Origin of the sequence: Cryobacterium sp. N22, assembly GCF_002929555.1 — a bacterium.
In the GTDB taxonomy this organism is placed as follows: domain Bacteria; phylum Actinomycetota; class Actinomycetes; order Actinomycetales; family Microbacteriaceae; genus Cryobacterium.
Window position 1 is genome coordinate 166,626 of record NZ_PJJP01000035.1, and the last position, 54,201, is coordinate 220,826.

At 69.7% G+C, this 54,201-nt stretch carries 60 protein-coding genes (2 of these 60 running past the window's edge); 31 read left to right on the forward strand and 29 right to left on the reverse strand.

The genetic code is table 11. From position 1 onward, the window contains the following. A protein-coding gene (locus CXY76_RS11100; protein WP_146073437.1) for a hypothetical protein crosses the window boundary here: on the reverse strand, positions 1-114 show its beginning. Its footprint begins 819 nt before the window's first position; 114 of the gene's 933 nt are visible here — the first part of the coding sequence; the start codon lies at positions 112-114; its stop codon lies off the left edge, out of view. A 414-nt stretch (positions 115-528) separates the two neighbouring features. On the opposite strand from CXY76_RS11100, the gene CXY76_RS11105 reads away from it, so the two are divergent. Then, positions 529-1,506, forward strand: a complete 978-nt coding sequence (locus CXY76_RS11105; RefSeq protein WP_104164422.1) for an SRPBCC family protein — start codon at positions 529-531, stop codon at positions 1,504-1,506. Between the two features lie 19 nt (positions 1,507-1,525). Here CXY76_RS11105 and CXY76_RS11110 read toward each other — a convergent pair whose 3' ends face one another. Genes CXY76_RS11110 through CXY76_RS11130 form a run of 5 tightly spaced genes read right to left on the reverse strand, consistent with a single transcriptional unit; the run spans position 1,526 to position 3,839 of the window. Beyond that, positions 1,526-1,852, reverse strand: coding sequence for a multidrug efflux SMR transporter (locus CXY76_RS11110; protein ID WP_104164424.1), 327 nt, complete (start codon positions 1,850-1,852; stop codon positions 1,526-1,528). Continuing rightward, the gene (locus CXY76_RS11115; RefSeq protein ID WP_104164426.1) at positions 1,849-2,199 is read right to left on the reverse strand and encodes a multidrug efflux SMR transporter; all 351 of its coding nucleotides are present in this window, start codon (positions 2,197-2,199) and stop codon (positions 1,849-1,851) included. The genes CXY76_RS11110 and CXY76_RS11115 overlap by 4 nt, the downstream gene beginning before the upstream one ends. Beyond that, positions 2,196-2,732, reverse strand: a complete 537-nt coding sequence (locus tag CXY76_RS11120; RefSeq protein WP_104164428.1) for a TetR/AcrR family transcriptional regulator — start codon at positions 2,730-2,732, stop codon at positions 2,196-2,198. The genes CXY76_RS11115 and CXY76_RS11120 overlap by 4 nt, the downstream gene beginning before the upstream one ends. Before the next feature lie 34 nt (positions 2,733-2,766). Then, a complete protein-coding gene (locus CXY76_RS11125; protein WP_104164430.1) occupies positions 2,767-3,456 on the reverse strand; it encodes an NUDIX domain-containing protein in 690 nt (229 codons plus the stop codon). Then, the gene (locus CXY76_RS11130; protein WP_233199712.1) at positions 3,453-3,839 is read right to left on the reverse strand and encodes a DUF4406 domain-containing protein; all 387 of its coding nucleotides are present in this window, start codon (positions 3,837-3,839) and stop codon (positions 3,453-3,455) included. Before CXY76_RS11130 ends, CXY76_RS11125 begins: the two co-directional genes overlap by 4 nt. A gap of 55 nt (positions 3,840-3,894) precedes the next feature. Between CXY76_RS11130 and CXY76_RS11135 the strand changes: the two genes are divergently transcribed. Continuing rightward, positions 3,895-4,656, forward strand: coding sequence for a DeoR/GlpR family DNA-binding transcription regulator (locus tag CXY76_RS11135; RefSeq protein ID WP_104164432.1), 762 nt, complete (start codon positions 3,895-3,897; stop codon positions 4,654-4,656). A gap of 112 nt (positions 4,657-4,768) precedes the next feature. Here the strand turns inward: CXY76_RS11135 and CXY76_RS11140 are convergent, their stop codons facing one another. Together CXY76_RS11140 and CXY76_RS11145 are read right to left on the reverse strand one after the other, a co-directional pair. Next, positions 4,769-6,178, reverse strand: coding sequence for an MFS transporter (locus CXY76_RS11140; RefSeq protein ID WP_104164434.1), 1,410 nt, complete (start codon positions 6,176-6,178; stop codon positions 4,769-4,771). Between the two features lie 154 nt (positions 6,179-6,332). Then, positions 6,333-8,636: an MMPL family transporter gene (locus CXY76_RS11145; protein WP_104164436.1), complete on the reverse strand. Its 2,304-nt coding sequence runs from the start codon at positions 8,634-8,636 to the stop codon at positions 6,333-6,335. A gap of 238 nt (positions 8,637-8,874) precedes the next feature. Between CXY76_RS11145 and CXY76_RS11150 the strand changes: the two genes are divergently transcribed. Next, positions 8,875-9,255, forward strand: a complete 381-nt coding sequence (locus tag CXY76_RS11150) for a DUF5655 domain-containing protein (RefSeq protein WP_104164438.1) — start codon at positions 8,875-8,877, stop codon at positions 9,253-9,255. Between the two features lie 12 nt (positions 9,256-9,267). Here the strand turns inward: CXY76_RS11150 and aztA are convergent, their stop codons facing one another. Further along, complete coding sequence (gene aztA, locus CXY76_RS11155; RefSeq protein ID WP_104164440.1) at positions 9,268-9,984, reverse strand: zinc ABC transporter ATP-binding protein AztA; 717 nt, start codon at positions 9,982-9,984, stop codon at positions 9,268-9,270. Positions 9,985-10,033: 49 nt separating this feature from the next. Here aztA and aztB point away from each other — a divergent pair, with 49 nt between their 5' ends. The 4 genes from aztB to aztD are packed head-to-tail and all read left to right on the forward strand — an operon-like array spanning position 10,034 to position 14,424. Next, the gene (gene aztB / locus CXY76_RS11160) at positions 10,034-10,936 is read left to right on the forward strand and encodes a zinc ABC transporter permease AztB (protein ID WP_104164442.1); all 903 of its coding nucleotides are present in this window, start codon (positions 10,034-10,036) and stop codon (positions 10,934-10,936) included. Further along, positions 10,923-12,245: an ABC transporter gene (locus CXY76_RS11165; protein ID WP_104164444.1), complete on the forward strand. Its 1,323-nt coding sequence runs from the start codon at positions 10,923-10,925 to the stop codon at positions 12,243-12,245. Before aztB ends, CXY76_RS11165 begins: the two co-directional genes overlap by 14 nt. 4 nt (positions 12,246-12,249) lie before the next feature. Then, entirely contained in the window at positions 12,250-13,164 is a 915-nt protein-coding gene (gene aztC / locus CXY76_RS11170; RefSeq protein WP_104164446.1) for a zinc ABC transporter substrate-binding protein AztC, read from the forward strand. Positions 13,165-13,194: 30 nt separating this feature from the next. Next, positions 13,195-14,424 (forward strand): zinc metallochaperone AztD, encoded by a 1,230-nt coding sequence (aztD, locus tag CXY76_RS11175; RefSeq protein WP_104164448.1) that lies wholly within the window; start codon positions 13,195-13,197, stop codon positions 14,422-14,424. A 34-nt stretch (positions 14,425-14,458) separates the two neighbouring features. On the opposite strand, the gene CXY76_RS11180 is transcribed toward aztD, so the two are convergent. The 3 genes from CXY76_RS11180 to CXY76_RS11190 all read right to left on the reverse strand — a co-directional run bounded on the left by CXY76_RS11180 (position 14,459) and on the right by CXY76_RS11190 (position 16,962). Continuing rightward, positions 14,459-15,628, reverse strand: coding sequence for an LCP family protein (locus CXY76_RS11180; RefSeq protein ID WP_233199714.1), 1,170 nt, complete (start codon positions 15,626-15,628; stop codon positions 14,459-14,461). A 191-nt stretch (positions 15,629-15,819) separates the two neighbouring features. Next, complete coding sequence (locus tag CXY76_RS11185; protein ID WP_104164571.1) at positions 15,820-16,275, reverse strand: SRPBCC family protein; 456 nt, start codon at positions 16,273-16,275, stop codon at positions 15,820-15,822. 192 nt (positions 16,276-16,467) lie between these two features. After that, positions 16,468-16,962 carry a Dps family protein gene (locus CXY76_RS11190; protein ID WP_088457703.1) on the reverse strand — a complete coding sequence of 165 codons (495 nt, stop codon included), beginning with the start codon at positions 16,960-16,962 and terminating at the stop codon, positions 16,468-16,470. A 340-nt stretch (positions 16,963-17,302) separates the two neighbouring features. Here CXY76_RS11190 and CXY76_RS11195 point away from each other — a divergent pair, with 340 nt between their 5' ends. Then, a complete protein-coding gene (locus tag CXY76_RS11195; RefSeq protein WP_104164451.1) occupies positions 17,303-17,812 on the forward strand; it encodes a septum formation family protein in 510 nt (169 codons plus the stop codon). 225 nt (positions 17,813-18,037) lie between these two features. Here CXY76_RS11195 and CXY76_RS11200 read toward each other — a convergent pair whose 3' ends face one another. Together CXY76_RS11200 and CXY76_RS11205 are read right to left on the reverse strand one after the other, a co-directional pair. Then, positions 18,038-18,481, reverse strand: coding sequence for a hypothetical protein (locus CXY76_RS11200; RefSeq protein ID WP_104164453.1), 444 nt, complete (start codon positions 18,479-18,481; stop codon positions 18,038-18,040). Beyond that, positions 18,478-18,915, reverse strand: coding sequence for a GNAT family N-acetyltransferase (locus CXY76_RS11205; RefSeq protein WP_104164455.1), 438 nt, complete (start codon positions 18,913-18,915; stop codon positions 18,478-18,480). The genes CXY76_RS11200 and CXY76_RS11205 overlap by 4 nt, the downstream gene beginning before the upstream one ends. 264 nt (positions 18,916-19,179) lie before the next feature. Between CXY76_RS11205 and kdpF the strand changes: the two genes are divergently transcribed. From kdpF to CXY76_RS11240, 7 genes are all read left to right on the forward strand, one after another. Then, positions 19,180-19,269: a K(+)-transporting ATPase subunit F gene (kdpF, locus tag CXY76_RS11210; RefSeq protein WP_103430925.1), complete on the forward strand. Its 90-nt coding sequence runs from the start codon at positions 19,180-19,182 to the stop codon at positions 19,267-19,269. Then, a complete protein-coding gene (kdpA, locus tag CXY76_RS11215; RefSeq protein ID WP_104164457.1) occupies positions 19,269-20,942 on the forward strand; it encodes a potassium-transporting ATPase subunit KdpA in 1,674 nt (557 codons plus the stop codon). Before kdpF ends, kdpA begins: the two co-directional genes overlap by 1 nt. A gap of 3 nt (positions 20,943-20,945) precedes the next feature. Then, the gene (kdpB, locus tag CXY76_RS11220) at positions 20,946-23,111 is read left to right on the forward strand and encodes a potassium-transporting ATPase subunit KdpB (RefSeq protein WP_104164459.1); all 2,166 of its coding nucleotides are present in this window, start codon (positions 20,946-20,948) and stop codon (positions 23,109-23,111) included. 61 nt (positions 23,112-23,172) lie between these two features. After that, complete coding sequence (gene kdpC, locus CXY76_RS11225) at positions 23,173-23,799, forward strand: potassium-transporting ATPase subunit KdpC (RefSeq protein ID WP_104164461.1); 627 nt, start codon at positions 23,173-23,175, stop codon at positions 23,797-23,799. An 8-nt stretch (positions 23,800-23,807) separates the two neighbouring features. Further along, positions 23,808-26,369 carry an ATP-binding protein gene (locus CXY76_RS11230; protein ID WP_104164463.1) on the forward strand — a complete coding sequence of 854 codons (2,562 nt, stop codon included), beginning with the start codon at positions 23,808-23,810 and terminating at the stop codon, positions 26,367-26,369. After that, complete coding sequence (locus CXY76_RS11235) at positions 26,366-27,067, forward strand: response regulator (protein WP_104164465.1); 702 nt, start codon at positions 26,366-26,368, stop codon at positions 27,065-27,067. The genes CXY76_RS11230 and CXY76_RS11235 overlap by 4 nt, the downstream gene beginning before the upstream one ends. A gap of 97 nt (positions 27,068-27,164) precedes the next feature. Next, entirely contained in the window at positions 27,165-28,457 is a 1,293-nt protein-coding gene (locus tag CXY76_RS11240) for an EAL domain-containing protein (RefSeq protein WP_158253886.1), read from the forward strand. Here CXY76_RS11240 and pepE read toward each other — a convergent pair. After that, the gene (pepE, locus tag CXY76_RS11245; RefSeq protein ID WP_104164469.1) at positions 28,396-29,163 is read right to left on the reverse strand and encodes a dipeptidase PepE; all 768 of its coding nucleotides are present in this window, start codon (positions 29,161-29,163) and stop codon (positions 28,396-28,398) included. The genes CXY76_RS11240 and pepE overlap by 62 nt on opposite strands. Before the next feature lie 160 nt (positions 29,164-29,323). Between pepE and CXY76_RS11250 the strand changes: the two genes are divergently transcribed. Then, positions 29,324-30,214 (forward strand): D-hexose-6-phosphate mutarotase, encoded by an 891-nt coding sequence (locus tag CXY76_RS11250; RefSeq protein ID WP_158253887.1) that lies wholly within the window; start codon positions 29,324-29,326, stop codon positions 30,212-30,214. Between the two features lie 182 nt (positions 30,215-30,396). Here CXY76_RS11250 and CXY76_RS11255 read toward each other — a convergent pair whose 3' ends face one another. Then, positions 30,397-30,714 carry a hypothetical protein gene (locus tag CXY76_RS11255; protein WP_104164473.1) on the reverse strand — a complete coding sequence of 106 codons (318 nt, stop codon included), beginning with the start codon at positions 30,712-30,714 and terminating at the stop codon, positions 30,397-30,399. 176 nt (positions 30,715-30,890) lie between these two features. Between CXY76_RS11255 and CXY76_RS11260 the strand changes: the two genes are divergently transcribed. Continuing rightward, positions 30,891-32,024, forward strand: a complete 1,134-nt coding sequence (locus CXY76_RS11260) for an SDR family oxidoreductase (protein WP_104164475.1) — start codon at positions 30,891-30,893, stop codon at positions 32,022-32,024. Positions 32,025-32,063: 39 nt separating this feature from the next. Continuing rightward, positions 32,064-32,429, forward strand: a complete 366-nt coding sequence (locus tag CXY76_RS11265) for an SdpI family protein (protein WP_104164477.1) — start codon at positions 32,064-32,066, stop codon at positions 32,427-32,429. A 19-nt stretch (positions 32,430-32,448) separates the two neighbouring features. On the opposite strand, the gene CXY76_RS11270 is transcribed toward CXY76_RS11265, so the two are convergent. After that, on the reverse strand, positions 32,449-32,751 hold the full coding sequence (locus tag CXY76_RS11270; protein ID WP_104164573.1) for a helix-turn-helix transcriptional regulator: 303 nt from the start codon (positions 32,749-32,751) through the stop codon (positions 32,449-32,451). A 63-nt stretch (positions 32,752-32,814) separates the two neighbouring features. Between CXY76_RS11270 and map the strand changes: the two genes are divergently transcribed. Next, a complete protein-coding gene (map, locus tag CXY76_RS11275; RefSeq protein WP_104164479.1) occupies positions 32,815-33,591 on the forward strand; it encodes a type I methionyl aminopeptidase in 777 nt (258 codons plus the stop codon). A 29-nt stretch (positions 33,592-33,620) separates the two neighbouring features. Here map and CXY76_RS11280 read toward each other — a convergent pair whose 3' ends face one another. The 3 genes from CXY76_RS11280 to CXY76_RS11290 form a co-directional block, all read right to left on the reverse strand. Beyond that, positions 33,621-33,971, reverse strand: a complete 351-nt coding sequence (locus tag CXY76_RS11280; protein WP_146073438.1) for a VOC family protein — start codon at positions 33,969-33,971, stop codon at positions 33,621-33,623. Positions 33,972-34,054: 83 nt separating this feature from the next. Next, complete coding sequence (locus tag CXY76_RS11285) at positions 34,055-35,341, reverse strand: ABC transporter permease (RefSeq protein WP_104164483.1); 1,287 nt, start codon at positions 35,339-35,341, stop codon at positions 34,055-34,057. Beyond that, positions 35,338-36,075, reverse strand: coding sequence for an ABC transporter ATP-binding protein (locus CXY76_RS11290; protein ID WP_104164485.1), 738 nt, complete (start codon positions 36,073-36,075; stop codon positions 35,338-35,340). Before CXY76_RS11290 ends, CXY76_RS11285 begins: the two co-directional genes overlap by 4 nt. 323 nt (positions 36,076-36,398) lie before the next feature. Between CXY76_RS11290 and CXY76_RS11295 the strand changes: the two genes are divergently transcribed. Both CXY76_RS11295 and CXY76_RS11300 read left to right on the forward strand, forming a co-directional pair. Next, complete coding sequence (locus CXY76_RS11295) at positions 36,399-37,742, forward strand: sensor histidine kinase (RefSeq protein WP_104164487.1); 1,344 nt, start codon at positions 36,399-36,401, stop codon at positions 37,740-37,742. Further along, entirely contained in the window at positions 37,739-38,410 is a 672-nt protein-coding gene (locus CXY76_RS11300; RefSeq protein WP_104164489.1) for a response regulator transcription factor, read from the forward strand. Before CXY76_RS11295 ends, CXY76_RS11300 begins: the two co-directional genes overlap by 4 nt. Before the next feature lie 58 nt (positions 38,411-38,468). On the opposite strand, the gene CXY76_RS11305 is transcribed toward CXY76_RS11300, so the two are convergent. Further along, the gene (locus CXY76_RS11305; RefSeq protein ID WP_104164491.1) at positions 38,469-39,041 is read right to left on the reverse strand and encodes a YdeI family protein; all 573 of its coding nucleotides are present in this window, start codon (positions 39,039-39,041) and stop codon (positions 38,469-38,471) included. A 175-nt stretch (positions 39,042-39,216) separates the two neighbouring features. Between CXY76_RS11305 and CXY76_RS11310 the strand changes: the two genes are divergently transcribed. Then, positions 39,217-39,639: a hypothetical protein gene (locus tag CXY76_RS11310; RefSeq protein WP_104164493.1), complete on the forward strand. Its 423-nt coding sequence runs from the start codon at positions 39,217-39,219 to the stop codon at positions 39,637-39,639. Here the strand turns inward: CXY76_RS11310 and CXY76_RS11315 are convergent. After that, positions 39,636-39,980 (reverse strand): hypothetical protein, encoded by a 345-nt coding sequence (locus CXY76_RS11315; protein WP_104164495.1) that lies wholly within the window; start codon positions 39,978-39,980, stop codon positions 39,636-39,638. The two genes, CXY76_RS11310 and CXY76_RS11315, sit on opposite strands and share 4 nt — an antisense overlap. 193 nt (positions 39,981-40,173) lie before the next feature. Here CXY76_RS11315 and CXY76_RS19415 point away from each other — a divergent pair, with 193 nt between their 5' ends. After that, positions 40,174-40,332, forward strand: coding sequence for a hypothetical protein (locus CXY76_RS19415; RefSeq protein ID WP_158253888.1), 159 nt, complete (start codon positions 40,174-40,176; stop codon positions 40,330-40,332). 102 nt (positions 40,333-40,434) lie between these two features. Next, a complete protein-coding gene (locus tag CXY76_RS11320; protein WP_104164497.1) occupies positions 40,435-41,856 on the forward strand; it encodes a GH1 family beta-glucosidase in 1,422 nt (473 codons plus the stop codon). Here CXY76_RS11320 and CXY76_RS11325 read toward each other — a convergent pair. Further along, complete coding sequence (locus CXY76_RS11325) at positions 41,853-42,446, reverse strand: Asp23/Gls24 family envelope stress response protein (protein ID WP_104164499.1); 594 nt, start codon at positions 42,444-42,446, stop codon at positions 41,853-41,855. The two genes, CXY76_RS11320 and CXY76_RS11325, sit on opposite strands and share 4 nt — an antisense overlap. Beyond that, a complete protein-coding gene (locus CXY76_RS11330; RefSeq protein ID WP_104164501.1) occupies positions 42,443-42,997 on the reverse strand; it encodes an RNA polymerase sigma factor in 555 nt (184 codons plus the stop codon). The genes CXY76_RS11325 and CXY76_RS11330 overlap by 4 nt, the downstream gene beginning before the upstream one ends. A 225-nt stretch (positions 42,998-43,222) precedes the next feature. On the opposite strand from CXY76_RS11330, the gene CXY76_RS11335 reads away from it, so the two are divergent. The 4 genes from CXY76_RS11335 to CXY76_RS11350 are packed head-to-tail and all read left to right on the forward strand — an operon-like array spanning position 43,223 to position 44,751. After that, positions 43,223-43,663, forward strand: a complete 441-nt coding sequence (locus CXY76_RS11335; protein WP_104164503.1) for an Asp23/Gls24 family envelope stress response protein — start codon at positions 43,223-43,225, stop codon at positions 43,661-43,663. Continuing rightward, complete coding sequence (locus CXY76_RS11340) at positions 43,660-44,019, forward strand: hypothetical protein (protein WP_104164505.1); 360 nt, start codon at positions 43,660-43,662, stop codon at positions 44,017-44,019. The genes CXY76_RS11335 and CXY76_RS11340 overlap by 4 nt, the downstream gene beginning before the upstream one ends. A gap of 47 nt (positions 44,020-44,066) precedes the next feature. Then, complete coding sequence (locus CXY76_RS11345; protein ID WP_104164507.1) at positions 44,067-44,519, forward strand: hypothetical protein; 453 nt, start codon at positions 44,067-44,069, stop codon at positions 44,517-44,519. A 58-nt stretch (positions 44,520-44,577) separates the two neighbouring features. After that, positions 44,578-44,751, forward strand: a complete 174-nt coding sequence (locus CXY76_RS11350; RefSeq protein ID WP_103431329.1) for a CsbD family protein — start codon at positions 44,578-44,580, stop codon at positions 44,749-44,751. 11 nt (positions 44,752-44,762) lie between these two features. Here CXY76_RS11350 and CXY76_RS11355 read toward each other — a convergent pair whose 3' ends face one another. Beyond that, complete coding sequence (locus CXY76_RS11355; protein WP_158253889.1) at positions 44,763-46,124, reverse strand: serine hydrolase; 1,362 nt, start codon at positions 46,122-46,124, stop codon at positions 44,763-44,765. Positions 46,125-46,266: 142 nt separating this feature from the next. On the opposite strand from CXY76_RS11355, the gene CXY76_RS11360 reads away from it, so the two are divergent. Both CXY76_RS11360 and CXY76_RS11365 read left to right on the forward strand, forming a co-directional pair. Beyond that, a complete protein-coding gene (locus CXY76_RS11360; RefSeq protein WP_158253890.1) occupies positions 46,267-46,932 on the forward strand; it encodes a DUF4232 domain-containing protein in 666 nt (221 codons plus the stop codon). Positions 46,933-47,027: 95 nt separating this feature from the next. Beyond that, positions 47,028-48,734: a DUF222 domain-containing protein gene (locus CXY76_RS11365; RefSeq protein ID WP_104164513.1), complete on the forward strand. Its 1,707-nt coding sequence runs from the start codon at positions 47,028-47,030 to the stop codon at positions 48,732-48,734. A 58-nt stretch (positions 48,735-48,792) separates the two neighbouring features. On the opposite strand, the gene CXY76_RS11370 is transcribed toward CXY76_RS11365, so the two are convergent. Further along, positions 48,793-50,106, reverse strand: a complete 1,314-nt coding sequence (locus CXY76_RS11370) for an ATP-dependent RecD-like DNA helicase (RefSeq protein ID WP_233199716.1) — start codon at positions 50,104-50,106, stop codon at positions 48,793-48,795. 192 nt (positions 50,107-50,298) lie between these two features. On the opposite strand from CXY76_RS11370, the gene CXY76_RS11375 reads away from it, so the two are divergent. Then, positions 50,299-51,369 carry a hypothetical protein gene (locus CXY76_RS11375; protein ID WP_104164517.1) on the forward strand — a complete coding sequence of 357 codons (1,071 nt, stop codon included), beginning with the start codon at positions 50,299-50,301 and terminating at the stop codon, positions 51,367-51,369. 22 nt (positions 51,370-51,391) lie between these two features. Here CXY76_RS11375 and CXY76_RS11380 read toward each other — a convergent pair whose 3' ends face one another. The 3 genes from CXY76_RS11380 to rpsN all read right to left on the reverse strand — a co-directional run. Next, complete coding sequence (locus CXY76_RS11380) at positions 51,392-53,368, reverse strand: cytochrome c oxidase assembly protein (protein ID WP_199190274.1); 1,977 nt, start codon at positions 53,366-53,368, stop codon at positions 51,392-51,394. Positions 53,369-53,497: 129 nt separating this feature from the next. Further along, a complete protein-coding gene (locus CXY76_RS11385) occupies positions 53,498-53,785 on the reverse strand; it encodes an HU family DNA-binding protein (RefSeq protein ID WP_066598601.1) in 288 nt (95 codons plus the stop codon). A 312-nt stretch (positions 53,786-54,097) separates the two neighbouring features. After that, positions 54,098-54,201: the final stretch of a 30S ribosomal protein S14 gene (rpsN, locus tag CXY76_RS11390; RefSeq protein ID WP_104164519.1), read on the reverse strand. The gene runs 202 nt beyond the window's last position; only the last 104 of its 306 coding nucleotides appear in the window; its start codon lies beyond the right edge, outside the window; it ends in the stop codon at positions 54,098-54,100.

The following is a 54,201-nucleotide window of genomic DNA, read 5'->3' on the forward strand; positions in this document are numbered from 1 at the left end:
ATCCACCGGATAGTCCCGGTACAGGCCGGGGAGCTCTGTGGCGTCGTGTACCCGGTCCACCCAGGGGCCGAAGGCATCGAATTCCGCCGATCGTGTTACATCCGTCGAACTCACTGGCCGCTTTCCGGGGCTCCGCGCCGGTGCGTGCCCCCCGCGGCCACAGTGCCGCTTTGGATCAGGCTAGACCTTCTGCGCCTCCATCCGTGACCACAGATTTCCGGGCCACTCGCGGGCCGCGCGCCAGCCGCGCTGAGGCGAATCCGCCTTCGAGACTGCTAGCACGAGCTCGGCGCTGGTTCGACATCGCCGCGCCGGATCATTCCAGAGAAGTGCACAGCTCTCTCCCCAGCTTTTCCACAGCCCAATCCACAGCCTTGGCGCGGTGATTCCGGGGTTTTCCACACCCTGTCCACAGGGTTATCCACAGGTGTGTATGGGAAAACATATTCGAACAATTGGCTGCCCTCGGTGTTCGGGCCCGCGTGCCGAGCCCTAGGAGCACGACGCGGCCGGAGCTACACTCACCGCATGGAGACGCAGCATTTCTCAATCCTGGTGAATGCGCCGGCCGCCGTCGTCTGGCAGACGATGTTCGACGCTTCCACCTACAGGCAGTGGACGAGCGTGTTCAACCCGGACTCGTACTTCGAGGGCACCTGGTTGCCCGGCAGCGAGATCCGGTTTCTCGGCAGCAATCCCGACGGTGAAATGAACGGCCTCAACGGCATGTTCGGGGTGATCACCGAACACCGTCCGTACGAGTTCGTTCTGATCGAGTACCAGGGTCAGATCGTGAACGACGTCGATGACACCACCAGCCGTGAGGCCCGGCAGCTGATCGGCGCGCGGGAGGCCTACTCCTTCAGCGAGACCGACGGGACGACGACGGTGACGATCGACGTGGACACCGCGGACACCTACGCCGAACTGTTCGGTGAGCTGTGGCCGAAGGGACTGGCCAAGCTCAAGGGCCTCGCCGAGGCCGCCGGGGCGCAGCAACGGGACCGGAGCTACACTCCCCCCATGGAAACCATGCATTTTTCAACGCAGATCAATGCCCCGGCCGAGATCGTCTGGGAGACGATGCTCGACGATGCCACCTACCGGCAGTGGACCAGCGTATTCAATCCGGGGTCGTACTTCCTCGGCAGCTGGTTGCCCGGCAGCGAGATCCGGTTTTTCGGCAACGACGAGGACGGCAAGATGGGCGGCATGGTCGGGGTGATCGTCGAGCACCGGCCGCACGAGTTCCTCTCGATCGAGTACCGCGGGCAGATCGTCAACGGCATCGAGGACACCACCAGCGACGACGCCAAGCGGCTGATCGGCACCCACGAGAACTACACGTTCGCCGAGACCGACGGGGTGACCACCCTGACGGTGGATGTGGACGTGGACGATGAGTGGGCGGGCATGTTCGGTGAACAGTGGCCCCTGAGCCTCGAGAAGCTCACCCAGCTCGCCGAGGCCGAGGTGGCCACTCGCGGTCAGCATCCGGCCGACTAGTCGGACTGATTCGTGAAGCTCAGTGTGCCGGAGCGCCGAGCTCGATGACGAACACTCCGACGGCGATGAGCACGATGCCGGCGATCATCCGCCACGTCAATCGTTCGTTGAACAAGAAGTGCGCACCGACCGCGGTCAGCGCCACTCCGGATGCGGCCCAGATGCCGTAGGCGATCCCCACCGGCATGCCGTTCGCCAGCGCCGCGGTGAGGAACGAGAACGCTGTGATGTAGAGGACCGTTACGGGAGCGATCCAGCGTTTCTTTCGCAGCCCCTCGGATGCGCGCAGGGACATCGTCGCGCCGACTTCCGTGACGATCGCACCCACCAGGAAGAGCCAGGTCATGGCGTCACCTCCGCATCCTCGGTGTGGGGAACGCCGTGTCCGGTCTCGACCAGGACCACTCCGGCGATCACGATGACGATTCCCAGACCGATCATGAAGGTGAAGGGCTCGCCGAAGATGACCGAGGCGATAACCGCGGTGAGGGCGACGCCGGCTGCGGCCCAGATGCCGTAGACGACCCCGATGGGCGTTCCCAGTCGGAGCAGGAGCGAGAGCGCAACGAATGCACCGGCGTATCCGACAACGGCCAGCACGGTCCACCAGGGATCGTCGATGGCCGCGCGCAGGGACAGCGTCGCGGTGACCTCGAGCACGATCGCGGCAGAGAGGATGAGCCACTTCTTCACCGGGAGGCCCCCTCAATGAGTCCGAGCAGGCGGCGCACGAGATCTGCGCGCTGTTCCGTCCCGATCGAGAGAATCCCCGTCGCCTCGGATATCCAGAGTCCATTCGTGGCCAACCAGACCAGGAGCAGCGGTGTCGTGTCGACACCGTCGCCGAAACCGAACCAGGTCTGCAGATACTCCAGCCACGGGGCCGACAGCTCCGGGCGGCGCACGGCCTCGGAGAACACAACGAACTCCCCCTGGGTCACCCCGCCCTCGCCCGCGAACCTCACGAATGCATGGACCCGTTCCGTCAACGTGGACTCGAGAAGCGGCACCCCGAGCACCGCCTGCAGTTCCGCCTGCCAGCGGTCGATGACGTGCTCGATCACGGCGATCATCAGCACGTCCTTGGTGGGGAAGTGGTACATCAGGCCGGCCTTGGTGAGGCCGGCCTCGTGGGCCACCGACTGATAGGTGATGTCTGCTCCGCCGACGGCGTCGACGACCCGCAGCGCGGCATCCAGAATCTCGGGGCGGGAACTTGATCTCATGCCGTAACTATACCGTACGTACGGTAGATATTGCTTACTCGCGCGGGGCCGCCTCCGAGAAGAGTCCGGTCAGCGCCGCCCACTGCAGCAGGATGACGGTCTTGCCGTCGACGATGCGGCCGTCGGCCACCATGGCCAGGGCGTCGCCGATCGGCACCTCGAGCACCTCGATGTCCTCGCCCTCCTCGGCCAGGCCGCCCCCAGAGTCGACCCGGTCGGCCGCCCCGTACGCGGCCAGATAGAAGTGCACCAGCTCGGTGACCGAGCCCGGGCTCATGTACAGGTCGAACACGTGCCGTAGTGCGCCGACCCTCACGCCGAGCTCCTCGCCGGCCTCCCGGCGGATCGCCACCTCAGGGGCGTCGTCGTCGAGCAGCCCGGCCGCGGTTTCGATGAGCATGCCGTCGGCGTGGCCGTTGACGTAGGCGGCGTAGCGGAACTGCCGGGTGAGCAGTACGGTGCGCCGGTCCGGGTCGTAGAGCAGGATGGTGGCGCCGTTGCCGCGGTCGTACGTTTCCCGCTGCTCGGTGACGACCCGGCCATCACGCCGCCGGTAGCCGAAGGTGGTGCGCCGCAGCACATGCCACCCGTCGGAGGTCACCTCCACCCGCTCGACACTGACGGCCGGGTTGCCGTGCAGGCCGGCGCCGACCTGGTCCAGGCCGGTACGCCCCCGACCGTCCGGCAGGTCGACGCCGAGTCGCCCGAGTGCGACCGGGGTCACCGGTGCTCCGGCGCTTCGGCGATGCCGGGGATCTCGGCCAGGCTGGTGTACACCGGGATGCCCCGGCGTCTGGCGATGGCGACGTCCTGGTCGGCGCCGCGGGAGTCGCCGGGCAGCCGCAGGACACCGTCGCACCTCTCGAGCAGGCGTTCGGCCGTGGGATACATCACCCCGGCGGCCAGCGGATGGGCCACATCCGTCACCCCGGCGCTGGCGAGCACCGGCAACGCCACCCACTCGCCGATCATCGGCAGGTGCCCGGCCTGGAAGATCGGCCAGGCCGCCTCCTCGAGGCGGTCGAGGTTCTGGCGGAGGAGCACGGGGTCGTCGCCGGTGCCCGAACGGTAGGGGCCGGCGATGAGGATCATCAGGGAGCTGGTCATGTCCGCTACAGTAGTACAACGTGCAGAAACGTGAACAAGTCGGAAGGAATGTGGAATGCTCGCAGCGGAACGCCAGGCCCTCCTGCTCAACCGGCTTGCCCAGGACGGCAAGGTCGTGGCCAAGGAGATCGCCGCGGAACTAGGACTCTCCGACGACAGCGTGCGCCGTGACCTGCGCGAGCTCGCCGCCGCGGGCCTGTGCCAGCGGGTCTACGGCGGCGCCCTGCCGGTGTCGCCCGCAGCGGCGCAGTATGCCGAGCGCACGCTCGTGGAGCCCGACAGCAAGGACCGTGTCGCCGCGCGTGCGGCCCGGCTGATCGTGCCGGGCAGCACCGTGATCCTGGACGGTGGCACGACCACCCTCGCGGTGGTGCAGGCGCTGCCACCGACCCTGATCTGCACGATCATCACCCACAGCCCCACGATCGCCGCCGCACTGGTGCCCCACGAGGGCATCGAGGTGTTCCTGCTGGGCGGCCGGCTGTTCAAGCACTCCGCGGTGACCTGCGGCGCCGCCGCGGTCGAAGCCGCCCAGGCGATCACGGCAGACCTGTTCTTGCTCGGCGTCACCGGGGTACACCCCACCGCCGGCCTGACCACCGGCGACGTGGAGGAGGCTGCGATGAAACGCGCCCTGGCGGGCCGGGCGGCCGACACCTACGTGCTGGCGAGCGCCGAGAAGATCGGGGTGGCCTCGCCCTACCGGGTGCTGCCGTTCGGCGAGATCGCGGGCATCATCACCGACACCGCGGCCGGCGATCGAACCCTTGCCGAGCTGCGCGACGCCGGCGTCAGCATCCTGACCACCGGCGACTGACCGCAGGCGGCCGCCGGATGCGGGTGGCCGCGCGCGCCATTCGGCCGCAACAGTGCCCCGTGCGGACAATTGCGCCCGGCGCACCGGGCGCAATAGTCCGCAGCGGGAACAGTTAGGCCTGGCCTGGCGCCGGGCGGGGCGGCTTGCCGGGACTGGCGGCAGGCACAAAAGGCTCAGAGGGAGTGGCGGCAGCGGGCACTGCGGCATTGGGCACTGCGGTGTCGGGCGGTGTGATGTCGGGCACGGCGGTGTCGGGCACGGCGGCTTCGGGCACACCGACGGTGAGCCGGCGGACGCTGCGGACGGAGAGCGCCGCGAGGCTCGCGACCACGATCACGGCGGCGCAGCCGAGCAACACCGGCGTGGTTCCCCAGAGGTGCGCGAGCGGTCCCACCAGGATCTCCCCCACCGGGATGGCGATGAACGAGCCGACGGCGTCGTAGGAGTACACCCTGGCGAGCTTGGCCGGCGGGATGTTCTGCTGCAGCGACTGGTCCCAGGCCACCCCGAACTGCTCGATGGCCACCCCGCCGAGAAGGAACGCGATGACGAGCAGCGGAACCAGCGGCACCATCGCGAGTCCCACGATGGGCAGGGCGGTGACCGCGACCAGGCCCACCCCGATGCCCAGGGCGTGCCGCGGCCGCCAGCGCAGGGCGAGCAGCCCACCGAGCGCCAGGCCCACGGTTTCGGCGGCGATGATCAGTCCCCAGGCGGCGCGGCCGAAGCTGTCGTCGGCCACGAGCGGGCCGAGCACCGCGATCGCCCCCACGAATGCGGCGTTCACGAGGGCGAATTGGGCCACGACCACCCACACCCAGGTGCGGCTGGAGAACTCCTGCCAGCCCTCGCGCAGCTCACGGAGCACGCTGCTGGCCGGGACGGCAGCGTCGACGGTGCGTGGCGCGTTCGGCGTGCGCACGAATGCGAAGACGATGCCGGCCAGGGCAAAGGATGCGGCGTTGAGCGCGAGCCCCCAGCCCGGGCCGACCGCGGCGATCAGGATCGCGCCGAGGCTGGCGCCGAGGATCGCGCCGCCGTTGAGGCTCAGCCGCAGCAGCGCATTGGCCGGTCGCAACTGGGCCACCGGCACGGTCTGCGGCACGATCGCGGCCGAGGCCGGAAAGCTGACGGCGGCCACGGCCCCGTTGAGGACGCTGAGGATCACGAGCAGCGGGATCGTGGCCGAGCCCGACAGGACGAGGGCGGCGACCCCGGCCTGGGTGGCGGCCGCCGCGAGGGAGGTGCCGACGAGCAGCAGGTGCTTGGGCAGCCGGTCGGCGATCACCCCGCCGAACAGCAGCACGGCCACGTTGGCGATGGACCGGCTCGCCACCACGATGCCGAGGTCCACGGCGGATCCGGTGAGGTCGAGCACCGCGAAGGCGAGGGCGATCGGGGCGGCGGCGTTGCCCAGGGTGGCGATGGTGCGGGCGGTGAGCAACCAGCGGAAGGGGGCGAACGCGAACGGGCCGGCACCGCCCGGGGCGCGGTCACGCGCCGTTCGCCCCCGAGATGCCATGGGTTGAGTCAACCACGCCGGTCGGGCGGCCCGCCCCGACCGCCTTTTGGGGCACGTGCACCCGATGCGGACATCTGGCCCCGGTGTGCCGGGTGCACAAGTCCGCAGCGGGACCAGTTGCGGCCGGCGAGGCGCGAGGCGGCGCGGACCCGGGCTATTCGCTCAGGCCGAAGCGGGTGTGGATGGGGGCGGTCCAGCGCGGGGCCCACCAGAGGACGCGCTCGAGGGAGGTCATGACCGCGGGCACGAGCACGATCCGCACCAGCGTCGCATCCAGCAGCACCGCCACGGCCAGGGCGGTGCCGATCTGTTTCATCTGCATCAGCTCACCGGTGGCGAAACCCGCGAAGACCAGCACGATGATCAACGCGGCCGAGGTGATGATGCGGCCGGAGCTCTGCAGACCGGTCTCGATGGACAGGCGGGTGCTCTCGCCGCGGTCGTGGTGCTCCTTGATGCGGGCGAGCAGGAACATTTCGTAGTCCATGGCGAGGCCGAAGCCGAAGGTGAGCACCAGGGTGAGCACGAGGGCGTCGACCCCGGAGATCGTGTCGGGGTCGAAGTTGAGCAGGCCCGACAGGTTGCCCTCCTGGAACCCCCACACCAGGATGCCGGCGGCCGCGCCCAGGGAGATTGCGCTGATCACCAAGGCGGTGAGCGGGATGATCACCGATCCGGTCATCAGGAACAGCAGCACGAAGGTGGCCAGGGCGATGATGAGTACCGCCCAGGGCGCCCCGTTGGCCAACGAGTCGAGGTAGTCCACGGCCTGCGCGTCGGCGCCGCCGACCCAGTTGTCGAAGGCCGGCCGGTCGGCGCGGATCTGGCGCACCACGTCGGTGCCCTCGTGAGTGTCGACGGCGACCCTGGACACCCAGTAGCCGTTCGTCTCGACCGGCGGCGCGACATCCGTCACCCCGGGCAGGGTGGCGACCTCGGTGGCCCAGGCGGTCGCTCCGGCCTCGTCGGTGCTCGACACCAGCTGCACCCGGGGTGCTGTGGCCAGCGGGAACTCCTCGTTCAGGGTGGTGATGAAGTCGTACTGGCTGGACGAGGGCGGGATGGCGTCGTCGGCGCTGTTGGCGACCGTCATCGACAGCACCGGGCTGCTCAGCAGCAGCAGCACGGCGGTGCCGCCGAGCGCGACGAGCACCGGCGCCCGCTGCACGAGCCGGGCCAGCTTGGAGAAGACGCCTTCCTCCGGCGCGATGTCACCGAAGCGGGTGAGCCACCGGCCGACTCCGGGGATGCGGGTGAGCACGCCGGGCTGCACCAGCCGTTCGCCGAGGTAGCCGAGCAGCGCCGGGACCAGGACCAGCGCGGTGAGGATGGCGATGAGCACCACGCAGATCGCCCCGATGGCGATCGCCCGGATGATCGACGGTTCGAACACAAGCAGGCCCGCCGTCGCGATCGCGAAGGTCAGCCCGGAGAACAGCACCGTGCGGCCGGCCGTGTTGACCGTGCTGCCCACGGCCTGGAGCATCAGTTCGTGACGGCTGTGCCGGTGGTGGGGCAGGGTGGCCAGCTCCCCGGTCTCAAGCGGCGGCAGGTCCAGGAACGGCTCCCCGTGCGGTCCAGGTGGGGCGCCGGGGCCGCCGCCGCCCACCCGCGCCCGGAACTCCTCCCGGAACCGGCTGACCATCAGCAGCCCGTAGTCGATCGAGAGTCCGAGCCCGATCACGGTGATCACGTTCATCACGGTGATGCCGATGTCCATCAGATAGGTGAAGGCGTAGAGCATCCCGAGCGCGCCGATGATCGACGCGATGGCGCCGACCAGCGGGATGCCGGCCGCGAGGAAGCCGCCGAAGATGATCAGCATCACCAGCAGCGCGATCGGCAGGGCGATCAGTTCGCCCTTCTGCAGGTCGGCCTCGGCAACGGCGACGAGCGACTCCACGATCAGGGGCGTTCCGCCGACCTCCACCTGGGCATTCGGGTCGAGCTGGCCGATCTCGTCGGCGGCCACCTGGAGGCGGCGTTCCACATAGGTGAGCAGCGGGTCGCTGACGGTTCCGTCGGTGGTGTCCATGGCCACGGTCAGGAGCATCCCCGCGCCGTCGGCGGAGAGCAGCGGTGCCGCCGCCGGATTGGGGCTGCCGTCGGGCAGCGGCGGGATGACGAGAGGGTTGACCACCTGACTGACCCCGTCGACCTGCTCGAGCCGCAGGGTGGCGGAATTGAGGATCGCGGCGAGGTCGGGCGAGCCGAGGTCGGTGGGGTGCACAAGCAGCGAGAGGGACTCGGTCTGCTGGTCGGCCGGGCCCTCGATCAGGTCGTTGGCGGTTTGCGCCTCGCCCTCCACCGACGGGCCCGCGCTGGACAGGCGCTGAAAGAGGCTCTCGCCGGTGACGCCGAGCAGGGCCGTAGCCAGGCAGGCGGCGAGCGCCACCACCCAGCACAACAGGGCGATGAGTCGGTGGCGGGCGACGCTCACGCCCAGTTTTCGCAACATGGCGGGTCATTCCTCAGCTAGTGGATGCGCACCCGCTGCGCCCGGATGCGCCGGGCCCCCGGCCCTACCGCGGCCAAACTACTCCCGTCGGGGGCCCGTGGCGGGTCTGGGTAGGCAACTCACCCGGTTTCGACAGGCTCAACCGGCGGGCCCGGGCGCGACCCGGGGTTCGGGCTCACCGACCGGGCGCCACCGGGGGTTCCGGCGCGACCGGCCCGACGGGGCTACCCTGACCCACATGGCCGCATTGGCGAAGACAATCCCACTCGAGCAGTACTTCGCGGGGCGCGATCCGCTCGCGCGAACGCTCTTCGACGCCGTCACCGCGGCCGTCGTGTCGATCGGTGACGCCGAGGTTCGCGTGACGGCGAGCCAGATCGCGTTCCGCCGGCAGCGATCCTTCGCGTGGACCTGGCTGCCGGGCCAGTACCTCTCCGGCAGCGTGGCCCCGCTCGTGCTCACGGTCGACCTGGACCGGTTCGACACCTCCTCGCCGTGGAAGGAGGTGGTCGAGCCCACCCTCAACCACTTCATGCACCACCTCGAGCTGCACTCAGCGGACGACCTCGACCCCGGCGTGCTCGCCTGCCTGCGCGAGGCCTGGGCCAAGGCCGGCTGAGCGCCGGCGACCTCAGTCGCTTCCGCCGAGTTCCTCCCCGGCCGCGCGGGCCTCGCCGTCCTCCTCGGCCACCCGGCCGGCCTGCAGGCGAACCACCCGGTCGGAGCGGCGAATCACCTCGGGGTCGTGGGTGGCGCAGACGACCGCGACGCCCCTCGCGGCCTCCGCGCGGATGGCCAGGTCGATGAGCAGAAGTGCGTCGCCGTCGAGCCCGGCGGCGGGCTCGTCGAGCAACAGCACATCCGCCCGCTGGGCGAGGCCCTGGGCGACCATGGCACGCTGCCGCTGGCCGCCGGAGAGCTCGCCGAGCGAGCGCCGCTCGAGGCCGGCCAGGCCGAGTGCCTCGATGCTGACAGCGATGATGTCGCGGTCGACGCCCGAGAGCGGCCGCCACAGGCCGCGGTGCGCCCAGCGGCCCATGCTCACGGTCTCGAGCACGGTGAGCGGCAGTGTGTCGGGGGCGGCGCTCTGCTGCACCACCAGAGCGATCCGGCCGGCTTGCGCCGCGAGGCGTTCACCGCCCTGCCACGGCTGGATGCCGGCCAGCACGCCGAGCAGGGTGGACTTGCCCGACCCGTTGGCACCGGCCAGGGCGGTCACCCGGCCCGACCGGATCGTGGCCGACACGCCGTCCAGGGCCACGGTTCCGCCGTGGACCACCCGGATCTGCCGGAGGGTGATCCGGGCCGGAATTACGGGGATCTGACGGGGGTTCGGCGTGGGCTGCATGACCCCACCGTATCAATAATGAGAACCATTATCAGTTAGAGTCGCTGTCATGACCTGGCTCACCGACCCGCTCTCGGCGGATTTCATGCTGCGCGCCCTCCTCGGCGGCGTGCTCGTGGCCGCGATTTGCGCGGTTGTGGGCACCTGGGTGGTCGTGCGGGGCATGGCCTTTCTCGGCGAGGCGATGGCTCACGGCATGCTGCCCGGGGTGGCGCTCGCTTCGCTGCTGGGCCTGCCGGTGATCGTGGGCGCGGCCGTGAGCGCCATGGTGATGAGCCTGGGCGTCGGCCTGATCGCGCGCCGCGGCCGGCTCTCCTCCGACACCAGCATCGGGCTGCTCTTTGTGGGGATGCTCGCCCTCGGCGTGATCATCGTGTCGCATTCGCGCAGCTTCGCCGTCGACCTCACCGCGATCCTGTTCGGCGACGTGCTCGCCATCGACACCGGCGACCTGGCCGGCCTGGCCGCCGCCCTCGGGGTGACCGTGCTCGTGGCCGCGCTGTTCCACCGGGCCTTCGTGGCGCTGGCCTTCGATCCCCGGCTCGCCCGCACCCTGGGCCTGCGCCCACGCCTGGCGCAGGTCATGCTCGTCGGCCTGGTCACCCTGGCCGTGGTCGCCTCCTACGGCGCCGTCGGCTCCCTGCTCGTGGTGGGACTGCTGCTCGCGCCGGCCGTCGCGGCCGGGCACTGGGTGCGCCGCATCCCCGCGATCATGCTGCTCGCCGCCCTGCTCGGGGCCACGGCCGTGCTCGGCGGGCTCCTCGTCTCCTGGCACGCCGGCACGGCCGCTGGCGCCACGATCGCCGCCGCATCCGTGACCCTCGTCGCCGTGTCGGCCAGCGGGCGCCGTCTCGTAGCCCTTGTCCGGGCACGCGCCGGGGCGCCCCCGGCCGCGCCCTCCACCGCCGTCCTGACCGCGCCTGACCAGAAAGACGCCATTGTCGCCCTCTAATCCCCTCGCCACCCGAACCATCGGGTCCCTGCTCGCCGTCGCCACCATTCTGGGCGCGACCGCCTGCGCCAGCCCCGCCGCCGGCCCGGCCACCACGCCACCGGCGAGCGCCGTGCCGCACGGCTACGTGGCCGGCGCCGCCGAGATGGCCGAACCACAACTGCACCTCGCCACGGTCAACACGGCCGGCAGCCTCGCGTTGCTCGACCTGCTGGATGGCACCTCCAGCCCGGTCACCACCCTCGACCAGGTGAGCGGCCTCTCCACCGACGGGCGCTTCGTTTTCGCCGCGGCCGCCGGGCCAGGCACCGTCACGATCGTGGACAGCGGCGCCTGGACCGTGGACCACGAAGACCACCAGCACTACTACCGGGCCGGACCTGCCGTCGTCGGCACCGTCACCGGCACCGGGACCGGCGTCGTATCCGCCGGCGGCACCCTCACCACCGTGCGCTTCGCCGACTCCGGCACCGGCCTGCTCCTGGACGCCCACGACCTCGGCGACGGCACCGTCACCGAGCTCGCCCGCATCGAGGGCGAGCCCGGCGCCGGCGTTCTGGTTCCGTTCGGTGACCGGGTGATCACCGGCCGTACGGATGCGCCGGGCAGCACCGCGAACGGAATCGACGCCGTGCAGGTGCTCGAGGCGTCTGGCGACCCGGTCGCCGGAGCAACCGCGGACTGCGCCGAGCTCTCCGGCACGATCACCACCTCCGTCGGGGTGGTGTTCGGCTGCGCCGACGGCGCCCTGCTGGCCACCGCGGGCACGGGTACTGACGGTGGCACCGACGCGAGCACCGACGCCGCCGCCGCGATCGCCTTCGAGCGGATTCCCTTCCCCGACGGCGTCGCAGCCGCGGACCGGGCCGTGGAGTTCCGCAACCGGGCCGGCCGGCCCACCGTGGCCGCCGTCGCCGGCGACAGCGGTGCCTGGCTGCTCGACACCCGGGAACGCCGCTGGTCGAGGCTGGGGACCGACACCCCGTTGCTGCAGGTCACGGCGGTCGACGACGACGCCGAGCACGTTGTGGCCCTCGCCAGGGACGGCCGGGTGCTCGTGCTCGAGGCCACCACCGGCCGCACCCTCGCCGCGACCGAGCCGCTGCTGCCCGCCACCCTCGCGGCCGCCGCGAACGGTGCCGCGGCCCTGCTCGACGGCGTCGAACTCACCGTGGACGCCGGCCGGGCCTACCTGAACGCCCCCACCGACGGGGTGGTCTACGAAATCGACTTCGCCGACAGCGCTCGTATCGCCCGGAGTTTCCCCATCGACGGCGAACCACGCTTCCTCGCCGAGACGGGGCGGTAGGCCGATGCGCTCGATCCGCCCCTTCACCCTGGCCCTCGCCGGCGCACTGACCCTGGGCACCCTCACCGGCTGCGCCGCCCCGGCCGCCGGCCGGCCGCTGATCGTGGTGACCACCAACATCCTCGGCGACGTCGTGCAGAACCTCGTGGGCGAGCAGGCGGAGGTGCTCACCCTGATGCGCCCGAACTCCGACCCGCACTCCTTTGAGATCTCGGCACAGGAGGCCGCGCGGATCCTCCGCGCCGACCTCATCGTGTCCAACGGCCTCGGCCTCGAGGAGGGGCTGCAGCAGCAGCTCGACGCGGCCGACGCAGCCGGGGTGCCGATGCTCGCCGCGGGCACGGTGATCGACCCGCTGCCCTATGCCGCCGGCAGCGACACCGCTGACCCGCACTTCTGGACCGATCCGGCCCGCATGATCGAGGTCGTCGAGGCGGTGGCAGCGGCCGTCCAGGCCGACGTCGCGGGCGCCGATGCCGCCGCGATCGAGGCGCAGGCGGCGGCCTATGCGACCGAGCTGCGCGCCCTCGACGCCGAGATGACCACGGCCTTCGCCGCCATCGGGGCCGAGCACCGCAACCTGGTCACCAACCACCACGTGTTCGGCTACCTGGCCGACAGGTTCGACTTCACCGTCGTGGGCGCCGTGATCCCCGGTGGCTCCACACTCGCCGCACCCAGCGCCTCCGACCTGCAGAGCCTCGTCGACGCAATCGACGCCGCCGGCGTCACCACCATCTTCGCCGAGTCCTCCCAGCCCGACCGGCTTGTGCAGGTGCTCGCCGACGAAGCCGGCCTCGAGGTTGCCGTGGTGGAGCTCTTCACCGAATCACTCAGCGAACCCGGCGCCGGCGCCGACAGCTATCTCACCATGATGCGCACCAACACCCAGCGCATCGCCACCGGGCTCTCCCCCTGACGGGGCGCCCTTCAACACAGAAAAGAAGACATGAAAACACACCACCGCACCACGGCCTTCTTCGGCGTCATCGCCGCGTCCACCCTGCTCCTGTCCGCCTGCGCCGGCACGGATGCCGCGCCGGGCGGCTCCGGCGCCGGCTCGGCCGGCACCGCGGCGGCGGACGCGCAGCCCCGGGTCACCCTCACCTACGACGGCGGCCTCTACGTGCTCAACGGCGACACCCTCGACCTCGAGGCCGACCTGCCCCTGGCCGGATTCAACCGGCTGAACACCGCCGGGGACGGCCGGCACGTGCTGGTCACCACCACCGAGGGATTCCGGGTGCTCGACACCGGTACCTGGACCGACGCGGCAGGCGACGCCCAGACCGCGGACCCGCGGCTCACTGACCTGGTCTTCGAGGCTCCGGCTGCCGGGCACGTGGTCAAGCACGGCGACAAGACCATCCTCTACGCCGACGGCACCGGCGAGACCACCATCTTCGACACCGCCGCGCTGCTGGAGGCCGACGAGCTGCCGGCCACCGAGGTCATTCCGGCCGAAGCTGCCCACCATGGCGTCTCGATCGAGCTCGACGACGGCACCCTGCTCACCACCGTCGGCACCTCTGAGGCCCGCACCGGCATCCGCGTGCTGAACGCCGACCGGGAGGAAATCGCCCGCAACGCCGAGTGCCCGTCGGTGCACGGCGAGGGCGCGGCCGCCGACGAAATCGCCGTGTTCGGCTGCAGCGACGGCGTGCTGGTGTACGACAACGGCATGATCACCAAGATCGCGGCGCCGGATGCCTACGGCCGCACCGGCAACGCCTACGTCTCCGAGACCTCGTCCATTGCGGTCGGCGACTACAACTCCGACCCGGACTCCGAGGGCTACCTGCTGAGCGAGCTGGTGCTCGTCGATACCGTCGCGAAGACCTCCACGGTGATCGACCTTCCCGCCGGCGTGGAGTACACCTGGCGCGGCGTGGCCCGCGGTCCGAACGACGAGGCCCTGATCCTGGCGTCGGACGGTTCGCTGTACGTGCTCGACCCGGAGACCGGCGAACTCGGCGACTCCTACCCGGTGATCGGCGCCTGGGAGAGCCCGGTCGAATGGCAGGATGCGCACCCGGCGCTCACCGTGGTCGGTGGCACCGCCTACGTGACCGAGCCGGCCACCAACTCGCTGCACGCCGTGGACCTGGCCACCGGTGAGGTCATCACCTCGGTGGAGCTGCACGCCACACCGAACGAGATCGCGGTCGTCACCGGCTAAGGCTCGGTGGTGCAGGTCTCAGCCGGTGCAGAACTCAGTCGCTAGCCACCTGGGCGCAGGACTCGTCGGCGGCGGTACGCCCGGTGAGACCGTCCAATGCCTCCGGTGTCGGTGTCGGTGTCGCGGGCGGCGCCGCGGCATCCGGTTCGACAGGCCCCTCCGGGCTCTCGGCCGGCGGTCCGGCGACGAGCGGTTCGTCGGTGGGCGCGGCGGCAGTGAGGGAAAACGGCTCGTCGGCGGCGATCTTGGCGAACATCGTGTCGGCGAGGCCCTGCAGCGGAACAACCTTGCCCGGGTAGTCCGGATCCTCAGTGGTGCCCGGATACTGCACGAAGACCAGCCTGTCCAGGTCGATGTCCGCCAACGCCAGCGCCATCGACACCATGGTGTCGGTGTGGGCGAAGCTCGTGGAGAGGCTGATGTTGCCGGCCGCGGCATTGGCCAAGGCGTACAGCCTGGGCAGGTCGGTGAGGGTGCCGTCGCCCCGCACCGTGCGCATGAGCGAGGCCAAGTAGAGCTGCTGCGACGAGATGCGGGCCAGGTCGCTGCCGTCGCCGACGCCGTGGCGGCTGCGCAGGAAGGCCAGGGCGGTGTCGCCGGACACGATGCTGGTGCCGGCGGGCAGGGAGAGGCCGGCCTTCGGGTCGTCGACGGGTTCGGACAGGCAGACCGGTACGCCGCCGACGGCATCGGTGAGCCGGACGACACCGGCGAAAGACGCCAGCCCCGCGTACGGGATGTCCAGACCGGTGAGTTCTTCAACGGTGTTGACCACGCAGGGCAGGCCGCCGCGGCCCATCGCCTCGTTCACCGGGGCGGCAGCCAACGCGCCGAACGCCTCGCCGGTGGCGGCATCGGTGCACTCCGGATGCGCCACCACGAGGTCCCTGGGAATGCTCACGACCACGGCGTTGGTGTGGTCGGCAGACACATGAACCAGGATGTTCACATCGTTGAGGGTGGTCTCCCGCACGCCGTACGCCGACCCTTGGGCCGAGTCGTTGTCGACGCCGACGATGAGCAGGTTGAAGCCGTTCTCGTAACTGCCGATCCCCGGCGGCGGGGCGGCGTCGGCGCCGTCGATGTCGATCGAGTTGGCGGCCACGGTGCTGCTGAACTGCCAGAGGGCGAACGCGGCCAATGCGGCGCCGCTCACGAGGATCACCGCCAGGCCAAGCGCCACCGCGCTCAGCACCCCCGTCACGGCGTGGGACCTCGTCAGTCGTCCATGCCGGGCAATGCCCGTCGTGTGCGGCAGTTCGGTCACCGGTAGGCCCATCCGTTGCACTGCTCGAGACGGTATCTAGCGCGCTGCTACGCCTCTCGCACGGAGCATAGTCTGGCGAGGGAACCGCAGCCAGAGGGTGTACAAACGGGGCGAAAACGGAGGCGGGGTTAGACGGAAACGTCTCCGCGCCAGCCGCCGGCCTGGTTGGCCGGGTTCTCCACGAAGGTCTTGAACTGCTTGAGGTCCTTGCGGATCACGTGGTCGTCGACGCCGAACACGGCACCGACCTTCTCGAGGAAGCCTTCGGCCTCCCAGTCCAGCTGCACCGTGACGCGGGACGAGGTGTCGCTCAGCCGGTGGAACGTCACCACTCCGGCGTGCTTCTCGTCACCGGAGATGCTCTTCCAGGCGACGCGCTCGTCGGGGTGCTGCTCGGTGATCTCAGCATCGAACTCACGTTCGGCTCCGCCGATCTTCACCTTCCAGTGCGTGTGGGTGTCGTCCTGCTGGGTGATGCTCTCGACGAAGTCGAGGAAGTGCGGGAAAGACTCGAACTGGGTCCACTGGTTGTACGCGGTCCGAACGGGAACGTCTACGTCGATTGTCTCGATTACCTGGGTCACGGGATTCATCCTCTTTTCCTGGAAAACATGTTTCCTTGCGAGCGTGTCCTGTCGCGCCGATGGTGGTTGGCGCTCGGGTCACAGCCGGGCGGACTCGATTGTGCGAAGTGCTGGTCCTCCTAAGACGGATCCGGGCGGCCATTCGTCACGGTGGCGGCCGAATTCGTGGCGAATCCGGCCGCCGGAGGCGAGTTACGCCTTGCCGACCGGGCGGGTCGAGTCCTTCGCGGTGGGCTTCCGGGGCTTCCGGTCCTCCGCGCTGACCATCCAGATGTACTGCTCGAGCTTCAGAATGAAGCCGTTCAGAATATCAGCGCTGGCCGGGTCTTCTTCATCAACGGCCTCGTGAATTTCGCGGATGTTGTCGACAGTTGCGGTCAGCAGCGCCGTGACCAGGCCCACGGTTTCGGTGGTGTCGACTTCGCCGGCGGGGAACTTGGGCAGGTGCGTGGTCTTGGTGACGGTCTCGGTGCGGCCGTCGGGCAGGGCGTCGAGCGCGCGCATCCGCTCGGCCAGCTCATCGGTGAAGATTCGGGCGTCGTCGATGATCTCGTCGAGCTGCAGGTGCAGGTCGCGGAAGTTCTTTCCCACGACGCTCCAGTGCGCCTGCTTGCCCTGGACGTGCAGTTCGATCAGGTCGACCAGGACCGACTGCAGGTTGCTGCCGAGTTCTGCGGATGCCTTCATGGGATTCCCTTCGTCGCCGGCGGGAATGGAATCGGGCCGAATGGTCGACCGGCGCCCCGCCTGTTCTGAGAGCACACACTAGCAGCGGACGCCGACAAAATCGCTACTCGGAACGCTCGCGGTCGCGGCCTGGACTTTCGGGGTTTTTGGGGTGATACCTTCGGCGATCCGTGCGAGAGAACCGCGCCGGTGCGGCTTGCGCTTGGGTTTCGCACTCGGCCAAGATGGAGGCGCCGCCGGTGCCAATATTTTTGGGGTTCGAGCACCGGGCGGCATTCTCTGACTGCCGGCGCACACCGTCCTGCGCTCCGGACCCCAGCATCCGTTGAAAGGCACCACAATGTCCCGAACCACCGCGCGCCTGCGCACCGGCTTGATCATCGCCGCCTTCTCGGTCGGCGCGCTGACACTCTCCGGATGCACCTCGCTCAGCGACCTGTTTCCCCAAGAGGCGGCACGCGATGCCGAGACGCAGGAGATCAGCGAGGCCGGCGAGGCCGACGTGTTCTCGCTCACGGTCGGCGATTGCTTCAACGATCAGGACGCCGACGAGGTCGAGAGCGTCACGGCCATTCCGTGTGCGGATGCGCATGACTACGAGGCCTACTTCGCCTTCGACGTGACCGAAGACGGAGCCTTCCCGGGCGACGACGCCCTCACCCAGATCGCCGAGGACGGCTGTGTCGCCGAGTTCGCCACCTTTGTCGGCAAGTCCTACGAGGAATCCACCCTCCTCTTCAACTACCTTTCCCCCAGCGAGGGCAGCTGGGACAGCGGCGACCGCGAAATTCTCTGCCTCGTCATGGGTGAGGACAAGACCACCGGCTCGCTCGCGGGCACCGGCGTCTAGCCCCTCGCGACCGGGATCACTCCCGGAGGGCGCAGCGCCCACGGGCGGCACGGAGAAAACTCTAAGGTGGCGTGCAGCGCACATGCAGCCCAGAGGGCGTACGGTTACACGTGGAGTTCCCCCACTCCAACGATTGGCCCCGGTGTCCAGCTCCCTTTCCCCCAAAGCGTGAGCGGCACCGGGGCTTTTTTTGCGCCCGGGAGGATGCGCCCGCCGGGCGGGGCCTCAGAGGGCGGGCAGAACCGCGGTTTCCGACTCGCTGTAGCGGATGGTGACTTCCCCGGTCGGGTCCAGCCCGGCCGGCGTCGTGAGCACGTGAGTGCGCAGCTTCATGTCGGCCGTGCAGGCCGGGCCGCCGCTCTGCCCGATCTCGATGCTCAGGGTGCGGCTGTCATCGACGACCATCGACACCGGGTAGCTGGGGCAGCTCGAACTGCCACCGAGGACGATCGCGAACTGATCGCCGTCATCGAGCCAGCCCGCGGTGGGGAACGGTGCCAGCAGGTCGGCCTCGCCATCCGCCGGCGCCGGTGCGGGCGTCGTGATGGCATGCTCGGGCAGCATCCCGTCGTAGGACGACGCGGCGATCGACGCCGAGCAGGCGGCCAGACCGACGACGCAGAACAACCCGACGCCGACCATCCGCACGGTTCTCGGCTGAAGGTTCACGAGGCGGCCGGCGCCTCGGCCCGGCGTTCCATCCAGTGCCCGGGGGCGGCCACAACCTCGAAGCCGAACTTCGCGTAGAGGCCGTGGGCCGTCGAGGTCGCCAGCGCCACCCGCCGCAGGTTCAGGGCGTCGAGCGCCGCCCCGACATTCTCGATCAGCGCCACGCCCACTCCGTTGCCCCGCTCGGCGGGGTCGACGAACACATCGCAGAGCCAGGCGAACGTCACCGAGTCGGTGACCAGGCGCGCGTAGGCCACCTGCCGGCCCGTAACCACCTCGAACATGCCGAAGTTGATGGAGGCGTCGATCGCGGCATCCTGCACCGACCGTGCCCGACCGAGGGCCCAGTACGCCTCCGTGCTCAGCCAGAGGTGGATCCGCTCGCGGTCCATCTCGTCCCGGTCCGCAGAGAACCTGTACTCGTCATCCGTCATGAGGTCACTCAACCGGAACCGGCCGGGCCCCGCAACTCCGCCGCCGGGGCGCGGTGAGCCGCGGCCGTTAGGGGTTCGTTAGGAAACGGCTGGGCGGCGCGGGACGGGTGTTTACTCGGTTCGTGCTCGTGCGGAGCACGGATAACGGCCGGCACGACGGCGGCCGACGAATGGAGAGAATCGCATGCTCGACCTTGTCTACGTGCTCGGCGTGATCGCCGTGTTCGCACTGATCGGCCTTGTCGCCTGGGGGGTGGCGAAGCTGTGATCGTGTTCGACATCGTGGCCGCCGTGCTGGCCGTGGGCGCCATCGGCTACCTGGTCTTCGCCCTGGTGAAACCGGAGCGGTTCTAGTGTCCGTGTGGCTGGGCATCCTGCAGGCCCTCACCCTCGTCGCCGTGATCGGAGGGCTCTACCGCCCGCTCGGCGACTACATGGCCACCATCTACACCTCGCACAAAGACCTCGCGATCGAGCGTGGTTTTTACCGGCTGATCGGGGTGGATGCGCGTGGTCAGCAGACCTGGTCGGCGTACCTGCGCGGCGTGCTCGCCTTCTCCCTGGTGGGGGTGCTGTTCGTCTACACGATCCAGCGCGCCCAGGCCGTACTGCCCTATTCGCTGGGCTTCGACGCCGTGCCGGCAGGCCTCTCGTTCAACACCGCGGTGTCGTTCGTGACCAACACCAACTGGCAGTCGTACTCCCCCGATGTGACCCTGGGCTACACCGTGCAGATTGTCGGCCTGGCCGTGCAGAACTTCGTCTCCTCGGCCGTGGGCCTGGCCGTGGCGATCGCCCTCGTGCGCGGCCTGATGCTGCGCCGCTCCGGCACCATCGGCAACTTCTGGGTGGACCTCACCCGCGGGGTGCTGCGACTGCTGCTGCCGCTCGCGGTGATCGCCGCGATCGTGCTGCTGGCCGGCGGGGTGATCCAGAACTTCACCGGTTTCACGGAGGTGAACACCCTCACCGGCGCCTCCCAGTCGATCCCCGGCGGTCCGGTGGCCTCCCAGGAGGCGATCAAGGAGCTCGGCACCAACGGCGGCGGCTTCTTCAACGCCAACTCGTCGCATCCGTTCGAGAACCCGAGCGGCTGGACCAGCCTGTTCGAGATCGTGCTGATGCTGGCCATCCCGTTCAGCCTGCCGCGCACCTTCGGCACCATGGTCGGCGACAAGAAGCAGGGCTACACGATCCTGGCCACCATGGCCACGATCTTCGTGATCTCACTCACCGCCCTCACACTGTTCGAACTGCGCGCCGCCGGCGCCGCCCCGGCGCTGGCCGGGGGTGCGATGGAGGGCAAGGAGACCCGGTTCGGCATCATCGGTTCCACCCTGTTCGCCACCACGACGACCCTCACCTCCACCGGTGCGGTCAACTCGATGCACGACTCATACACGGCACTGGGCGGCATGATGCCGATGCTCAACATGATGCTCGGCGAGGTCGCCCCCGGTGGCACCGGTTCCGGCCTCTACGGCATGCTCATCCTCGCGGTGATTGCGGTGTTCGTGGCCGGCCTGCTCGTGGGCCGCACCCCGGAGTACCTGGGTAAGAAGATCGGCCCGCGGGAGATCAAGCTGGCCAGTCTGTACATCCTGGTCACGCCCACCCTGGTTCTCGCCGGCACCGCGCTGAGCTTCGCGATCCCGGCGGTGCGAGCGGATGTGGAGGCCACGTCGATCTGGAATCCCGGCCTGCACGGGCTCTCCGAGGTGCTCTACGCCTTCACCTCCGCGGCCAACAACAACGGTTCAGCGTTCGCCGGCCTCACCGCGAACACGCCCTGGTTCAACACCGCTCTGGGCGTGGCCATGGTGCTCGGCCGATTCCTGCCGATGGTATTCGTGCTGGCACTGGCCGGCTCGTTCGCCGCGCAGGACCGGGTGCCGGCCACCGCGGGCACCTTGCCCACCAACCGGCCCCAGTTCGTGGGCCTGCTCCTGGGCGTGACGATCATCATCACCGCTCTCACCTATTTCCCCGTACTCGCGCTGGGTCCCCTGGCGGAAGGGCTGCAGTAAGCCATGACCACACTGATAAACACCCCCGACACCCCCACCACGCCCACCCCGCCGCGTTCGAAACCGAAGAAGGCGATCAGCGCCGGCCAGCTCGTAGCCGCGCTGCCCGGCGCGGCGAAGAAGCTCGACCCGCGCCTGATGTGGCGGAACCCGGTGATGTTCATCGTCGAGATCGGCGCCGTGCTCACCACGGTTCTCGCGGGGTTCGAACCGTTCCTCGGTGGCCCCGGCGAGTCCGGCGGCAGCCCCGTGCCCGGCTCCTTCACCGTGGGCATCGCCTTCTGGCTCTGGCTCACCGTGATCTTCGCCAACCTGGCCGAATCCGTGGCCGAGGGCCGCGGCAAGGCGCAGGCCGACAGCCTGCGGCAGACCCGCACCAGCACCAGCGCCACCCAGGTGCTCCACTACCAGCCCGACACCAACCCCGCCGCAGAGGATGCCCGGGTGCAGACGGTGTCCTCGGCCGACCTCACCCTCGGTGACACCGTGATCGTGGTGGCCGGCGAGCTGGTGCCCGGCGACGGTGACATCGTCTGGGGTATCGCCTCCATCGACGAATCCGCGATCACCGGCGAATCCGCCCCCGTCGTGCGGGAGTCCGGTGGCGACCGCAGCGCCGTCACAGGCGGCACCCGGGTGCTCTCCGACCGGATCGTGGTGCGCATCACGAGCAAGCCCGGCGAGACCTTCGTGGACCGCATGATCGCCCTCGTCGAGGGCGCGGCCCGGCAGAAGACCCCCAACGAGATGGCGCTGAACATCCTGCTGGCCGCCCTGTCGATCGTGTTCCTGGTGGTGGTGCTCACCCTCAACCCGATCGCGAGCTACTCCGCCGCCACCGTGAGCCTGCCCGTGCTCATCGCCCTGCTGGTCTGCCTGATCCCCACCACGATCGGCGCCCTGCTCTCGGCGATCGGCATCGCCGGCATGGACCGGCTGGTGCAGCGGAACGTGCTGGCCATGTCGGGCCGGGCCGTCGAGGCCGCCGGCGATGTCACCATCCTGCTGCTCGACAAGACCGGTACCATCACCTACGGCAACCGGCAGGCCCGCGAGTTCGCGCCGCTGACCGGGGTGACCGAGGCCGAGCTGGTGCGGGCCGCAGCGCTCTCCTCGCTGAGCGACCCCACCCCGGAGGGCAAATCGATCGTGGACCTGGCCGCCGAGCGGGGCTTCCACCGGCCGGACAGCCTGGCCGGCGACATCGTGCCGTTCACCGCGCAGACCCGCATGAGCGGCATCGATTTCGCCGGCGGGCAGATCCGCAAGGGCGCCGGCTCCGCCGTGCTGGCCTGGGTGGCCGAGGCCGGCCCGGTGCCGGAGACCGTGCTGGCCGAGCTGACCGCGGAGGTGGAACGCATCTCCCGGCTGGGCGGCACCCCGCTCGTGGTCGCCACCGGCGCATTGGAATCCGCCGCACCCGGCGAGCGCACCGTGCTCGGTGTGGTCTACCTCAAGGACATCGTGAAGGAGGGCATCAAGGAACGCTTCGATGAGCTCCGCTCGATGGGCATCCGCACCATCATGGTCACCGGCGACAACGCCCTCACTGCCACCACCATTGCGGCCGAGGCCGGCGTGGACGACTTCCTGGCCGAGGCCACCCCGGAGGATAAGCTCGCGCTGATCCGCCGGGAACAGGAGGGTGGCAACCTCGTGGCGATGACCGGCGACGGCACCAACGACGCGCCCGCCCTGGCCCAGGCCGACGTGGGCGTGGCGATGAACACCGGCACCTCCGCCGCGAAGGAGGCCGGCAACATGGTTGACCTCGACTCCGACCCCACCAAGCTGATCGACATCGTGCGGATCGGCAAGCAGCTGTTGATCACCCGCGGGGCGCTCACCACCTTCTCGATCGCCAACGACCTCGCCAAGTACTTCGCGATCATCCCGGCCATGTTCGCCGGGGTGTTCCCCGGCCTGGCCGTGCTGAACATCATGCAGCTGAGCTCCCCCGCGTCGGCGATCCTGTCGGCGATCATCTTCAACGCCATCATCATCGTGGTACTGATTCCGCTGGCACTCCGCGGCGTGACCTACCGGGCGGCGAGCGCGTCGAGCGTCCTCGGCCGCAACCTGCTGATCTACGGGCTCGGCGGAGTGATCGCGCCGTTTGTGGGCATCAAACTCATCGACCTCGTCGTGTCGCTGCTGCCGGGGTTCTGATCAACGTGACCCCGCACCCGTCGTTCTCACTGTCCCACCTATCGAAACGGATTCCCCTCTCATGAGCGCCTCCCGTCCCCGCACCGGCCCCCTGGCCCGGCCATATTGGGTGGCCCTCCGGGCCATGCTCGTCTTCACCGTCGTGCTCGGCGTGGCCTACCCGCTGGCCATCACCCTGGTCGGCCAGCTGGCACTGCCCGCGCAGGCCAATGGTTCGTTGGTCACCACCGCAGATGGTGTCGTCGGCTCCAGCCTGATCGGTCAGTCCTTCACGGACGCCGACGGCGCGGTCCTGCCCGAATGGTTCCAGTCCCGCCCCTCCGCGGCCGGCGACGGCTACGACGCGAGCGCGTCCGGCGGCAGCAACTGGGGACCGGAGAACCCCGACCTGATCCAGGCGATCGGCGACCGGCAGGCCGCCATCGAAGACCTCGACGGGGCGACGACCGACGAGATCCCCGCGGATGCCGTCACCGCCTCCGCCTCGGGCCTCGATCCGCACATCAGCCCGGCCTACGCCCTGCTGCAGGTGCCGCGCGTGGCCGCGGCCCGCGACCTGCCAGAGACCGAGGTGCGCGCGCTCGTCGAGTCGGTCGAACGGGCCCGTGACCTTAGGTTTCTCGGCGAACCGACCGTGAATGTGCTCAACTTGAACCTCGAGCTCGCCACGCTCGATTTCGGCAAGTGAGGTAACCCATGAAACGCGGTCGACTGCGCGTGCTGCTCGGCGCCGCCCCCGGCGTCGGCAAGACCTACAGCATGCTCGAAGAAGGCCGCCGACTGCAGGGCGAGGGTAAGGACGTGGTCGTCGCGGTCGTGGAAACCCACGGCCGCGCGGCCACCGCACTCATGGCCGAGGGCTTGGAGGTAGTGCCGCGGATGCTCGTGCGGCACCGCGGCATCGAGCTGAGCGATCTCGACCTGGCCGCCGTGCTCGCCCGCCGGCCCGAGATCGCCCTGGTAGACGAGCTCGCGCACACCAACGCCCCCGGCTCGGTGCACACGAAGCGCTACCAGGACGTGGAGGCACTGCTGGCGGCGGGCATCGACGTGATCTCGACAGTCAACATCCAGCACATCGAGTCTCTCAACGACGTCGTGCAGCAGATCACCGGGGTGCCTCAGCGCGAGACGCTGCCGGATGCGGTGCTGCGCGCCGCCGACCAGGTGGAGGTCATCGACCTGGCCCCGCAGGCGCTGCGCGACCGGCTGGCCGAGGGCAATGTCTACCCGGCGGCCCGCATCGACGCGGCCCTGTCGAACTACTTTCGGCTCGGTAACCTCACGGCGCTCCGTGAACTGGCGTTGCTCTGGCTGGCCGACGAGGTCGACACGGCGCTGCAGAGCTACCGGTCCGAGCACGGCATCTCGAACAAGTGGGAGGCCCGGGAACGCGTGGTCGTGGCGCTCACCGGCGGGCCGGAGGGCGACACCCTCATCCGCCGGGGCGCCCGCATCGCGGCCCGCTCGGCCGGCGGTGAGCTGATCGCCGCGCACGTGATCAGCCAGGACGGCCTGGCCACGCCGCATCCGGGAGCGCTGGCGGCCCAACGGGTGCTGGTGGAGGAGCTCGGCGGCAGCTATCACCAGGTGGTCGGCGACGATATCCCCCGCGCGCTTGTCGAGTTCGCCCGCGCCGCCAACGCCACCCAGCTTGTGATCGGCGTCAGCCGCCGCAACCGGCTCACCGCGGCACTGTCCGGGCCGGGCATCGGCAGCACCATCACCCGCGAATCCGGCGACATCGACGTACACATCGTCACCCACTCCGCTGCAGGCGGCAAATTCGCGCTCCCCAGGCTCGGCGGTTCGCTCACCGTGCGGCGCCGGCTGGCCGGCTTCGCCCTAGCCCTGATCGGCGGGCCGCTGCTGACCTGGCTGCTCGTCAGCTTCCGCAGCGAGGAGTCCATCACCAGCGACGTGCTCAGCTACCAGCTGCTCGTGGTGGTGGTCGCGCTCGTCGGCGGGCTCTGGCCGGCCTTGTTCGCGGCGTTGTTGTCCGGCCTCACCCTGGACTACTTCCTGGTGCAGCCGCTGTACACGGTCACCGTGGCCGAGCCGCTGCACCTGTTCGCGCTCTCGCTCTATCTCGTCAACGCCCTACTGGTGAGCTACGTCGTGGACCAGGCGGCCCGGCGCACCCGCACGGCCCGGCGGGCAGCGGCCGAATCCGAGCTGCTGGCCACCGTGGCCGGCAGTGTGCTGCGCGGGGAGGACGCCCTGCAGGCGTTGGTCACCCGCACCCGCGAGGCGTTCGGCCTCGATCGGGTGCGGCTGCTCGTCGGCGGCGCGGTGCTGGTCGAGGCCAGCGGGACGGATGCGGCGGATGGCGCGGATGCGGCTTCGGCTTCGGGCGTTTCGGCGGCCGCTCCCGCGACAACGGCCACGACCGTGCCCATCGGCACCCGGGCCAGCCTGGAGCTGTACGGACCCGACCTCGCGGCCTCCGAACGCCGACTGCTCAGCGTGATCGCAAGCCAGATCGACGCCGCCCTCGAGCACCGCGACCTCGCCCAGACGGCCAGTGAGATCGGCCCGCTCGAGGAAGCCGACCGCATGCGCAGCGCCCTGCTCGCCGCCGTCGGCCACGACCTGCGCCGGCCCCTCGCCGCCGCGACCACGGCCATCAGCGGACTGCGGGCCACCGACATCACCCTTCCCGAGAGCGACCGCACCGAGCTGCTGGCCACGGCCGGTGAAAGCCTGGACACCCTCGCCTCGCTCGTGACCAACCTGCTCGACGTGAGCCGGTTGCAAGCCGGCGCGTTGGCCGTGGCGCTGGGGCCCGTCGACCTCGCCGACGTGGTGCTGCCTGCCCTCGACGAGCTCGGCCTCGGTCCGGACACCGTGCAGCTCGACCTGCCGGGCGAGACCGCGCCGGTGCTCGCAGATCCCGGCCTGCTGCAACGCGCGGTGGTGAACCTGCTCACCAACGCCATCCGCTTCTCACCGGCCGGCACACCCGCCCGGGTGTCGGCCAGCCGGTTCGCCGACACCGTGCAGCTGCGGATCATGGACCAAGGACCCGGCATCCCGGCCGACCGGCGGGGCGACGTGTTCGTGCCGTTCCAGCGGCTCGGCGACACCGACAACGCCACCGGCCTCGGTCTGGGCCTGGCGCTGTCGAAGGGGTTCGTCGAGGGCATGGGCGGCACCCTCGAGGCCGACGACACCCCCGGCGGCGGGCTCACCATGGTGATCACGCTGCCGGCCGTGGTATCCACCGCAGCCCCTGCCAGCGACGAGGTCAGCCCATGAGAATCCTGATCGCCGACGACGACCCGCAGATCCTGCGGGCCCTGCGCATCACCCTCGGCGCCCGCGGTTACGAGATCATCACCGCCCACGACGGCGTCACCGCGCTGGCGGCGGTCGTGGAGTACCACCCCGATCTGCTGATGCTCGACCTCGGCATGCCCACCCTCGACGGCCTCGCCGTGATCGACTCGGTGAGGGCGTGGAACAGCGTGCCGATCCTGGTGGTGAGCGGCCGCAGCGGCGCCTCCGACAAGGTGGAGGCGCTAGACCGGGGCGCCGACGACTACGTCACCAAACCGTTCTCGATCGACGAGCTGCTGGCCCGCATCCGCGCCCTCACCCGCAGAATGCCAACCAGCGGCGACGAACCGGTGGTCACCTTCGGTAACATCACCGTGGACCTGCCGGCCAAGTCCATCGTGCGCGCCACGGCCGGCGGACTCGAACACGTGCGGCTGACCCCAACCGAGTGGCAGATCCTGGAACTGCTGCTGCGCACTCCGGGCAAACTGGTGAGCCGGCAATCGCTCTACGCCGAGGTCTGGGGCCAGCACAAGATGACCGACACCGGCTACCTGCGGCTCTACCTGGCTCAGCTGCGTAAGAAGCTCGAGGCCGACCCGTCCCGGCCCCGCTACCTGCTCACCGAGGCCGGCATGGGTTACCGCTTCGCGCCCGACCCGCCCTCCGGCGCCTGAGCCGGGCCGATGCCGAGCGGATGCGTTCGAGGGCTTGGGCGCTCCGCTCGTCGCTAGACTTCCAGAACGACGCGCCCCGGCGCGGATGGGGGATGTCATGGTGACGACGGTGAGCGAGCACGAGTCCGACGCCCTGTTCAACGAGATTCTCGCTGACAGGCTGATCAGCAGCCGGTTCCAACCCATCGTCGAGCTCGACTCCGGCACCGTCGTCGCCTATGAGGCCCTCAGCCGGGGTCCGGTCGACACCGTGTTCCACAATCCTGCCGCGCTCTTCGACCGCGCCCACGAGCTCGGCCGGGTCATCGACCTCGACCTGGCCTGCTGGCAGTCGAGCGTGCGCACCGCCACCGAACAGGGCTTCACCACCGCCCACACGCTCTTCGTCAATGTGGAGCCGGGATCGCTCGGCCGAGCCGACCTCACCGATGCGCCCCATCCGCCGGCCCCGGCCGTGCTCGAGGTCACCGAACGTGCCCTGATGAACGACCCGGCCGGACTCTTCTACGCCATCGACCGGGCCCGGGCGTTGGGGTACCGCATCGCCATCGACGACCTCGGCGCCGATCCGGCCTCGCTGGCTCTGCTCCCCCTGCTGGCCCCCGACCTGATCAAGCTCGACATGTCGCTCATCCGCGAGCGCCCCGACCAGGACGCCGCCCGGGTGATGAGCGCCGTCGCCGCACACGCCGAACGCACCGGGGCCGTGGTACTCGCCGAGGGCATCGAGACCGAGGAGCACCGGGTCACCGCTCGCGCGCTCGGGGCCGCCTACGGGCAGGGCTGGCTCTTCGGCCACCCGGTGGCCGAGGTGCCGAACGCCGCCGCACTTGCCGGGATCAGCTTTCCCGCCGGCCCCGCCGCCGCGCTACCGACGAGCGGCACCCCATACCAAGTGGTGGCGCCGCTGCGCACCCCGCGGTCGTCCAACCGCGCGCTGCTGGTGCAGATGAGCATCTTCCTGGAAGCCCGGGCTCTGGCCAGCGGCGACTCTGCCGTGGTGCTCTCGACGTTCCAGCACCACCCCAACCTCACCCCCGCGACCCGGCGACGCTACGACGCACTCGCCGAGAAGGCCGGCCTGGTGGCGGTCTACATCGCCGGGGAGGCCGGGCTCGACGACGGCAGCGGCATCCGCGTGGCCCAGATCGACCCGGCCGACCCGTTGCTCGACGAATGGGACATCGTCGTGCTCACCGCGGATTTCGCCGCCGTCCTGGCCGCCCGCGAGGTCGATCCCCACAACCACGCCGAGGGCGCGTACGAGTTCGTGCTCACCCACGACCGCGACCTCGCCACCGCCGCCGCCCTCACCCTGATCAACCGCCTCAGCTCACCGCATCCATCAGGGGACGGTCATACCGGGGGCGGCGCACCAGCAGGGAGCTGACGTCTCCGGCGACGTTCCGCGGCGCGCGTCCGCGTTCGAACAGGATGCCCGGGCCGGCCGGGAGCAGGTTCGCCGAGCCGCCGCCGACCACGGCGAGGGCGCAGGCCAGCGTCGACGTGACACTGAGGTGGGTGCCCTCGCGCAGACCCAGGACCGGCACGTCGTTCTCATCGAGGAACTCCGTCAGCCGGGACTCGCGGGAGTCCCCGGTGTTCACGCCGGACGTGTCGGTATCGACGTAGTGCGGGTTGATCTGGAACGGCACCAGGCCGAGAGCATCGAACGACTCCGGCTGCACGATGGGCATGTCATTGGTGGTGCGAATGCTGGGCGCGGTGATGGTGGCGCCGGCGCTGGAGCCCAGGTAGGGCAGACCGTTCTGCACCCGGGCGCGGATGACCGGTATCAGGCCGAGTCGCTGCAGGGCGGCGAGCAGACGGAAGGTGTTGCCGCCGCCGACGAACAGCGCCTGCGCGGACGCGACAGCGGCGACCGGATCGGCCGCCTCGTGCAGGCCGCGCACCGCGATGCCGTGCGGCTCGAGGGTGGCCCGCACCGATGCTGTGTACGCATCGAGGTCGCCGCCCGCGAAGGGCACAAAGGTGACCTCGGTCACTCCGTGCAGGAAGGCGAGCACCTCGGGCAGTGCGTGCTCGAGGTAGCCGTGGCCGGGGCTGGTGCAGTTGGCAAGGAGGAGCAGTTGCATGGGGTCCTTCCAATCGGGATGGTTTCGCTGGCACGCTCGACGGGAGACCCGAGGCGGCCCATTCCGTCGCTCGAATGGTGATCCTACCTCTGTCCGCGGAAGGCCCCGGGAAGCCCGGGTTCCTAGGATGGGAGCACGCCCATCGACCACGGAGGTCATCATGTCTGCCATCGACCCGCAACTGCCCGCGCTACCGTCATCCGTCGAACTGGGGATCGGCCAGGGTGGCCTCCCCGTGGCCCGGGTGTTCGCCCGCGCCGGCACCGCCGAGATCTACCTCCGCGGCGCCCACGTGAGCGCCTGGGCGCCCACCGGCGGCAGCCCGGTGATCTGGATGAGCGAGCAGAGCGAATACGCACCGGGGGTGCCGCTGCGCGGAGGCGTGCCGATCTGCTTCCCCTGGTTCGGCGCGCACCCCACGGATGCCACCGCCCCCTCGCACGGGTTCGCCCGCCTGGCCGACTGGCGGCTCGCCGAGGCGCGCGACGCCGGCGATGACGTGGTGCTGGTCTTCGTGCTCACCGACACCGAAGCCACCCGGGCGTCGGCCTGGCCGCACCGGTTCGAGGCGCGGTACACGGTCACCGTCGGCGCCCAGTTGTCGCTCTCGCTGCAGGTCACCAACCGCGACGACGTGCAGCTGAGCTTCGAGGAGGCCCTGCACACCTACCTCGGCGTCGCCGACATCCGCCAGACCGCGGTGTCGGGCCTGGAAGGCGCCCCGTTCACCGACCGCCTCACCGGCCCGTGCCCCGCCGAGAGCGAGCCGGTGCGCTTCGACGCCGAAACCGACCGGATCTACCTGAACACCACGGCTGCCACGACGGTGACGGATGCCGCGACCGGCCGGCAGATCACCATCACCAAGCAGGGCTCGGCGAGCACCGTCGTGTGGAACCCGTGGATCGACAAGGCCGCCTCGATGGCGGACTTCGGCGACAACGAGTACACCGGCATGGTGTGCCTGGAGACCTGCAACATCCGTGACAACACGATCACCCTGGCCCCGGGCGCCGGCCACGAGATGAGCGTGCGCTACTCGGTGGCCTGAGCCCGGGGCGCGGGCGGCGGATGCGGACCGGCGCGCATGCGGTGTGCGGGGTAGGCGCCGCTGTGCGGGTGGCGCGCCACCCGCACAGCGGCGCGTTGCCCGCATACCTCTGAACGAACGCCGCGAGCAGCGCCCCGCAGCCCACACCCGTGCGGTCCGGCGCCCCACGGGGAGGCGCCGCGTCAGCCCTTGCGGCCCGGCGTGGCGTAGCCGCCGGCGCTCGCGGGGCCGCCGAAGGCGATGGCCACCCCGATCATGAAGCCGAAGTTGTACCAGTTGCCGTCGTTTCGCACCTCGTAGATGTTCACCTCGGCGTTGAACAGCGAGACGATGAACGTGATCGGGCTGATGAAGCCCTGCCACAGGCCCAGCCAGAAACCCGCCAGCTCATCGGGCGGCACCGTGGCCGGCACGTCGTTGGCGCCCGGCGCGCATCCGGTCAGCACCAGCGCCGCCAGCACGACCACCGCGGCGAGCGCCGCGACCCTCGACCTGCCCATGATTCCTCCTGGAGCGGCCGCTCGACCCACGGCAGGCGCCGCGCGCCGGCCTGCCGACGTCGCACACGGTAGGCGCGCTCCCCCTCGCCAGCAAGGTGCCCGGGCCGGAGCCTGGCGAGGCCACCCCCGGGGCCAGAGCCGGAATTCTGCGGCCGGTCACGTCGTTGTCTTCCGTGATGCCTACTTCCAGCGACGCCCTGCCCGTTCCAGATTCCGCCACCGCCGGCCCCGCCGGCACCCCGAACCGGCCCGGCCGCACCGCCCTGGTCGCCGGCGCCAGCGGCATCGCCGGGTCCGCCCTGGTGGACCTGCTCACCGCCGAGGGCTGGAGCGTTCTCGCCCTCTCCCGCACACCCGTCGCCGCACGCCCCGGCGTGATCCCGGTGAGCGCGGACCTCCGCTCCGTCGACTCGTTGCGCACCGCCCTGGCCGCACACACGCCCACCCACGTGTTCTTCACCGCGTGGCTCCGACAGGACACCGAGGCCGAGAACATCACGGTCAACTCCGCCATGGTGCGCGACCTGCTCACCGCCCTGGCCGACGCCCCGGTGCAGCACGTGGCCCTGATGACCGGGCTCAAGCAGTACCTCGGCCCGTTCGAGGCCTACGGCCAGGGCGAGGTGCCCGACACCCCGTTCCACGAGGACGAACCGCGCCTGTCGGTGGAGAACTTCTACTACGCGCAGGAGGACGAACTCTGGGCCGCCGCCCGGGCTCGCGGCTTCACCTGGTCGGTGCACCGCGCCCACACCGTGATCGGCCACGCCGTCGGCAACGCCATGAACATGGGCTCCACCCTCGCCGTCTACGCCGCCATCTGCAAGGAACTGGACCGCCCGTTCACCTTCCCCGGCTCCGAGACCCAGTGGAACGGCGTGACCGACATGACCGACGCCGCCCTGCTCGCCGACCAGATGGTCTGGGCCGCCACCACCCCGGCCGCCGCCGACACCGCCTTCAACATCGTCAATGGCGACACCTTCCGCTGGCGCTGGCTCTGGCCACGGCTGGCCGCGCACTTCGGCGTCGAGCCGGAGGGCTTCATCGACGCGCCTCGTCCGCTCGAAACCCAGATGGCGGATGCCCAGCCGGTCTGGGATGCCATCGTGGCCAAGCACGGCCTCGTGGAGGGCGACCTGACCCGGCTGGCGTCCTGGTGGCACAGCGACGCCGACCTCGGCCGCACCATGGAGGTGTTCGCCGACATGGGGCGCAGCCGGGCGGCGGGCTTCACCGGTTACCGCAACACCGAGCGGGCGTTCCTGGAGCTGTTCGACAGGTACCGCGCCGAGCGTCTCATCCCCTGAGCGGATCCGCCGGCGACGACCGGCCGTTAGCCTCGAAGCATGATCATCTCGGCAATCGTTTTCATGCTCGGGGGAATCCTGGTGGCGGCGGTCAGCGAGGCTGCCGCCCGCGGGCGCCTGGGCATCAACTCGGTGGCGGGCATCCGCACCCGCGCCCTGATGATGTCAGATGAGGCCTGGACCGCCGGCCACAAGGCCGCCCGCATCCCGATCGGCCTGGCCGGCCTGGTCATGTTCCTAGCGGGCGCGGCCACCCTCCTGCTGCGTCCACACGAGGACGCGACCCGAACCCTCGTGCTCGCCTCCGCTGCCGCGGCACTGCTCCTGGTGCTGATCGGGGCGGCCGTGGCGACACCGGCCGCCAACCGCGCGCTCGTGCAAGCCGATGAGGACGAGCACCACTAGCTGCAGCGCCACTCGGAGCTCAGGAGGCCAGTCTCTCGGCTGTTCCCGCGCCGGTGCCGGCCGGCTCGGCAGCGTGGTCTGACCGGTTGATCTCGGCCCACACGTCATCGAGGGACAGGCCGAGAACCTCGGCGATCGCCGCGATGGTCGGAAAGGCCGGGGTCGCGATGCGGCCCGATTCGATCTTCCGAAGCGTCTCCGGAGACACGCCGGCAGCCAGCGCGGTGTGCAGCATCGAGCGCTCGCCCCTGGCGGAGCGCAGCAGGGCGCCGAGGCGCGCTCCGCGCTGGAGCTCGGCGGGGGTGAGCGGCAACCTGACCATGACACCCATTCTACCGGGATAATATGGCCGGTATAGTTATTGGTTCCACGAGAAAGGCACCGCATGATCGAGATCCTGAACCCCACCGAACTGGCCAGAGCGCGGGAGTCGGGGGCCCTGGTCGCGGACATCCTGCAGAGCCTGAAGAGCAGCAGCACGGTGGGCACCAACCTCCTGGACATCGACCGGTGGGCGCAGGCCATGATCGTCGAGGCCGGCGCGCAGTCCTGTTACGTCGACTACGCGCCGTCCTTCGGGCGCGGGCCGTTCGGCCACTACATCTGCACGGCCGTCAACGACGCCGTGCTGCACGGGCTCCCCCACGACTACGCGCTGGCCGACGGCGATCTGCTCACCCTCGACCTCGCCGTCCTCACGAACGGCATCGCGGCGGACTCGGCCATCAGCTTTGTCGTGGGCGACTCGAAGCCACCGGAAAGCCTCGCGCTGATCGACGCGACCGAACGCGCGCTGGCCGCGGGGATCGCCGCCGCCGGACCGGGGGCCCGCATCGGCGATCTCTCCCACGCCATCGGCTCCGTGCTCAGCGCGGCCGGATACCCGATCAACGTCGAGTTCGGCGGTCACGGCATCGGCTCCACAATGCACCAAGACCCGCACGTGTCGAACACCGGCCGGCCCGGCCGGGGCTACCGGCTGCGCCCCGGGCTACTGCTGGCCCTGGAACCGTGGGTCATGGTCGATACCGCCGAACTGATCACCGACGCCGACGGCTGGACACTCCGCAGCGCGACGGGCAGCCGCACGGCGCACAGCGAGCACACCATCGCGATCACCGACGACGGGGCCGAGATCCTCACCCTGCCCACCCGCGTCTGACCTGGCCGACCCCTGCAGCCGTCGAAGGGTCAGCTGTTGAGGGAGTACAGGCTGAGCGCGTTGCCGTCCGGATCGACGAAGTCGAAGTAATCCACCACGCCCGGCACGTGCTCCAGCGGGCCGAGCGCGAGACCCAGTCCGGTGAGCCGTGCGTAGTCGGCGGATGCGTCCTCAACGCCCAGGCGCAGCGTCACCTGGGCCCCGGTGCGCTCGGGCGGTTCCTCGCTGAGTTGCAGGTCGATGGGGCCCAGCACGATCTCGACCACCCCGGGTGCCGGCTCCACCGCGGGCCCGGTCAACTCGAACGCCCGCCGATACCAGGCCTCGGCGGCCGCCAGATCGCGAACGGGCAGGCCTACGGTTGCGCTCGTCACCTTCATGCCGGCCATCTCACCGCATGGCCGGCACGCGCGCAAGGGCCCGCACCCGCGTGAGCGGATGCGGGCCCGTGGCCAGGCGCCGACTACTCGTAGCGGAGCGACTCGATGGGGTCCTGCCGTGCCGCACGGAGCGCGGGGATGGTGCCGGCCAGGAACGCCAGGCCCATGACCACCAGGACGATCGTGGCCAGCGCCGCCGGGTCGAACGCCACCAGGGTGAGCCCGGGCAGGTCGGCCAGCAGGGTGTCGGCCAGCAGCGCGTTGGCGCCGGTGCCGGCCAGCATGCCCACGGCGACGCCGAGCGCGCTGCCCATCAGACCGATGAACACGGCCTCCAGGCTGAACAGGCCGAAGATCTTGCCGCCACCCAGGCCCATCGCCTTCATCAAGCCGATCTCGCGGGTGCGTTCCTGCACGCTCATCAGCAGCGTGTTGACGATGCCGAAGCCGGCGGCCAGCAGGGCGATCACCGCGAAGGCGTTGAGCACCAGCACGATCCCGTCGATGACGGCCTTGAACGCGCCGATCGCATCCTGCACCGTGGTGCCGGTGTAACCCAGGTCGGCCAGATCGCTCTTGAGCGCCGCCAGGTCGGCCTCGCTGCCGGTGGGGTCGAAGCGCACGACGGCGGACGAGTAGCTGTCCTTGCTCGTCTCCGACAGGCCCACACTCTGGGCGTTGTACAGCGCCTCGGTGAGTACCTCATTGGCCGTGAACGCGCTGGAGCCCGCGAGGCCCTCTTCGGCCACACCCACGATGGTGGCGGTGACCTCGGATGCGGTGCCCGCGACGTCCGTGATGCCGAAGGTGAGGGTGGTGCCCACGGCGTCGGCGGCATCCGCGAAGCCGAGCGCGTCGACGTAGGAGACCGGGATGGCGACCTCGTTGATGCTGCCGGCCGGGTCGGGTTCGGCGCCGGCGGCGAGGTCCAGGGCCATGCCGGGGATGAAGCTGCCCACGCTGGCCTCGTAGGCGGCTCCGCCGTCGACCTGCACGAAGTCCGGGCTCACCCGCAGCTGCGGTTCGACCGAGAGCACACCGTCGACCTCGCCGATGGCGTCCAGGTCGTCGCTGCTGAGGGTCACGACGGTGGTGCCTGGAGGGCCTGCCGCGGCGACCTTCGTCGCATCCGGGTTGTACTCGACAGGTCCGTCGCCGGTGTCCTCGGCGGCCTTGGTGACGGTGAGCACGTCATCGGCGCCGATCGAGGCGACCGTGGTGTCGATGTACTGGTTGATGCCCGTGCCGACCCCGCTGGTGAGGGTGAGGGTGAAGGCACCGATGAAGATGGCGAGCACCGTGAGGGTGGTGCGGGTCTTGCTGCGCAGGCTGTTCTTCACGGCCGAGCGGATCAGGTCGAAGGCGTTCATGCGCGCACCTCTTCGGTGGTCGAAGCAGCGGCCGGGGTCGCGGGCACCGCGTGCAGGCTGTCGACGATGAGGCCGTCGCGGATGTACACGCGGCGGTCGCAGCGGGCCGCGAGGTCCTCGTCGTGGGTCACGATGATGAGGGTGATGCCGTTGTCCTTCTGCAGCGAGAACAGGATGTCCTCCACAACCTTTCCGGTGGCGGAGTCGAGGTTGCCGGTGGGTTCGTCGGCGAAGATGACGCTGGGATTGTTCACCAGCGCCCGGGCGATCACCACCCGCTGCTTCTGGCCGCCCGAGAGGTCGGTGGCCTTGTTCTTGGCCTTGTCGGCCAGTTCCAGCTGCTCCAGGGCCGCCATCCCGCGGCGTTTGCGTTCGGCGCCGCCGATGCCGGCGATCTGCAGCGGCAACGTCACGTTGTCGAGCACGCTGGTGTTGGGGGTGAGGAAGAACTGCTGGAAGACAAAGCCGAAGGTCTCATTGCGGGTCTGGTTGACGACCCGGGCGCTAAGCGCGCTGGCGTCACGGCCGCTGAGCTCCACGGCCCCGGCGCTGGGGTTGTCCAGCAGGGCCAGCAGGTGCATGAGGGTGGACTTGCCCGACCCGCTTTTACCGACGATGGCGATGGACTCGCCCTGGTGGATGTTGAGGGAGACACCCTTGAGGGCGTCGAACCGGGTGGCGCCGCGGCCATACGACTTGTGTATGTCGCGGGCGGCGAGAATGGGCACGGTCATGGGTGGGCTCTCCTGGTGGATGCGGCGGGGGCCGCTGTGCAATGCGGGCTGCGCGTCGGCGGGCAGCGGGGAGTTGGCGTGCCGCCCGACCGGCCCACTTCGAACCGGCCCGACGACACGACTCCAGTCTCCCGGATGCGTCACGGCCCCGTCATCCTCCGGCCGTAGGAACCCGCGGGTACCGCGGATGACACGGTTTCTGCCGCCGACGGCCAGGGGATACCACCAACGTGGTACGCCGACCACCCGCGCCCGCGGGCTGACTGGGCCCGGATCGATTGACAGAATGGGGATTGACCCGATCCGCGGGCGGGAGGAACAGTATGCCGAGCCAGCGCACGCGTGCAGCCCAGCCCCGCCCCGGCCTGCCACCCCGTCGGCACGGCAGTCCCGATCCCGCCGCTGGCACCTTCTCGCCGTTATCGCGGTTGCCGTTCTGGCTGCGCGACCTGCTCGCGGTCCTGCTGGTGCTCGGCCCCGGTTTCGCGCGCACCGACTTCAGCGGCAACGTCCTGTCCAGCCCCGGCGCCGCCCTGCTGGTGGCGGCCTCGGCCGGCTCGGTGCTGCTGCGCCGGCGGGCGCCGCTGGTCGGCGCATCCGTGGCCGTGGTGGCCTGCGTGCTCGGCCTGGCCGTGGACGGGCCGATCGTGTCCTACCTGCTGGCCGTGCTGATCGGGGTGTTCGCCGTTGCCGCGCGGATGCCCCGGCGCACCTCGCTGCTCTTCTCCGGCGGCACCGTGCTGCTCCTGGCCGCCGCCACCCTCGCCTTCCTCGACTCGTCCTGGCACGATGCGCGCGCGATGCTGCAGCTCGCGGCATTCGTGGGCTTCGCCACCGCCGCGGGGGATGCCAACCGGTCGCACGCCGCCTACATCCGGAGCATCACCGAGCGTGCCCGCCGCGCCGAGGAGACCAAGGAGTCCGAGGCGCTGCGCCGGGTGGCCGAGGAGCGACTGCGCATCGCCCGGGACCTGCACGACCTGCTCGCACACCAGATCGCCGTGATCAACCTGCACTCCAGCGTCGCCTCCCAAGCGCTGCCCGACCGGCCGGACGACGCGGAGGCGTCGCTGGCCACCATCCGTGAGGCCGCCCGCACCGTGCTCGGCGAGATCGGCAGCCTGCTCAATGTGCTGAGGGCCACGGATGCCGGCGGCACCGGCCTGGCGTCGGCGCCCGTCGCCGGGCTTGCCGACCTGGAACCGCTGCTGATCGACTTCGAACGCAGCGGGTTGCGCGTGGAGCACCGGCTCGCCGGCACCCCGAGACCGCTCCCCGGCGCCGTCGACATGGTGGCGTTCCGGGTGGTTCAGGAGGCGCTGACCAACGCGCACAAGCACGGCGCCGACCACTGGGCGCTGCTGCACCTGGACTACCGGCCGGAGGGCCTGGAGATCACGGTGACCAACACCGTGGCCGCGCAGCCCCGCGCCGGATCGGCGGCGGCGGACACCGCGGCAGCGGCCGGCGCCGGGCACGGCCTGCTCGGCGCCCGGGAGCGAGTGGGGTCGGTGGCCGGCCACCTCACCGCGACCAGGGGCCCTGGCCCGGTCTTCAGGTTCACGGCCTGGCTGCCCACCGACGCCGGCGACACCGATGCGCGGGTCGCCGCCGACGCGCCGGCGCCGTGCGGTCCCGCAGACTCCCAACCGAATGGTGCCTCATGATCTCCGTGGTTCTCGCCGACGACCAGTCCCTGATCCGCACGGCCGTGGCCGAGCTCGTCTCGCACGAGCCGGGCTTCAGCGTGGCCGGGCAGGCCGGCAACGGGCGCGAGGCGGTGGATCTGGTGCGGGCGCTGCGGCCGGATATCGTGCTCATGGACATCCGGATGCCTGTGATGGACGGCATCCAGGCGACCGCGGCGATCTGCGCCGACCCGCTGTTGGCCGGGACCCGCATCATCGTGCTGACCACCTTTGAGGAAGACGAATACGTGCTGCAGGCCCTGCGCGCCGGCGCCAGCGGATTTGTCGGCAAGGGAACCGAGGCGCACGACCTGATGAACGCCATCCGCACGGTGCACGGCGGCGACGCCCTGCTCTCGCCACGTGCCACGAAGGCCCTCATCGACCGGTACACGGCGCCCGTCGAGCCGGCCGCGCTTCCGGTTCCGGCCGCGCTAGCGCTGCTCACCGAACGGGAACGGGAGATCCTGCTGCTGGTGGGCCGCGGCCACGCCAACGGCGCGATCGCCGAGGAGCTGGTGATCTCCCCGCACACCGCCAAGACCCACGTGAACCGCATGATGACCAAACTCGGCGCGCACGACCGTGCCCAACTGGTGATCGTCGCGTACGAGTCGGGGCTGCTCGTACCCGGCGGGCACCCCTGAGCACGCGCCCGACCCGCGCCACCCACCATGCGAGTTGCCCACCTGCGGCAACTCGGCGTCAGCGGTAGTGCTGTTCGCCCCGGGAGGCCTTCTCGATCACGTCCCGGATGCGTGCGGCACGCACCGCGGGCGTCTTGATGCTGGCCAACCGGAAGTAGATCCGGAACCGGTCCACCTTCGTCAGCGAGGCCAGGTACGCGGCCGCTGCCGGGGCGCCGTCCAGGGCTGCCTGCAGGTCCGGCGGGGCGACGGCGTCCCGTTGCCGGTAGGCGGCGTCCCATCGGCCATCCGCCTGGGCGCGCTCGATCTCCGCGAGTCCGGCCGGCCGCATCCGCCCCTCGTCGATGAGGCGTGCCACATGCTCCCGGTTGATCTGCGACCACGGACTGTTCTTGCGGCGCGGCGAGAAGCCGGTGAGGGTGTAGTCATCATCGAGGCGGTTGGTCTGGCCGTCGATCCAGCCGTAGCAGAGGGCCACGTCCAGGGCCTCTGACCAGGTCATTCCCGAAGCCTTCGAGTTCTTCTTCCGCAGCTTCAGACGCACGCCGCCATCGTCGGGCTCGCCGGACAGATAGGCCTCCCACTCCTGAACGGTGACGTCGAGGATGACTCTGTCCTTCATTCCCACCATGCGCTCATTTTACGGATGCGCGCGCCGCGACCACGAGGGCGCCGCCGGATCCGGTCACGGTGTCACACCGCCCGCTGACATTGCGGCGGTCGCGGCGTAGCATCGGCCGTGGCGGGCGCCGCTGACGGCACCGGGATGGGCCTGGGCCCGGTCTCCCGCGGATGGATGGTTTCAGATGATGAACATGACCATGCAGATGATGGAAATGCACATGAAGGACATGCCCATGCAGGGCAAGGACATGATGCTGATGCAGGAGTGTATCGAGGCCTGCTCAGCCTGCGAGCAGGCGTGCACCATGTGTGCGGACTCGATGATGGGCGAGGGCATGGCGATGGGGCGCAGCATGTGCGCGACCATGGCCGACATGGCCGGCACCATGATGCGGGCGATGCTGCGTCCGAACGGGATGCACATGGAGTCCATGATGGCGATGCACATGGCCACCATGACGATGGCGAACTTCTGCGCCGAGGAGTGCATGAAGCACGCCGGCATGAGCGAGGACGCCCGCATGTGCGCCGAGGCGTGCCGTCAGTGCGCGATGGCCTGCCAGAAGATGATGGACGCCATGAAGGGGATGGTGCGGGCTGACTAGAGCCGAACGACGCTGACGCGGCTGCGGCCGCTGGCGAGCACGTTGTAGACGGAGTGCAACGCCACCGGCGCTCCGGCGCTGAGGTGCGCCGTCAGGTCGGCGTGGTTCCACACCCACACGGTCGCGGTGTCGCCCTCGTGCGTGTCGTCGTTCCCGAACAGGGCGATGCCGATCCACCCGTCGGATGTCGCGCGCAGCACGATGCCGTCGGCCCACTTGCTCGGGGTGGCTTCGGCGACCCTCACGTGGATGGGCTGCGTCGCGTGGCCGGCTCCGTGGTTGACGCAGTCATCGCCACCCGTGCTGTTGCACTGCAGGATGTGCAGCGGTTGCGTGATCATTGAGCCTCCTTCACGATCGGCGTTCGTTGCCTCGAGTGTAGGTTCGCCATTTTCGGCTGTCACGCCGGTACCGTCACAGAACGACACATCCGCCGGCCCCAGCGACCCGGCCCATCCCCCACCGGCACTGAGCACAGTCGCCCCCGGATCAGCTGCTCGGCCTGGCGTCACCGACGCTGCCTATAGTGGTGGGATGACTACCGACAACACGAAGAACCCGAAGACCCCCGACGGATCCACCGAGGTCAGCAGCGAAGAGACCGAACGCACCGAGAAGCTCGCGGACGGCTCGCAGAGCGACGACAGCTCCCCGACCGAAGACGACACCGCGTCGGGTGGACCGGCGGACTGACCTGCCGCGCCGGTTCCCGGCGCCCGGAACGGCACTTGTGGCCGGAACCACAGAAGACCCCACAACCGAAGACCCGACAACAGAATTGGTAACACTCGCACCATGATCGCCGGCACCCCCGACTTCCGCGACAGCGGCCTGCAGTTTCCCGATTCCTTCGTCTTCGGCTCCGCGACCGCCTCATATCAGATCGAGGGCGCCGTCAACGAAGACGGCCGCGGCCCCTCGATCTGGGACACCTTCTCGCACACGCCCGGCGCCGTGCAGAACGGTGAAACCGGCGATGTGGCCGACGACCACTACCACCGGCTCGAGGCCGACCTGGACATGATCAAGGGCCTGGGCCTGGACGCGTACAGGTTCTCGATCGCCTGGCCGCGCATCCAGCCGACCGGTCGCGGACCGGTGAACGCGGCCGGCCTGGACTTCTACGAACGACTCGTCGACGGGCTCATCGAACGCGGCGTCACCCCGGTGGCCACCCTGTACCACTGGGACCTGCCGCAGGCTCTGGAAGACGAGGGCGGCTGGACCAACCGCGACACCGCATACGCCTTCGCGGACTACGCACGGCTCGTCGGCGCGGCGCTCGGCGACCGGGTGCCGGTGTGGACCACCCTCAACGAACCGTGGTGCTCCGCCTTCCTCGGCCACGGTTCCGGCGAGCACGCTCCCGGCCGGCAGGACAACGCTGCCGCCCTGACCGCCGCGCACCACCTCAACCTGGCCCACGGTCTCGGTGTGAGCGCGCTGCGGGAGGTCGTGCCCGCGACCGCACAGATGTCGGTGACCCACAATCTGCACGTGATCCGCGGGGACGCCGATTCGGTGCGGCGCATCGAGGCCGTGGGCAACCGGATCTTCACGGGTCCGATGCTGCACGGCGCCTACCCGGCCGACCTGATCGAGGACACCAAGGCCATCACCGACTGGTCGTTCGTCCTGCCCGGCGACGAGGACCTCATCCACCAGCCGATCGACGTGCTGGGCATCAACTACTACAACACCACCCTGGTGGGTCCGGCCGCGGGAGCGGCCCACGCGGCGGATTCGGCGGCGGGAGCCGCCTCGCGCGCCTCGGCCTTCCCCGGCACCGACGACATTCCCCGGCTCGACCAGCCCGGCCCGTTCACCGAGATGGACTGGAACATCGAACCGAGCGGGCTGCTGCAGCTCCTCGAGGCGACGCGGGACGAGTTCCCCGGCCTGCCGCTCATGGTCACCGAGAACGGGGCGGCATTCGAGGACGTCGTCACGATCGACGACCAGGGCGTGCCCGCGGTGCATGACGACAACAGGGTGGATTACCTGCGCCGGCACTTCACGGCGGCGCACCGCGCCATCCAGAACGGTGTCGACCTGCGCGGCTACTTCGTCTGGTCGCTGATGGACAACTTCGAGTGGGCCTACGGGTACTCGAAGCGTTTCGGGATCATCCGGGTGGACTACGAGACCCAGGAGCGCACCCTCAAGGACAGCGCCCTCTGGTACCGCACGCTGATCGAAACCCGCCGGCTCCCCTAGCCGGCCGGGCTGGCCTCGTCCTTCCGGCGCAGGTGCACGTCGGTGATGGTGACATTCACCGCCACGATGTTCAGCTCGGTGTGGTGCAGCAGGGACGTCGTGATGGCGTCCCGCAGCTGCTGCGCGGTCTGCGGCATCCGCTCGCCCCAGAACACGCTCGCCTCAACGTTCACCGTGACCGGGCTGCCGGGGGTCGCCACGTCGCCGTCCAGCTGGCAGCGGCCGATGAAGGTGCCGGCGACGGCGTCACCGGCCGAGCGGATCAGGCCTCTGACGGCGCCTTCGGTCAGGCTCAGGTCGGCCTTGGGCGAGGAATGCGAGACCGGGATCGAGCGTCCGGCCCTGGCTTCCCGGTGGATGTTGCTGAGGATCCCGGTGACCCAGCTGTCGTCGCGTTCCGGCTCGGCCGAGACGTCGTCGTCGAGGATGTTCTGGGCCATGGACCGGAACCGGGTGAGCGCGTCGAAGGCGATCCGGTTTTCCGGCGCCCCGTTGAGGAAATCGTCCGACGGGGACTCACCGCGGTCGATGAGGTCGCTGAGCTGCTCGATGAGGTCGTTGTTGGCGTCGTCGTCGTGAGGTGGTGTCATCGCCATTCCTCCATCTCCTGCATGAGCTTCTGCCTGGCCCGGGCCAGAAGGCCCCGAACCGTCGAGGGAGGCAAATCGAGCTCCTCGGCGATTTCGGCGTAACTGTGCCCGCCAATCTCCCGCAGCGTCCAACATTGCCGCTGCGCTTCGCTCAGAGTAGCGAGTGCGAGTGTGAGCCGCTCGCGTTGTGACGCAGCTTCGGCCCGCTGATGGGGAGATTCCGACTCCGGCGCCGGCGCATCCCACTCGCCCAGGGGCTGGTCCTGCTTGCGCGCACGGATGCGGTCGATCGCCTTGCGGCTGGTGATTCTCATGAGCCAGGCCTTCGTGGCGGCGGGGTCCTGCAACTCGGGCAGTCGTTCCCAGGCGGTGATGAAGGTCTCCTGCACCACGTCGTCGGAATCGCTGTTGGAGCCCAGAATGCGGGTGGCGTAGGCGCGCATCAGCGGCCCGTGGCGTCGCACGAGCACCTCGAAGGCGCGCAGATCGCCGTCCGCGGCACGGGCGGCGAGGATCGAGTCTGCGGCATCGCCGAGGGGCGCGCGCTCCATCGACTCCGTAACTGTCACCGGAGACCTCTCTCTACTCAGGACCGATCTCGCGGCGGATTTCGTGACGAACCGGCCGTGAGATGCGTCTGAACAGTATCAATGAGAATCGGCAAGAGAAAATCGCTCACCGCACCTTCCGTGCAGCATAGTGACTATCTCACCATCCAGCTTTATTGTCACAGCAGATCCGCGCAAGCGCGGCCGACGAGCACAGGAGCCCGCCTCATGACCAGCGTCACCCCCCACATCGGTTCGGACGGAACCGACCTGCCCGCCGGCACACCGCGCGGCACCACCGTCATCAACGATGCCGTCGTCGCCAAGATCGCCGGCCTCGCCGTCCGCGAAGTGACCGGTGTGCACGCCGTCGGTGGCGGCGCCGCTCGCGCCCTGGGGGCCATCCGCGAGGCGCTCAGCAGCACCGACCACAGCCAGGGCGTGAGCGTCAACGTGACCGGGCCGCTGGTCGCCGTCGAGCTGAGCATCGTGGCCGAGTACCCCCTGCCGCTGCAGCAGGTCGCCGACGACGCCCGCACCGCGATCATCGACGCCATCGAGACTCTCGTGGGGCTCGAGGTCACCGAGGTCAACGTCACCATCAACGACGTGCACCTGCCCGACGAGACCGACGAGACCGACGACACCGGCGAGGTTCCGCACCCATGAGCGGTTCGACAGTGACCGTCGCGCCGCACGGAACAAACCGCATCACCGCCCGCGCGATGAACAGACTGGTCTCGGCCGTGGCCGCCGACGCCCTCGGCCTGCGGCCCAGCCAGGTCCGGGTCGACCTGGCGGACGCAGCCGGCCGCCTCGACCTCACCGTGCGCACCCCCATCCGCCTGCTGCCCCGTGACCGGGACGAGACGGATGCGCCGGCCGACGACACCACCCTCGACCGAACCGAACGCGCCCAGCACGACATCCGCGGCACCGTGGCCACCCTCACCGGGGCGGACATCGCCGGGGTGACCGTGCGCCTGACCGGCGCCCGTGGCCGACCGCCCAAACGGGTGGACTGACTTCACTTCCCCACCCTCCGCACGACACCACGAAGGAACAACGAACCATGACCCGCACGATCACCCCCTCGGCACCCGGCACGCTCGCAGCGCGCCAGGCCGTTGCGGCACTGCAGCTGCGTCACCCGGTGGGCCGGGCCACCCGGTCCACCTACACGCAGCAGCCGCGCCCGGAGACCGCCTCGTCATGGTCGGTCGTTGCCGTTGCCTTGGCTTCGGTCATCATCGCCGGATGCCTGTACAGCGGCGCCGAACTCGTTCTCGCGCTGCTCGACCGGCCCCCGCTGATCGCCGCCCCCGGCGATGTCCTGCGCTACCTGGGCCAGGTGAACCTGAGTACGCCGGCCATGGTGATCCTGGTGGTGGGCGTGGGCACGGTGCTCGTGCTGGCGGCGCTGCAGCCTGAGCGCGGGGCGCGACCCGAGGTTGACGCCATCACCTACGACTCGTTGCGACCGACGCTCCTTCCCACGGTCATGATCCGCCGCACGGACCTCTGACCGAACCACCGACCAATCCGACCATCCTGAACCACCCCCAAGAGAAAGAGAGAACACGATGAGTGCATCAGACAAGGCCGAGAACACCGCCCAGGACCTCAAGGGCAAGGCCAAGGAAGCCCTCGGAAAGGTGACCAACGACGACTCCAAGGTCGCTGAGGGCAAGTCCGACCAGGCCGGCGCCAACCTCAAGCAGGCCGGCGAGAACGTCAAGGACGCGTTCAAGAAGTAGGCACCTACCGGTCACCCGACCGGCGCCGCCTGATTCACGGCGGTGCCGGTCGGACAGACCGCGTTCAGGCGCATCTGCGCCGTCGCGTCCTCCGCCGTCCAGGGCAGCTCAATCCCCGCATCCGCCCGCCCGTCCGGCGCGGGCGCATCGGCAGCGATCGCCGCCAGGCGTTGCGCCAGGACCAGGGCGAACTCCGCACCCGCGCTGGAATCGTTCACCATCACCACCACGGTCAGCCCGCTCTCCGGGTCGGAGAGGGTGGCTGACAGGAAACCGGGGATCGCGCCGCCGCCGCCGCGCATCGGCCCCAGTTGCTCGGCCCCCAGCCCATATCGCCGCCACTCCGGGGCGCCGTCTTCCCGCACGCTCCGCCACTGCTGTTCCACCGCGTCGGGAGAGAGCAATCCCCCGGTGGCCAGCGCCTGCGACCACGTCTTGAGATCGCCGAGGGTGGACACGGCCCCGCCGGCCACCCCGCTCATGGAGTTGTTCAGCTGCGTCACATCGATCGGACGTGTGCAGTCCGGGGTGCCGGTGTCGAGGGCGACGGCCCAGCCGTTCGGGTGTGCTCCCGGCAGGTCGAAGTCCCGCGGCTCGGGATACGACGTGTCGCGCAGCCCCAACGGCTCGAACACGTACCGCCGGTAGAGTTCCGGCCAGCCGTCGCCTGTCGCTTCCTCCAGCGCCATCCCGAGGAGTTGCACGCCGGCGTCGGAACGATTCCACACCCGACCGGGCTGCCCGGCCCTGGTGGACCCGAGACCGCCGGAAACGAGTTCGAGGGCGGGCCACTGCCGGGTGGGATTGTTGACGAACTGCGACTCGAGGTCGGGATGGCCCAGGCCCGCGGTGTTCTGGCACAGCTGTCGCAGAGTGATGCCCTGCACCCCGGGCAGTCGGGGCAGGTGCTGCGACACGGGGTCGTCGAGGCCCACGCGCTGCTCCTCCACGAGCCGGAGCAGCACCGTGCAGGTCATCGCGCCCGTGAGGGTGCCGATGCGAAATCGCATGTCGGTGTTGAGCGCCCCACCACCGGCCGGACGGCCGGTCGCGGGGTCGATGCCGGCCCCCACGGTTCCCGGGCTCGCCAGCCACTCGCCCGCCCACGGCGCCCACACGCCCGCGATCGCTCCGGTTGCCCCGGCAAGATCCATCCCCTCGACCAGCGCCGCGTCGAGCGAAGCGACGGTCTCGGCGGCCAGCGCGCCCGATGCCGTGTCCGGGCCGACAGGAAACAGCGCCGCGGCATCCACGCATCCCGCCAGGGGCAGAACGAGACTCACCGTCAGCAGGGCCAGCGCGGCCGCCCCCGACCGCCGACGCCGCCGGCTGCGTTGAAGTCCGCCGCGGTGTCGTGCGTTGTGACCTGTCATGGCGACCCGATGCCCATCCCGTGCCCCCTGCATTCCACCCCCGCGGGGAATGCCGGAAGGGCCCATTGCCGGGAGTGTACCCAGAGCCGGCGCCCGTCGCGCCCGCGGCGACGCGAAGCCCAGTCGGTGCAATACTGGGCGCATGATCCGCGCAGGGACGGGTCGCTCGCGCTGCTTCACGGCCCCCCGACTCGGCAGAGTGCTTCTCGTGCTGGTCGGCGCCGCAGTGACGCTGACCGCCTGCGGCGCACCGCTGATCCCCTCCCTCGAGCCGACGGACACCCCAACGGCCTTGCCCTCCGCATCGCCGATACCCACGCCAACGCCGTCGAGCGTCCCTTCGCCGGAGCCGCCGGGTGACCCTCGCGCTGCATCCGCCTGCACCGCCGACGGGCTAGCTTTCGCCCTGCAGGAACGGCCAGGCGACAGCGGCGCGGGAAACTTCTTCTGGGACCTCTCCGTGACCAACTCCGGCGCCGTCGCCTGCACCGCCAACGGATATCCCACCGTGCAGTTGGTCTCCGCCGACACCGGCCAGCCCATCGGCGCCGCGTCTGGGCTGGAACCGCGTGCCGCACCGTTGGCCGTGGTGCTGCAGCCCGGCGACTCGGCTTTCAGCCTGCTGCACCTCACCAGGGCCGCGGCGTATGGCTGCCCGCTCATCCCGGTCACCGAGCTCGCCGTGATGCCGCCGAACACCGGCCAGACCAGCCGGGTCGCCACACCTCATCCCATCGACGGCTGCGCCGACCCCGCCATCCAGCTCGTGCGCGCCGGCGCCTTCGCCGCGGCTCCGGTGGTCTTCTGACCCGCGCCCGTTCCGAGCAGAATTCACCCCGAACGAGTTATCCACAACCCGAGATTTGCTCACACAGGAGTTCGATATCGGGATACTCTCACTGCATGTCAACCATCGAAGATGTATTCGCTCCCGAGGCCGGGTCAGGCGCCCGGTCCGGCCCGGTGGCCGGCGGTGTGGGCCTGGTGGCCGGCGGTGACGCGTCGGCGGATGCGCTGGTGGTGGCGGTCGCGGCCGTCGCGGGGTTGGGCGGCTGCAGCGCCGACTACGACGCCCTCTCCGATGCCGCGGTCTTGACCGGCCAACGAGACCTGGCCCGGCTGCGGAACCTGGTCGAGACCCGGGCGGTGTGGCTGGCGAAGACCCTCGCGTACCGGTCCCGCCCGGAGTTGGGCCAGAAGGGTCTGGCCGCGCAGCAGGGATTCATTTCCCCCGACGCGCTGATCCAGAAGGTGACCGGGGCGACGAAGTCCGATGCCCGCAAGCTCGTCGACGTGGGCCGGATGCTCGCCCAGACCGAGGCGGCCGAAGCCGAAGCCGCCGCTGCAGCAGCCGAAGCAACAGCTGCGGCCGAGGAAGACGGCGAACCGGGTAAGGCCGGCGAACCCGGTGCGGCCGGTGGTGCCGGTGACGAACCGGCGGAGCTGCCCTGGTACGCGCCGATCACGCACGCCATCACCGACGGCACCCTGACGGTGGTCGCGGCGCACGCGATCCGCACCGGGCTGGGCGATATCGACGCCGTCGTCCCCGGATCGGCCCTCGCCGAGGCCGTGCAGACCCTGCTGGCCGAGGCACGGACCATGAACGTGGACAGTCTCTTGAAGCGCTCCCGCCGGATGCGCGACAGCCTCGACGAGGCCGGCATCGCGGTGCGGGAGCAGAAGGCCTGGGACGACCGGTACCTGCGCATCTGGACACTGCCCACCGGGCAGGTCTGCATCAACGGGATGTTCCCGCCGGAACAGGGCGAATTCATCGTCTCCACCTTCGACAGCCTCACCAGCCCACGCCGCGGCGGGGTGCACTTCGTCGACCCGGCCCGCGCCGCCTGGGCGCAGTCCGTGCGCGATGACCCCCGCAGCACCGGGCAGCTCACCGCGGACAACTTCCTCGACCTGCTCAAAGCCGGCACCACGGTCAACCCGAACCGCATGCTCGGCGGCCGCACACCGGCCGTGCGCATCCTCAAAACCTTCAGCCCCACCCCCGCACCCACCGGCACAGCATCCACCGGAGCAGCACCCACCGGCCAAACCACCGGCCAGCCCGGCGCGGAGCGCACCAGCCAGCCCGACGGCCGGCCCGCGGAGCTGGAGCTGCGCGACCCGACCCAGATCCTCACACCGCTGCCGGGCGGCACCGGGCACGGCTACCTCGAGGGCAACCCCGCACCCGTGTCCCTACCCACCATCGAACGCCTCATCTGCGACTCCGGCACCATCGACATCACCTTCGACCCCCACGGCCAACCGATCGACGTCGGCCGCGAGGAACGCCTCTTCACCCCCGGGCAACGCATCGCCCTGGCCGCCCGCGACGGCGGCTGCCGCTGGGGCGACTGCGACAAACCACCCACGCTGACCGAAGCCCACCACATCCGACACTGGGCCCGCGACCACGGCACCACCGACCTGCGCCTCGGCATCCTCCTCTGCAACCCGCACCACCGACTCCTGCACAACCAGGGCTGGCAAATCTTCGAACACCACAACCGATACTGGCTACGACCACCGGCAACCATCGACCCCGGACAATCGCTCATCGAAATGCGCAGCAAGAGCCCCGCCGCAAGCCAACAGCACCCCTGACCGGCCGCCGGGACAAGCCACCGGGACCAGCCGAATCCGTGGGTCGTTCGGGAGCGGGTCAGGCGCCCTCGACGGCGGGGGTGACGCGCAGACCTTCCATGAAGCGGAGCACGTTCTCGTCGACGATGATGTCACTCGGGCGCAGCGGCCGGGTGAGGTAGAGGCCGTTGAGGCTGGTCAGCCGGCTCAGCGCCACATAGGTCTGGCCGGGGCTGAACACCCGGGTGCCGAGGTCGACGATTGCCCGCTCGTAGGTGGCGCCCTGCGACTTGTGAATCGTGACCGCCCAAGCCAGCCGCAGCGGGAACTGGGTGAACTCGGCCACCACGTCCTTGCTGAGCTTTTTCGTCGCCGCGTTGTAGGTGTACTTGAACTTCTCCCACACCGTGGGCTCCACCTCGTGGGTGGTGCCGTCGATGTCGACGTACACGGTGGAATCGACCCTCGTCACGGTGCCGATGGTGCCGTTCACCCAGCGCGGACCCCCGTCGAGCGGGTTGTCGTTACGCAGGAACATCACCTGGGCACCGACCTTGAGTTCGAGAACCTCGTCGGCCGGAAAGGTGCGCCCACCGAAGTCGCCGGTGACTTCGGCCTTGGCCGAGAGGGATTTACCGGACAGCCTCTTGAGCGCGGCAGCGTTGATGCGGTTGACCGCGTCGTTGCGGGTAGCCAGCGTGATGACGCCCTCGCTCGGCGGGGTACGCGCTCCCGCACCGTTGAGCGCCCCACCGATCTCTTGCGTCACCTGGCCATAACGCACGGCATTGAGCATCGTCTTGAAGCCGGCGTCGTGCTGGCGGTGGATCTCGGTGAGTTCGAAGATCTTCAGCTCGGCGCTCTGCCACACCTTCGCGTCGAAGAACCACATCGAGCGGTAGGTGTCGGCGAAATAGGCACGCTCTTCGGGGTCGCCCGGCACCGGAGCGAGCTGGTACGGGTCGCCGAAGAGCACGATCTGCACGCCGCCGAACGTGTCGTGCGGGCGCTGCCTGGCCTGACGGAGGCTGCGGTCGATGGCGTCCATCAGGTCCGCGTTGACCATGGAGACCTCGTCGATGACGACGGTGTCGATCGTGTTGAGCAGTTTGCGCAGTTGATCGTTCTGGTCGATGGCGTGATCGGCGATGACGCCGATCGGCAGCCGGAACAACGAGTGCAGGGTCTGGCCGCCCACGTTCAGGGCTGCGACGCCGGTCGGCGCCGCGATGACGATCTGCTTGCTGGTGTTCCAGGAGAGGTGGTTGAGCAGCGTGGACTTACCGGTTCCGGCCCGGCCGGTGACGAAGACGTTCTGCTTGGTGCCCTCAATCGCGGCGAACACTTCGGCCTGCTCGCGCGAAAGCGGAATCTCGGGGGGAAGCGCGGTCACGGGGGAACTTTCGGTGGGATGCGGGGCGATGCGGGGCGGAGGCACGAGGAGCATCGCGTTTCCCTTCCACTGTAACCGTCCGGCCGGGGGCCTACCCACTACCCGGCCTGCCGGTGGATAACTCACCGAGGCCGGCGGAACCGGGCGACGCATCCGCACCGTGCCCGAAGGTGGCCCCCGTAGGATGTGGAGGTGAGCTACGGGGTCGGTAACGGGGTGCGGCGGGCGCGCTATCTGCGTGCCGCGATCGCGGTGTGTGTTGTCTGCGCCATGCTCGGCGCCGCCCTGGTCGCCACCATCGGCGCTCTCAACCGCGATCTGTACAGCCCCGCCGGGTTCGTGCGGCAGTACCTCGACGCGCTGGCCACCCACAACACCGACACCGCGCTGGCACTTCCCGGCGCGGAACCGACGGACGCCGACCTCGAAGCGGCCGGTCTGCCCCAGGACCTGCCGCGCACGCTGCTGCGCCCCTCGGTGCTGAGCTCGATCACCGACATCGAATTCGTCAGCGACACGGCCAGCTCCGCGGACACCGAGGTGGGCCAGAAGAGCCAGCACACCGTGGTGTTCGACTTCAACCTGGACGGCACTGCCACCTCGATGGAGTTCACCGTGGAACGACTCGGCACCGTTGCCGGCCTGTTCAGCACCTGGGGCTTCGCCACGAGTCCCCTGGCCGTGCTGCAGGTCACGGTGCTGCACGAGGCCGACTTCTCGGTGAACGGCCTCACCCTCGACACCCGGGCCCACGCCGCGGCCGACGCCCCGATCACGTTCTCGAACCGGGGCGCCTACCTGGCCTTCGCCCCGGCGGTCTACGACGTCTCCCACGATTCGGCGTTGCTCACCGCGCCCGTGCACAGTGTGCCGGTCGTCACCTCCGGCGCCGCCGAGGTTACCGTGGACGCGGTCCCCAACAAGACTTTCACCAGTCAGGTGCAGACCAAGCTCAACGAGTTCCTCGACGAATGCGCCACCCAGCAGGTGCTGCAACCGTCGAACTGCCCCTTCGGCATCGAGATCGACAACAGGGTCAAGTCCGCCCCGGCGTGGTCGATCGCGCAGTACCCGGAGGTCGTCCTCACCGGCGGCGAGACGGCCTTCGACATGCCCAGCACCGGGGGTCAGGCTCACATCGTGGTCGACGTGCAGTCACTGTACGACGGCGATCTGAGCACCCGCGATGAGGATGTCCCGTTCTCGGTGGCCCTCACCGTCACGATCCAGCCCGACGGCGCCCTGGCCATCCAGCTGCGCTAGCGGCACCCGGCCGGCTCCGGCGCTACCTGTCGTGAGCGGCCAGGCGGGCGAGGCGCTCGTTGTAGTCGTTGAGCTCGGCCTCGCCGGTGCGATCGGCGTTGCGGTCCCGACGCTTGGTTTCCTTCTCATCGCTGCGCCCCCACTGGATGGCCACGATGATGGCCAGCGCGATGGTCGGGATCTCGCCGACGCTCCAGGCGATCCCGCCGCCGGCCTGCTGGTCGGCCAGGGCGTTCAGCCCCCAGTCGCGGCCCATGGCGCCGTACCAGTCCGCCAGGAGCAGGCCGGTGCCGGTCATCAGGGCCAGGCCGAAGAAGGCGTGGAACGCCATGGTGCCCAGCAGCAACAGCAACCTGAAGGTGTACGGCAGGCGGAACGGCACCGGGTCGATACCGATCAGCGACTGCACGAACAGGTACCCGGTGATCAGGAAGTGCACGATCATCCACTGGTGGCCGATGTGGTCCGTCGTCGCCCAGCTGAACAGCGACGTGTAGTAGAACACCCACAGCGACCCGGCGAAGAGCACCGCGGCCACGATCGGGTTCGAGATGATGCCTGCGAAGCGGGAGTGCACGGCCAGCAGGATCCATTCACGGGGGCCCCGGCTGCCGTCACGGCGCATCCTGATGGCACGGGCCGCCAGGGTGACCGGGGCGCCGGGAACCAGCAGCACCGGCACCAGCATCGTGAGGGCCATGTGCGCGAGCATGTGGGTGGAGAAGAGGTACTTCTCGTACACGTTCACGCCGCCGTTGGTGATGTAGAACAGGGTGACCATGCCGACAGTCCAGAGGATGGTGCGGTGCAGCGGCCAGCTGTCGCCGCGGCGGCTCAGCCGCCAGACCCCGGCGAGGTAGAAGAAGATGCCGAACGCGCAGAACAGCCCCCAGGCGAGATCGAAGTTCCACTCGGTGAAGTACCTGGCAAAGGTGAGCTCGGGGGGCAGTGGCTCGCCGGTGAGGATCTGGGCCGGGGTGGCGGTGGGGATCGCCGTCGTGACCACTTGGGCGACCGGAGTGGCCGTTCTGGCCAGGGCCGCGGCCACGCCGCTGGCCAGGCCCATGAACGCGATCTCACCCACCACGAGCCACCAGAAGAAGGTGTCGGTGCGGCCGGCGCCGCTCTGCATCCGGCTGATCAGGTACCGGCGCTGCAGCACGCCGAAGCCGCCGAGCACGAGCAGCAGGGCCACCTTGGCGAGAACCAGGATGCCGTAGCCGGTGAGCAGTTGGTCCCAGCTGCCCACGCGCAGCTCGGCGCTGACGTAGCCGGATGCGGCGACCACCACGAAGCTGACCAGCGCGAGGGTGGAATACCGGCCGACGACCTCACGCAGGCGTGTGGACGAAAGCTGGTTGTGCAGCAGGACGATGGTGAGCAGTCCGCCCAACCACACGGCAGCGAAGATCAGGTGCAGGCCCAGGGCGGTGATGGCCGCGTCGTGGCCCTCGGCGCCGGCGGAGTGCCCCTGCTGGGCCATCGGCAGCAGCGCGAGCAGGGCGAGCACGGTGACGAAGACCAGCGCGGTCTGGTTGCGCACGGCGAAGCAGAGCACGGTGACGGCGGCGGCGATCAGGGTGGTGGACAGCCACGCCTGGCCGAGCTCGATCTGGCTGAAGAACTGACCGACGGTGGCGCTGAACGTGTCGTTGAAGCTGACCGTGGCGTTGGTCACCTGGAGGAAGGTGAGGAAGCCGGTGACCGCGGACGCGATGGTGAGGAAGGCGGCGGAGCCGGCGGCCAGGTCGATGGCGGTGCCGTACTCGCGCTCCTTGGGGCTCAGGGCGAAACAGGTCAGGACCAGGGCGCCGATGGTGCCGGCTGCGCCGAGGTTGACGAGCAGCTTGGCGACCGGAAGGCCCCACCGCACCAGGGGGCCGGGATCGGCGAGCAGCTGGGCCTGGGCGCCGCCGCCGTATGCCAGGCCCGCCACCGTCGCCACAATCGCGGCCAGCAGCAGGGCTGCCGGCCCGATGATTCGAACATAACGGGGCACCCCTCCAGCTTAACCGGCGGGGGAAGCCGAACCCGCCGTGGCCGGTGGCCGCGCAGCCGGTCGGCGCCGGTTAACGAGCGGTGGGCGCCGACCGAAGTCGACGCCCACCGGTACTACGAAAGCTGAAACCTACTTGGCGGCAGCCTTGAGCTTGCTACCAGCGGTCAGCTTGACGCGGTGGCCGGCAGCAATGGCGATCTCTTCGCCGGTCTGCGGGTTGCGGCCGGTGCGAGCAGCGGTTGCGGTGCGCTCGACGCCGAGCCATCCCGGGATGGTGACCTTGCCGTCGTTCGCAACGGTGTCGGCGAGGGTTGCAAAGAAAGCGTTCAGAACGCCGTCGACAGCAGCCTGGCTCTGGCCAGAGTCTGCGGCAACCTTGGCAACGAGCTCGGTCTTGTTCAGCGACTTGTCAGCCATTGAGTGTCCTCCTCGGACCTTCGTCTGTAAAAACAGGTATTCACGTGAAGCGGGCGCGTTTGGAAAACGCCTCCGTTGGTCGGTTCGACCGCGTTGAATCTAGCATTGATCCGCGGGATTCCGCGGATTTACGGCGTTTTGGGCCGCTTTGCACGGTGGATTGGGGTGTGTTTATGCTGTGCGCGAACTGAACGCCCCCGTACGGGGACGGCGGTGCCGTTCGGCCGTGGACACAGAACAGGGGATGTCCGACCGAAGTCGGACATCCCCTGTGGATACTGCGCTGTTCGCGGTTACGCGATCAGTAGCTGGTTACCAGCTGGACTTGGTGATGCCGGGCAGCTCGCCGCGGTGCGCCATGTCGCGGAAACGAACGCGCGAGATGCCGAACTTGGAGAGGTGGCCACGGGGACGAC

Bases quoted from the DNA above. Each gene is read 5' to 3' on its own strand.
- CXY76_RS11105 (WP_104164422.1), top strand. From the start codon at position 529: ATGGAGACGCAGCATTTCTCAATCCTGGTGAATGCGCCGGCCGCCGTC.
- CXY76_RS11110 (WP_104164424.1), bottom strand. From the start codon at position 1,852: ATGACCTGGCTCTTCCTGGTGGGTGCGATCGTCACGGAAGTCGGCGCG.
- CXY76_RS11120 (WP_104164428.1), bottom strand. From the start codon at position 2,732: ATGAGATCAAGTTCCCGCCCCGAGATTCTGGATGCCGCGCTGCGGGTC.
- CXY76_RS11130 (WP_233199712.1), bottom strand. From the start codon at position 3,839: ATGACCAGCTCCCTGATGATCCTCATCGCCGGCCCCTACCGTTCGGGC.
- CXY76_RS11135 (WP_104164432.1), top strand. From the start codon at position 3,895: ATGCTCGCAGCGGAACGCCAGGCCCTCCTGCTCAACCGGCTTGCCCAG.
- CXY76_RS11140 (WP_104164434.1), bottom strand. From the start codon at position 6,178: ATGGCATCTCGGGGGCGAACGGCGCGTGACCGCGCCCCGGGCGGTGCC.
- CXY76_RS11145 (WP_104164436.1), bottom strand. From the start codon at position 8,636: ATGTTGCGAAAACTGGGCGTGAGCGTCGCCCGCCACCGACTCATCGCC.
- CXY76_RS11150 (WP_104164438.1), top strand. From the start codon at position 8,875: ATGGCCGCATTGGCGAAGACAATCCCACTCGAGCAGTACTTCGCGGGG.
- aztA (WP_104164440.1), bottom strand. From the start codon at position 9,984: ATGCAGCCCACGCCGAACCCCCGTCAGATCCCCGTAATTCCGGCCCGG.
- aztB (WP_104164442.1), top strand. From the start codon at position 10,034: ATGACCTGGCTCACCGACCCGCTCTCGGCGGATTTCATGCTGCGCGCC.
- aztC (WP_104164446.1), top strand. From the start codon at position 12,250: ATGCGCTCGATCCGCCCCTTCACCCTGGCCCTCGCCGGCGCACTGACC.
- aztD (WP_104164448.1), top strand. From the start codon at position 13,195: ATGAAAACACACCACCGCACCACGGCCTTCTTCGGCGTCATCGCCGCG.
- CXY76_RS11190 (WP_088457703.1), bottom strand. From the start codon at position 16,962: ATGAAGGCATCCGCAGAACTCGGCAGCAACCTGCAGTCGGTCCTGGTC.
- CXY76_RS11195 (WP_104164451.1), top strand. From the start codon at position 17,303: ATGTCCCGAACCACCGCGCGCCTGCGCACCGGCTTGATCATCGCCGCC.
- CXY76_RS11205 (WP_104164455.1), bottom strand. From the start codon at position 18,915: ATGACGGATGACGAGTACAGGTTCTCTGCGGACCGGGACGAGATGGAC.
- kdpB (WP_104164459.1), top strand. From the start codon at position 20,946: ATGACCACACTGATAAACACCCCCGACACCCCCACCACGCCCACCCCG.
- kdpC (WP_104164461.1), top strand. From the start codon at position 23,173: ATGAGCGCCTCCCGTCCCCGCACCGGCCCCCTGGCCCGGCCATATTGG.
- CXY76_RS11230 (WP_104164463.1), top strand. From the start codon at position 23,808: ATGAAACGCGGTCGACTGCGCGTGCTGCTCGGCGCCGCCCCCGGCGTC.
- CXY76_RS11235 (WP_104164465.1), top strand. From the start codon at position 26,366: ATGAGAATCCTGATCGCCGACGACGACCCGCAGATCCTGCGGGCCCTG.
- CXY76_RS11240 (WP_158253886.1), top strand. From the start codon at position 27,165: ATGGTGACGACGGTGAGCGAGCACGAGTCCGACGCCCTGTTCAACGAG.
- pepE (WP_104164469.1), bottom strand. From the start codon at position 29,163: ATGCAACTGCTCCTCCTTGCCAACTGCACCAGCCCCGGCCACGGCTAC.
- CXY76_RS11250 (WP_158253887.1), top strand. From the start codon at position 29,324: ATGTCTGCCATCGACCCGCAACTGCCCGCGCTACCGTCATCCGTCGAA.
- CXY76_RS11255 (WP_104164473.1), bottom strand. From the start codon at position 30,714: ATGGGCAGGTCGAGGGTCGCGGCGCTCGCCGCGGTGGTCGTGCTGGCG.
- CXY76_RS11260 (WP_104164475.1), top strand. From the start codon at position 30,891: ATGCCTACTTCCAGCGACGCCCTGCCCGTTCCAGATTCCGCCACCGCC.
- CXY76_RS11265 (WP_104164477.1), top strand. From the start codon at position 32,064: ATGATCATCTCGGCAATCGTTTTCATGCTCGGGGGAATCCTGGTGGCG.
- CXY76_RS11270 (WP_104164573.1), bottom strand. From the start codon at position 32,751: ATGGTCAGGTTGCCGCTCACCCCCGCCGAGCTCCAGCGCGGAGCGCGC.
- map (WP_104164479.1), top strand. From the start codon at position 32,815: ATGATCGAGATCCTGAACCCCACCGAACTGGCCAGAGCGCGGGAGTCG.
- CXY76_RS11280 (WP_146073438.1), bottom strand. From the start codon at position 33,971: ATGAAGGTGACGAGCGCAACCGTAGGCCTGCCCGTTCGCGATCTGGCG.
- CXY76_RS11285 (WP_104164483.1), bottom strand. From the start codon at position 35,341: ATGAACGCCTTCGACCTGATCCGCTCGGCCGTGAAGAACAGCCTGCGC.
- CXY76_RS11290 (WP_104164485.1), bottom strand. From the start codon at position 36,075: ATGACCGTGCCCATTCTCGCCGCCCGCGACATACACAAGTCGTATGGC.
- CXY76_RS11295 (WP_104164487.1), top strand. From the start codon at position 36,399: ATGCCGAGCCAGCGCACGCGTGCAGCCCAGCCCCGCCCCGGCCTGCCA.
- CXY76_RS11300 (WP_104164489.1), top strand. From the start codon at position 37,739: ATGATCTCCGTGGTTCTCGCCGACGACCAGTCCCTGATCCGCACGGCC.
- CXY76_RS11305 (WP_104164491.1), bottom strand. From the start codon at position 39,041: ATGGTGGGAATGAAGGACAGAGTCATCCTCGACGTCACCGTTCAGGAG.
- CXY76_RS11310 (WP_104164493.1), top strand. From the start codon at position 39,217: ATGATGAACATGACCATGCAGATGATGGAAATGCACATGAAGGACATG.
- CXY76_RS11315 (WP_104164495.1), bottom strand. From the start codon at position 39,980: ATGATCACGCAACCGCTGCACATCCTGCAGTGCAACAGCACGGGTGGC.
- CXY76_RS19415 (WP_158253888.1), top strand. From the start codon at position 40,174: ATGACTACCGACAACACGAAGAACCCGAAGACCCCCGACGGATCCACC.
- CXY76_RS11320 (WP_104164497.1), top strand. From the start codon at position 40,435: ATGATCGCCGGCACCCCCGACTTCCGCGACAGCGGCCTGCAGTTTCCC.
- CXY76_RS11325 (WP_104164499.1), bottom strand. From the start codon at position 42,446: ATGACACCACCTCACGACGACGACGCCAACAACGACCTCATCGAGCAG.
- CXY76_RS11330 (WP_104164501.1), bottom strand. From the start codon at position 42,997: ATGGAGCGCGCGCCCCTCGGCGATGCCGCAGACTCGATCCTCGCCGCC.
- CXY76_RS11335 (WP_104164503.1), top strand. From the start codon at position 43,223: ATGACCAGCGTCACCCCCCACATCGGTTCGGACGGAACCGACCTGCCC.
- CXY76_RS11340 (WP_104164505.1), top strand. From the start codon at position 43,660: ATGAGCGGTTCGACAGTGACCGTCGCGCCGCACGGAACAAACCGCATC.
- CXY76_RS11345 (WP_104164507.1), top strand. From the start codon at position 44,067: ATGACCCGCACGATCACCCCCTCGGCACCCGGCACGCTCGCAGCGCGC.
- CXY76_RS11350 (WP_103431329.1), top strand. From the start codon at position 44,578: ATGAGTGCATCAGACAAGGCCGAGAACACCGCCCAGGACCTCAAGGGC.
- CXY76_RS11355 (WP_158253889.1), bottom strand. From the start codon at position 46,124: ATGACAGGTCACAACGCACGACACCGCGGCGGACTTCAACGCAGCCGG.
- CXY76_RS11360 (WP_158253890.1), top strand. From the start codon at position 46,267: ATGATCCGCGCAGGGACGGGTCGCTCGCGCTGCTTCACGGCCCCCCGA.
- CXY76_RS11365 (WP_104164513.1), top strand. From the start codon at position 47,028: ATGTCAACCATCGAAGATGTATTCGCTCCCGAGGCCGGGTCAGGCGCC.
- CXY76_RS11385 (WP_066598601.1), bottom strand. From the start codon at position 53,785: ATGGCTGACAAGTCGCTGAACAAGACCGAGCTCGTTGCCAAGGTTGCC.